This window comes from Streptomyces sp. NPDC047002 (assembly GCF_040704505.1).
Lineage (GTDB): Bacteria > Actinomycetota > Actinomycetes > Streptomycetales > Streptomycetaceae > Streptomyces.
In genome coordinates this window covers 1-57191 of record NZ_JBEYWC010000034.1, presented here as the reverse complement: position 1 = coordinate 57191, position 57191 = coordinate 1, and the positions used below count along the sequence as shown (strand labels likewise).

Annotated in this window: 48 protein-coding genes, 1 pseudogene and 1 riboswitch; of the genes and pseudogenes, 26 read left to right on the top strand and 23 right to left on the bottom strand. The window is 73.2% G+C overall.

Annotated features, from left to right (window positions below; translation table 11 throughout):
- Nucleotides 1-1038 (bottom strand): NlpC/P60 family protein, encoded by a 1038-nt coding sequence (locus AB0910_RS25950; protein WP_366747053.1) that lies wholly within the window; start codon nt 1036-1038, stop codon nt 1-3.
- A gap of 334 nt (nt 1039-1372) precedes the next feature.
- Nucleotides 1373-2755: an NYN domain-containing protein gene (locus AB0910_RS25945; RefSeq protein WP_366747052.1), complete on the bottom strand. Its 1383-nt coding sequence runs from the start codon at nt 2753-2755 to the stop codon at nt 1373-1375.
- Between the two features lie 183 nt (nt 2756-2938).
- Here AB0910_RS25945 and AB0910_RS25940 point away from each other — a divergent pair, with 183 nt between their 5' ends.
- Both AB0910_RS25940 and AB0910_RS25935 read left to right on the top strand, forming a co-directional pair.
- Entirely contained in the window at nt 2939-3658 is a 720-nt protein-coding gene (locus tag AB0910_RS25940) for a rhomboid family intramembrane serine protease (RefSeq protein WP_366747051.1), read from the top strand.
- A complete protein-coding gene (locus tag AB0910_RS25935) occupies nt 3655-3936 on the top strand; it encodes an Lrp/AsnC ligand binding domain-containing protein (RefSeq protein WP_366747050.1) in 282 nt (93 codons plus the stop codon). Before AB0910_RS25940 ends, AB0910_RS25935 begins: the two co-directional genes overlap by 4 nt.
- 21 nt (nt 3937-3957) lie before the next feature.
- Here the strand turns inward: AB0910_RS25935 and AB0910_RS25930 are convergent, their stop codons facing one another.
- From AB0910_RS25930 to AB0910_RS25905, 6 genes are all read right to left on the bottom strand, one after another.
- The gene (locus AB0910_RS25930) at nt 3958-5241 is read right to left on the bottom strand and encodes an aminotransferase class V-fold PLP-dependent enzyme (RefSeq protein ID WP_366747049.1); all 1284 of its coding nucleotides are present in this window, start codon (nt 5239-5241) and stop codon (nt 3958-3960) included.
- A 128-nt stretch (nt 5242-5369) separates the two neighbouring features.
- A riboswitch (SAM riboswitch) is annotated at nt 5370-5487 on the bottom strand.
- Nucleotides 5488-5552: 65 nt separating this feature from the next.
- Nucleotides 5553-6653: an anthranilate phosphoribosyltransferase gene (gene trpD, locus AB0910_RS25925; RefSeq protein ID WP_366747048.1), complete on the bottom strand. Its 1101-nt coding sequence runs from the start codon at nt 6651-6653 to the stop codon at nt 5553-5555.
- A gap of 191 nt (nt 6654-6844) precedes the next feature.
- Nucleotides 6845-8470, bottom strand: coding sequence for a ubiquinol-cytochrome c reductase cytochrome b subunit (locus AB0910_RS25920; protein WP_366747047.1), 1626 nt, complete (start codon nt 8468-8470; stop codon nt 6845-6847).
- A complete protein-coding gene (locus AB0910_RS25915) occupies nt 8467-9519 on the bottom strand; it encodes a Rieske 2Fe-2S domain-containing protein (protein WP_366747046.1) in 1053 nt (350 codons plus the stop codon). Before AB0910_RS25915 ends, AB0910_RS25920 begins: the two co-directional genes overlap by 4 nt.
- Nucleotides 9516-10325, bottom strand: a complete 810-nt coding sequence (locus AB0910_RS25910; protein ID WP_366747045.1) for a c-type cytochrome — start codon at nt 10323-10325, stop codon at nt 9516-9518. The genes AB0910_RS25915 and AB0910_RS25910 overlap by 4 nt, the downstream gene beginning before the upstream one ends.
- 75 nt (nt 10326-10400) lie before the next feature.
- Nucleotides 10401-11021, bottom strand: coding sequence for a heme-copper oxidase subunit III (locus AB0910_RS25905; protein ID WP_366747044.1), 621 nt, complete (start codon nt 11019-11021; stop codon nt 10401-10403).
- Nucleotides 11022-11222: 201 nt separating this feature from the next.
- Here AB0910_RS25905 and AB0910_RS25900 point away from each other — a divergent pair, with 201 nt between their 5' ends.
- Nucleotides 11223-11624 (top strand): hypothetical protein, encoded by a 402-nt coding sequence (locus AB0910_RS25900; RefSeq protein WP_366747043.1) that lies wholly within the window; start codon nt 11223-11225, stop codon nt 11622-11624.
- A 146-nt stretch (nt 11625-11770) separates the two neighbouring features.
- On the opposite strand, the gene AB0910_RS25895 is transcribed toward AB0910_RS25900, so the two are convergent.
- From AB0910_RS25895 to coxB, 4 genes are all read right to left on the bottom strand, one after another.
- Complete coding sequence (locus AB0910_RS25895; RefSeq protein ID WP_366747042.1) at nt 11771-13060, bottom strand: Ig-like domain-containing protein; 1290 nt, start codon at nt 13058-13060, stop codon at nt 11771-11773.
- A 108-nt stretch (nt 13061-13168) separates the two neighbouring features.
- Nucleotides 13169-13567 (bottom strand): cytochrome c oxidase subunit 4, encoded by a 399-nt coding sequence (locus AB0910_RS25890; RefSeq protein ID WP_366747041.1) that lies wholly within the window; start codon nt 13565-13567, stop codon nt 13169-13171.
- Nucleotides 13564-15297: a cytochrome c oxidase subunit I gene (gene ctaD / locus AB0910_RS25885; protein ID WP_366747040.1), complete on the bottom strand. Its 1734-nt coding sequence runs from the start codon at nt 15295-15297 to the stop codon at nt 13564-13566. Before ctaD ends, AB0910_RS25890 begins: the two co-directional genes overlap by 4 nt.
- Nucleotides 15294-16259, bottom strand: a complete 966-nt coding sequence (gene coxB, locus AB0910_RS25880) for a cytochrome c oxidase subunit II (RefSeq protein ID WP_366747039.1) — start codon at nt 16257-16259, stop codon at nt 15294-15296. The genes ctaD and coxB overlap by 4 nt, the downstream gene beginning before the upstream one ends.
- A gap of 243 nt (nt 16260-16502) precedes the next feature.
- Here coxB and AB0910_RS25875 point away from each other — a divergent pair, with 243 nt between their 5' ends.
- Entirely contained in the window at nt 16503-17987 is a 1485-nt protein-coding gene (locus AB0910_RS25875) for an aminotransferase class V-fold PLP-dependent enzyme (protein WP_366747038.1), read from the top strand.
- Between the two features lie 13 nt (nt 17988-18000).
- On the opposite strand, the gene AB0910_RS25870 is transcribed toward AB0910_RS25875, so the two are convergent.
- Entirely contained in the window at nt 18001-18978 is a 978-nt protein-coding gene (locus AB0910_RS25870; RefSeq protein ID WP_366747037.1) for a carbohydrate kinase family protein, read from the bottom strand.
- 149 nt (nt 18979-19127) lie between these two features.
- Here AB0910_RS25870 and AB0910_RS25865 point away from each other — a divergent pair, with 149 nt between their 5' ends.
- Both AB0910_RS25865 and AB0910_RS25860 read left to right on the top strand, forming a co-directional pair.
- Complete coding sequence (locus AB0910_RS25865) at nt 19128-19352, top strand: hypothetical protein (RefSeq protein ID WP_366747036.1); 225 nt, start codon at nt 19128-19130, stop codon at nt 19350-19352.
- A gap of 140 nt (nt 19353-19492) precedes the next feature.
- The gene (locus AB0910_RS25860; protein ID WP_366747035.1) at nt 19493-21004 is read left to right on the top strand and encodes a hypothetical protein; all 1512 of its coding nucleotides are present in this window, start codon (nt 19493-19495) and stop codon (nt 21002-21004) included.
- Nucleotides 21005-21097: 93 nt separating this feature from the next.
- On the opposite strand, the gene AB0910_RS25855 is transcribed toward AB0910_RS25860, so the two are convergent.
- Nucleotides 21098-21454 carry an iron-sulfur cluster assembly accessory protein gene (locus AB0910_RS25855; RefSeq protein ID WP_366747034.1) on the bottom strand — a complete coding sequence of 119 codons (357 nt, stop codon included), beginning with the start codon at nt 21452-21454 and terminating at the stop codon, nt 21098-21100.
- Between the two features lie 280 nt (nt 21455-21734).
- On the opposite strand from AB0910_RS25855, the gene nadA reads away from it, so the two are divergent.
- Entirely contained in the window at nt 21735-22922 is a 1188-nt protein-coding gene (gene nadA / locus AB0910_RS25850) for a quinolinate synthase NadA (protein WP_366747033.1), read from the top strand.
- Nucleotides 22923-23053: 131 nt separating this feature from the next.
- Here nadA and AB0910_RS25845 read toward each other — a convergent pair whose 3' ends face one another.
- From AB0910_RS25845 to AB0910_RS25825, 5 genes are all read right to left on the bottom strand, one after another.
- The gene (locus tag AB0910_RS25845) at nt 23054-26203 is read right to left on the bottom strand and encodes an efflux RND transporter permease subunit (RefSeq protein WP_366747032.1); all 3150 of its coding nucleotides are present in this window, start codon (nt 26201-26203) and stop codon (nt 23054-23056) included.
- Nucleotides 26204-26421: 218 nt separating this feature from the next.
- A complete protein-coding gene (locus AB0910_RS25840) occupies nt 26422-27108 on the bottom strand; it encodes a response regulator transcription factor (RefSeq protein WP_366747031.1) in 687 nt (228 codons plus the stop codon).
- Nucleotides 27105-28319: a sensor histidine kinase gene (locus tag AB0910_RS25835; protein ID WP_366747074.1), complete on the bottom strand. Its 1215-nt coding sequence runs from the start codon at nt 28317-28319 to the stop codon at nt 27105-27107. Before AB0910_RS25835 ends, AB0910_RS25840 begins: the two co-directional genes overlap by 4 nt.
- A gap of 196 nt (nt 28320-28515) precedes the next feature.
- Nucleotides 28516-28800 (bottom strand): hypothetical protein, encoded by a 285-nt coding sequence (locus tag AB0910_RS25830; protein WP_366747030.1) that lies wholly within the window; start codon nt 28798-28800, stop codon nt 28516-28518.
- 103 nt (nt 28801-28903) lie between these two features.
- Nucleotides 28904-29689, bottom strand: coding sequence for a PspA/IM30 family protein (locus AB0910_RS25825; RefSeq protein ID WP_366747029.1), 786 nt, complete (start codon nt 29687-29689; stop codon nt 28904-28906).
- Between the two features lie 286 nt (nt 29690-29975).
- Here AB0910_RS25825 and AB0910_RS25820 point away from each other — a divergent pair, with 286 nt between their 5' ends.
- From AB0910_RS25820 to AB0910_RS25810, 3 genes are all read left to right on the top strand, one after another.
- Nucleotides 29976-30572 carry a DUF3043 domain-containing protein gene (locus AB0910_RS25820; protein ID WP_366747028.1) on the top strand — a complete coding sequence of 199 codons (597 nt, stop codon included), beginning with the start codon at nt 29976-29978 and terminating at the stop codon, nt 30570-30572.
- An 80-nt stretch (nt 30573-30652) separates the two neighbouring features.
- Complete coding sequence (locus AB0910_RS25815; RefSeq protein WP_366747027.1) at nt 30653-31387, top strand: methyltransferase domain-containing protein; 735 nt, start codon at nt 30653-30655, stop codon at nt 31385-31387.
- Nucleotides 31388-31479: 92 nt separating this feature from the next.
- Nucleotides 31480-32607 (top strand): trypsin-like peptidase domain-containing protein, encoded by a 1128-nt coding sequence (locus AB0910_RS25810; protein ID WP_366747026.1) that lies wholly within the window; start codon nt 31480-31482, stop codon nt 32605-32607.
- Nucleotides 32608-32797: 190 nt separating this feature from the next.
- On the opposite strand, the pseudogene AB0910_RS25805 reads toward AB0910_RS25810, so the two are convergent.
- A pseudogene (locus AB0910_RS25805) lies at nt 32798-33004 on the bottom strand (hypothetical protein); the annotation flags it as partial.
- A 110-nt stretch (nt 33005-33114) separates the two neighbouring features.
- Here AB0910_RS25805 and AB0910_RS25800 point away from each other — a divergent pair.
- Nucleotides 33115-34326 (top strand): bifunctional adenosylcobinamide kinase/adenosylcobinamide-phosphate guanylyltransferase, encoded by a 1212-nt coding sequence (locus AB0910_RS25800; protein WP_366747025.1) that lies wholly within the window; start codon nt 33115-33117, stop codon nt 34324-34326.
- A 73-nt stretch (nt 34327-34399) separates the two neighbouring features.
- Nucleotides 34400-35491, top strand: coding sequence for a nicotinate-nucleotide--dimethylbenzimidazole phosphoribosyltransferase (gene cobT, locus AB0910_RS25795; RefSeq protein ID WP_366747024.1), 1092 nt, complete (start codon nt 34400-34402; stop codon nt 35489-35491).
- An 86-nt stretch (nt 35492-35577) separates the two neighbouring features.
- Here cobT and AB0910_RS25790 read toward each other — a convergent pair whose 3' ends face one another.
- Entirely contained in the window at nt 35578-36351 is a 774-nt protein-coding gene (locus tag AB0910_RS25790; protein WP_366747073.1) for a hypothetical protein, read from the bottom strand.
- Nucleotides 36352-36524: 173 nt separating this feature from the next.
- Here AB0910_RS25790 and AB0910_RS25785 point away from each other — a divergent pair, with 173 nt between their 5' ends.
- The 7 genes from AB0910_RS25785 (at nt 36525) to AB0910_RS25755 (ending at nt 47694) form a co-directional block, all read left to right on the top strand.
- Nucleotides 36525-37352 carry an adenosylcobinamide-GDP ribazoletransferase gene (locus AB0910_RS25785; protein ID WP_366747023.1) on the top strand — a complete coding sequence of 276 codons (828 nt, stop codon included), beginning with the start codon at nt 36525-36527 and terminating at the stop codon, nt 37350-37352.
- A gap of 194 nt (nt 37353-37546) precedes the next feature.
- Nucleotides 37547-39088, top strand: coding sequence for a leucyl aminopeptidase (locus AB0910_RS25780; protein WP_366747022.1), 1542 nt, complete (start codon nt 37547-37549; stop codon nt 39086-39088).
- Nucleotides 39089-39405: 317 nt separating this feature from the next.
- Entirely contained in the window at nt 39406-40794 is a 1389-nt protein-coding gene (gene lpdA, locus AB0910_RS25775) for a dihydrolipoyl dehydrogenase (protein ID WP_366747021.1), read from the top strand.
- 65 nt (nt 40795-40859) lie between these two features.
- On the top strand, nt 40860-42662 hold the full coding sequence (gene sucB, locus AB0910_RS25770) for a 2-oxoglutarate dehydrogenase, E2 component, dihydrolipoamide succinyltransferase (RefSeq protein WP_366747020.1): 1803 nt from the start codon (nt 40860-40862) through the stop codon (nt 42660-42662).
- Nucleotides 42663-42814: 152 nt separating this feature from the next.
- Entirely contained in the window at nt 42815-43459 is a 645-nt protein-coding gene (locus AB0910_RS25765) for a GntR family transcriptional regulator (protein ID WP_366747019.1), read from the top strand.
- A gap of 347 nt (nt 43460-43806) precedes the next feature.
- Complete coding sequence (gene aceE / locus AB0910_RS25760; protein WP_366747018.1) at nt 43807-46476, top strand: pyruvate dehydrogenase (acetyl-transferring), homodimeric type; 2670 nt, start codon at nt 43807-43809, stop codon at nt 46474-46476.
- 153 nt (nt 46477-46629) lie between these two features.
- Nucleotides 46630-47694, top strand: coding sequence for a WYL domain-containing protein (locus AB0910_RS25755; protein ID WP_366747017.1), 1065 nt, complete (start codon nt 46630-46632; stop codon nt 47692-47694).
- Here AB0910_RS25755 and AB0910_RS25750 read toward each other — a convergent pair.
- Complete coding sequence (locus tag AB0910_RS25750; protein ID WP_366747016.1) at nt 47685-48620, bottom strand: SDR family oxidoreductase; 936 nt, start codon at nt 48618-48620, stop codon at nt 47685-47687. The two genes, AB0910_RS25755 and AB0910_RS25750, sit on opposite strands and share 10 nt — an antisense overlap.
- A 130-nt stretch (nt 48621-48750) precedes the next feature.
- Between AB0910_RS25750 and AB0910_RS25745 the strand changes: the two genes are divergently transcribed.
- The 3 genes from AB0910_RS25745 (at nt 48751) to AB0910_RS25735 (ending at nt 51879) form a co-directional block, all read left to right on the top strand.
- The gene (locus AB0910_RS25745) at nt 48751-49284 is read left to right on the top strand and encodes a DUF4240 domain-containing protein (protein ID WP_366747072.1); all 534 of its coding nucleotides are present in this window, start codon (nt 48751-48753) and stop codon (nt 49282-49284) included.
- A 67-nt stretch (nt 49285-49351) separates the two neighbouring features.
- The gene (locus AB0910_RS25740; RefSeq protein ID WP_366747015.1) at nt 49352-50239 is read left to right on the top strand and encodes a TIGR01777 family oxidoreductase; all 888 of its coding nucleotides are present in this window, start codon (nt 49352-49354) and stop codon (nt 50237-50239) included.
- Nucleotides 50240-50562: 323 nt separating this feature from the next.
- A complete protein-coding gene (locus AB0910_RS25735) occupies nt 50563-51879 on the top strand; it encodes an NAD(P)/FAD-dependent oxidoreductase (protein WP_366747014.1) in 1317 nt (438 codons plus the stop codon).
- 78 nt (nt 51880-51957) lie between these two features.
- Here AB0910_RS25735 and AB0910_RS25730 read toward each other — a convergent pair whose 3' ends face one another.
- Nucleotides 51958-53553 (bottom strand): regulator, encoded by a 1596-nt coding sequence (locus AB0910_RS25730; protein ID WP_366747013.1) that lies wholly within the window; start codon nt 53551-53553, stop codon nt 51958-51960.
- Nucleotides 53554-53866: 313 nt separating this feature from the next.
- Between AB0910_RS25730 and lipB the strand changes: the two genes are divergently transcribed.
- The 4 genes from lipB to AB0910_RS25710 all read left to right on the top strand — a co-directional run bounded on the left by lipB (nt 53867) and on the right by AB0910_RS25710 (nt 57084).
- Nucleotides 53867-54691: a lipoyl(octanoyl) transferase LipB gene (gene lipB, locus AB0910_RS25725; RefSeq protein ID WP_366747012.1), complete on the top strand. Its 825-nt coding sequence runs from the start codon at nt 53867-53869 to the stop codon at nt 54689-54691.
- Nucleotides 54692-54843: 152 nt separating this feature from the next.
- Entirely contained in the window at nt 54844-55851 is a 1008-nt protein-coding gene (gene lipA / locus AB0910_RS25720; RefSeq protein ID WP_366747011.1) for a lipoyl synthase, read from the top strand.
- Nucleotides 55852-56159: 308 nt separating this feature from the next.
- Complete coding sequence (locus AB0910_RS25715; RefSeq protein ID WP_366747071.1) at nt 56160-56375, top strand: hypothetical protein; 216 nt, start codon at nt 56160-56162, stop codon at nt 56373-56375.
- Between the two features lie 10 nt (nt 56376-56385).
- On the top strand, nt 56386-57084 hold the full coding sequence (locus tag AB0910_RS25710) for a DUF4191 domain-containing protein (RefSeq protein WP_366747010.1): 699 nt from the start codon (nt 56386-56388) through the stop codon (nt 57082-57084).
- Nucleotides 57085-57191 lie beyond the last annotated feature (107 nt).

Below are 57191 nucleotides of genomic sequence, written 5' to 3'. Positions count from 1 at the left end.
TCAGCCGACACGGACGCCGTACTCGAAGGGCATGTCGTCCATCGCCTCGTAGCGGACGCTGGCGCCGGGGTGCGGGGCGTGCAGCACCTGGCCGTTGCCCGCGTACATGCCGACGTGGCTGGCGTCGCCGAAGAAGATGACCAGGTCGCCGACCTGGAGCTGGTCGCGCGACAGGTGCGGTCCCGCGGCGCCCTGGGCCTGCGAGGTGCGCGGTATGGAGACGCCGGCCTGGGCGTAGGACCACATCATCAGGCCGGAGCAGTCGAAGGAGGAGGGGCCGGTGGCGCCGTAGACGTACGGGTCGCCGATCCGGGTCTGCGCCGCGGCGAAGGCGGCGGCGGCACGCTGCGAGGCGGGGACCGCGTTGCCCAGGTCCACCCGGGAGCTGGAGCGGTCGGCGCGCTGCGCGTCCTGCTGCTGGAGCTGGGCCCGCTGCTGGGCGGTGAGGGTGTTGAGCAGCTTCTGCGCGGTGGCGAGCTTGCCCTGGACCTCCTTCTTCTTGGCGCCCAGTTCCTTGCGGGTGTCCGCGAGGTCCTTCATCTTGCTCTGGGCCTCTTCGCGCTCCTGCGCGAGCTCCCGCTGCTTGGCCTGGATCTCCCGGAGCTGGTCGGCCTGCTTGGCGCTGACCTGGTCCATGGTGGACGCCTTGTCCAGGTACGTGTCCGGGTTGGCGGAGAGGAACAGCTGCACGGACGGGTCGATGCCGCCGGTGCGGTACTGGGCGGTGGCCATCGCACCGAGCGCGTCCCGCATCGTGTTGAGCTCGTCCTGGCCCCGGGCGACCTTGTCCTGGAGGTTGTCGACGTCCTTCTGGAGCTTGGACTCCTGGTCCTTCGCGCCGTCGTACTTCTCCGTCGCCTGCTCCGCCTGGTGGTAGAGGTCGTCGACCTTCGACTTGACGGCCTTGAGGTCCTTGCCCGCCGGCTTCGGATCGGCGTGCGCCGCCTGCGAGGTGAGGGCGACGGCGGCGGCGGCCGTGGCGGTGAGCACCGTGACACGGGTGCGGTTCGGCTGCTTGGGACGACGGTGGGACGCCACGAAGGCGAGCTCCTTCTTCCTCAACCGCCTGCTGGGACCGGCGTGCGCCGCCGCACGGCGGACTGCTCCGGTTCCGGCTCCGCGCGCCCGCTCCCCCGTATGAGCTGAACTACGCGAATTCGGCGGCACCTTCGCTGTTCGCCCCGGGTGGACGATCAACCGCGCGAAGGTTCGACCCGACCCTAGTGACCTTCTTGTGATCAGTTCAAATCCCAACGGCAAAAATCTTCGCCAGGAGGGCATAAAATACGGACTTTACACAGACAGTAATGGTCAGTTGACTTTCCGCTGCCCTGGGTAACCCTTCAATTCGGGCATTGTACGCAGGAGTTGCTCAGGACCGCGAAAGCCGCTTCAGCAGCAGAGCGGACGCGACGGGCCGCGCCCCCGCGGCGGCGACCCCGTCGGCCACCTCGCGGTCGGTGGAGACCACCACCACGGGCCGCCCCGGCGGCTCGGCCCGCACCAGCCGGCGGATCAGCTCATCGGCCGTGACGCCCGGTTTGGAGAACAGCACCCGCACGCCGCGCGGCGGCGCGAGCAGCACGGGCGCCGCCAGCTCGGCGCCGTCGAAGACGCAGGTCACCTCGGCGCCGCTCTGCGCAGCGAGCATCGAGAGGCCGCCGAGCAGCCGCAGCCGCTGCTTGTCCAGCGGCATCGTCGGATAGCCGGTCTTCGTCACGTTGTAGCCGTCGACCAGCAGATGCGTCTGCGGCAGCGCGAGCAGCTGGTCGAGGAGCGCGGGATCCGTCGCCGACAGGGCGCGCGCCGCCACGTCCTTGGGCGACATCCGCCCCGGCTCCACCGCGTCGACGGTGTCGGCCGGCCGGGCCGCGGCCGGGGGCAGCGCCAGCTCGCGCCGCAGCCCCTGCGCGGCGTCGAGGACCGTGTCGAGCAGCAGCCGCAGCCGCATGTCCTCCACCGAGCGGCCCTCGCGCGAGGCGCGGCGCGCCGCCTCCACGGCGGACTCCGCCTCCGTGAGGCGCGCGCGCACCCGCCGGGTCTCGCTCTCCGCCGCCGACACCTGGGCGGCCGCGTCGGCGCGCACCGCCTCCGTCTCGGCCGCGGCCTTGCGCAGCGCGGCCTCGCCGCGCTTCACGTCGCTGAGCGCGCTGCGCAGCTTGCGGTGGAGCGCCTCGGTCTCCCTGCGGGCCGCGGCGAGCTCCTCCCGCAGCCGCTCGGTCTCCGTGCGGGTCAGGGTCTTCGCCGCGGCGAGCTCCTCGCGCAGCCGTTCGAGCTCGCGCCGCGCCTCGTCGTCGGCGCGCTCGGCGTGCGCCCGCTCCGCCTCCTCGCCCGCGGCGACCACCAGCTTCACCCATCCGGGCGGCCGCAGTACGTACGCGGCGGCCGCGACGTCGACCGGATCGGCGGCGGCGGGCGGCGAGCCGGCCGCCACGGCGGCGGCGAGCTCGGGGTGCGCCTCCGCGTACCGCTCGCCGACGCGCTGCCTGAACAGGGGGTCGCTCTCCAGGGCCGCGGCCATCGCGGTGCCGCCGAACCTGGCGCGCCGCGCCGGGGTGAACCTGGCGTACTGGCGCAGCTGGGCCGGCAGCTCGGCGACGGTCAGCCCGCCGAAGGCGTCGGAGACCAGCGCGACGACCTTGCGCCGCACCCCTTCGGGCAGCGGCCTGTCGAACACCTCGGGCGGCTCGCCGCCGCTCGCTTCGGCCTCCTCGGCCGCACCGGTCGGCTCAGCCCCGCCGGCGGGCTGCTCCACGATCCGTCACCCCGCTACCTCGTGCTCCTTCCGGACGGCCTCTGGTGGACCGTCTCCCGGCGGCCCCGTGTCGCCACGGCGACGCCCTCGGTCCCGTAACCCTACGGCCTCCGCCCCCTCCGGAACCCGTCCATCCGGCGAGGCGGTCCGTCCCGGTCCGCCCCGGTGCGTCATGCTCTGTCGGTGAGCAGAAGGCGGACAGTGCGCGGCCCCGTGGTGACGTGTGCCCTGATCGGCCTGTGCTGCCTGGCCTTCCTGGTCAGTCCAGTGTCGGGCCTCGATCCCGCGTACGGGAAGGGCGAAGCGCTGCTGGCCGCGCAGAGCGCGTACTTCCAGCGCTGGGGCATCGTCCCCGGCCAGTTGACCTCCGGGGCGCCGCACGCGCTGGTCACCCCGCTGACCGCGCTGTTCGTGCACGGGAACTGGCTGCACCTGCTGGGGAACATGCTGTTCCTCTACGTCTTCGGCACGATGGCCGAGGAGCGCATGGGACGGCTCCACTTCGCCGTCTTCTACCTGGTGGTGGGCGCGCTGGCGATGTCCGCCTACGCCGTCGCCAACGCCGGGAGCTCGCAGACGCTCGTGGGCGCGTCCGGGGCGATCTCCGGGGTGCTCGGGGCGTTCCTCTTCCTCTTCCCGAAGGCCCGGGTGACCAGCCTCTTCCCGTTCCTCTTCTTTCTGCCGCTGCGCTTTCCCGCGTGGATCGTGCTGCTGTTCTGGTTCGCGCTCCAGTGGCTCGCCCAACGGCAGGCCCAGGGCGCGGCGGGCACCGGGCCCGAGGTCGCCTACCTGGCCCACCTGGTGGGGTTCACCTGCGGCTTCGGCTACGCGGCCGTGCGCTATCTGCGGCCCGGTAGAGTGAACGGCCAAGCCGTGGCCACCGAGGGAGAACGACAGCCGTGATCACCGCGATCGTGCTCATCAAGACCAGCGTCGACCGGATCCCCGAGATCGCCGAGTCGATCGCCGCGCTGGACTCCGTCACCGAGGTCTTCTCCGTCACCGGCACGTACGACCTGATCGCGATGGTGCGCGTGGGGCAGCACGAGGACCTGGCGGACGTGATTCCCGGCCGGATCAGCAAGATCCCCGGCGTCGAGGCGACCGACACGCACGTCGCGTTCCGCGCGTACTCCCAGCACGACCTGGAGACGGCGTTCTCGATCGGCCTCGACGCCTGAGCCCTGCCGGGCCGCGCCCGCTCAGGCGGTCAGCTCGCCCACGGCCCGCACGAACCGCTCGATGTGCTCCTCGGGCGTGCCCGCGCCGAAGCTGACCCGCACCGCGTTGAGCGGCCCCTCGCCGCAGTCCGCGCCCCCTCCCGCGGCCGCGCCGGTCAGCAGCCGCACCAGCGGGTGCGCGCAGAACAGCCCGTCGCGCACGCCGATCCCGTACCGGTCCGAGAGCGCGGCGGCGAAGGCGGAGCTGTCCTGCCCCTCGACGACGAACGACACCACGCCGACCCGGTGCGCGCCCTCGCCGAACAGGCTCAGCACCCGCACCCCCGGCAGCTCGGCGAGGCCGGAGACGAGCCGGCCGAGCAGCAGCTGCTCCCGCGCCGCGAGGTTCTCGAATCCGGCCTCGGTGAGCGCCCGGCAGGCGGAGGCGATGGCGTAGGCGCCGACCACGTTGGGCGAGCCGGCCTCGTGCCGGGAGTCGTCGGTGTTCCAGTCGGTCTCGACCCCGCCGTCCCCGGTACGCGCGACCCGCCGGGTGGCGCCGCCACCCGCCAGGTACGGCGCGGCCTCGCGCAGCCAGTCGGCGCGGCCGGCGAGGACGCCCGCGCCGAACGGCGCGTACAGCTTGTGGCCGGAGAAGGCGACCCAGTCCACGTCGAGCGCGGCCACGTCGACCGGCAGGTGCGGCACCAGCTGCGCCGCGTCCAGCACGATCCGGGCGCCGTGCCGGTGCGCGGCGGCGGCCAGCTCGGGCACCGGCCACAGCTCGCCCGTCACATTGGACGCGCCCGTCACGCAGACCAGCGCGGGCCGCGCCGTGTCGCGGGCCGCCAGCGCCGCCTCCAGCGTGGCGACCGCCGCGACCGGTGAGCGCGGCGCGTCGAGGTACGTCACGGAGGCGGTGCGCTGCCACGGCAGCAGCGCCGCGTGGTGCTCGGTCTCGAAGACGAAGACCTCGCACCCCTCGGGCAGGGACGTGGCCAGCAGGTTCAGCGAGTCTGTGGTGGAGCGGGTGAAGACGACCCGGTCGTCGGGGCGGCAGCCGAGGAAGGCGGCGACGGTGCGCCTGCTCTCCTCGAACAGGTCGGTGGAGAGCCGCGAGAGGTGGCCGGCGCCGCGGTGCACGCTGCCGTAGTACGGCAGGTACGCGGCGACGTCCTCCCACACGCGCCGCAGCGCGGGCGCGCTCGCCGCGTAGTCGAGCGCGGCGTACGGGATCTCGGTGCCGTCGGCGAGCGGGGCGCAGACCTCGGTGCCGAGCACGGGCAGCGGGGCAGGGGTGACGGGGGCATCCAGGTGTACGGACATGGCGAAGCCTTCTGGGGTGCGAAACGAGTGCCTGAGGCGGCGGGGACACGGAGGGGCGCTCTGCGCCTATCGCATTCGCATGGGTACGGCAGCTCCCTCTGAGGACCTGGACCCCAGTGGAGACTAAGGGCCCGCGCTTGCCGCGGACCTCGCTGCCCACGGCCTGGTCTTCACCCGGGGCACCCCGCCACGGACGGAGGGTTGCCGGACAGCGGGCCGGGGCCGTAGTCGCTGTCACTCATGACCTTGGCCGCGAGTATGCCACACGCGTACGAGCCCTCCGCAAGTCCCCCCGTGGCGCCTGCGGCCGCTCAGCGGCCTGAACGGGCGTCACGGGGACGCGCGGTCTCGCGGTTGGTGGCCGCGACCCAGCCCGCCAGGGCCCGCGCCGCGGCGCCCGAGTCGACGGACTCCGCGGCCCTGGCGAGGCCCGCGGCCAGCTGGACGTCGAGCGCGTCGTCGGTCTGGTCGAGGGCGACCAGCGCCGCGGCCGCGTTGAGCAGGACCGCGTCGCGCACCGGGCCGTGCTCGCCGGCGAACAGCCGGCGCGCGACGTCCGCGTTGTACGAGGCGTCCTGGCCGCGCAGCGCCGAGACGGGCACGATGTCGAGGCCGACGGAGCGCGGGTCGAACGGCTCCTCGCCGACGGCGCCGTCCCGCACCCGCCACACCCGGGACGTCGCCGTCGTGGTCAGCTCGTCGAGGCCGTCGTCGCCGCGGAAGACCAGCGCGGAGTTGCCGCGCTCGGCCAGCACGCCGGCGACGATCGGCGCCATCCTGGCGTCGGCGACGCCGACGGCCTGCGCCCGTACGCGCGCCGGGTTGGTCAGCGGCCCCAGGATGTTGAACGTGGTCTGCGCGCCCAGCTCGCGGCGCGCGGTCGCCGCGTGCCGCAGCGCGGGGTGGAACCTGACCGCGAAGCAGAAGGTGATGCCCGCCTCCTCGGCCACCTCGGCCACCCGCTCGGGGCTCAGGTCCAGGTTGACGCCGAGCTTCTCCAGCACGTCCGACGCGCCGCTCTGCGACGACGAGGCGCGGCTGCCGTGCTTGACGACCTTCGCGCCGGTGCCCGCCACCACGACCGCGGCCATGGTGGAGATGTTGACGGTCTTCGCGAGGTCGCCGCCGGTGCCGACGATGTCGACGGTGCGGCCGGGCACCTCGATGGTGCGGGCGTGCTCGTACATCGCCCTGACCAGGCCCGCGACCTCCTCGACCGTCTCGCCCTTGGCGCGCAGCGCCACCGCGAACCCGGCGATCTGCGCGTCGGTTGCCTCGCCGCTCATGATGCGGTCCATCGCCCAGGCCGTCTGCCCGGCGTCGAGGTCCTCGCCCCGCAGCAGCGCGTTCAGCACACCAGGCCAGGACGGGGCCGCCGCGGTGTCGCCTCCGGCGGGGGTCACAGCGCTCATGGTCGCTCCTGGGGTGGGTGGGGCCGCCGGCGGCCTGCCGGGGCGTGCGGCGGGCCGCGCCGCCGCTGGCGACAGCCTATCGGCGGGCGGGCGCAGGCCGGGCGCGGGGACGCACACGCGGCCGGGCCCCGGCCAGGACCCCTTGCGGGGACCCGGCCGGGGCCCGGTGCGTGGCGGACAGCGGTGCGGGATCAGTGGTGGCCGTGGCCGCTCGTGATCTCCTTGTACTCCTCGGCGGTCGGCTTGGGGATCTGGTTGCCCTCGCCGTAGTAGCCCTTGCTCAGGCGCGCCCGCAGCTTCTCGCCGCGACCGATCCTGCGCCGTACGCCGTTCTCGTCGACGGTCTCGCCGATCTCCAGCGGCTCGTACTGCTCGTGCGCGGTGAGCTTGAAGAGGTCCGCCTGGTCGAGCGGGGTGTGGACCTCGACGAACTCGCCGTGCGGCAGCCGCTTGATGAGGCCGGACTCCCGCCCGTGCAGGACCTTCTCCGCGTCGCGCCGCTGCAGGCCCATGCAGACCCGCTTGGTGATGATGAAGACGAGGACCGGCACGACGAAGAAGGCGACGCGCACGAACCAGGTGATCGCGTTGATCGACAGGTGGAAGTGCGTGGCCCAGAGGTCGTTGCCGCCACCGACGAGCAGGACGAAGTACCAGGAGATCCACGCGGCACCGAAGCCGGTGCGGGTCGGCGCGTTGCGCGGCCGGTCCGCGATGTGGTGCTCGCGCTTGTCCCCGGTGACCCAGGCCTCGATGAACGGGTAGACCGCGATCGCGGCGAGCACCAGCGGGAAGATCACCAGCGGGATGAACACGCCGAGGACCAGCGTGTGGCCCGCGAAGTTGATCTCCCAGCCCGGCATCACGCGGATCAGGCCCTCGGAGAAGCCCATGTACCAGTCGGGCTGGGCGCCGGTCGACACCTGGTCGGGCCGGTAGGGGCCGATCGCCCAGATCGGGTTGATCGTGGCGATCGCGGCGACCATCGCGATCAGGCCGAAGACCAGGAAGAAGAAGCCGCCGGCCTTGGCCATGTAGATCGGCAGCAGCGGCATGCCGACGACGTTCTTCTCCGTGCGGCCGGGGCCCGCGAACTGCGTGTGCTTGTGGTAGAAGACCAGGATCAGGTGGGCCGCCACCAGGCCGAGCATGATGCCGGGCAGCAGCAGGATGTGGATCGAGTAGAACCGGGCGACGAAGTCGCCGCCGGGGAACTCGCCGCCGTAGAGGAACATCGACAGGTACGTGCCGACGATCGGCACGGACAGGATCGCGCCCTCCATGAAGCGGACACCGGTGCCGGAGAGCAGGTCGTCGGGGAGCGAGTAGCCGGTGAAGCCGGTGAACATGCCCAGGACGAACAGCAGGAAGCCGAACAGCCAGTTGACCTCGCGCGGCTTGCGGAACGCGCCGGTGAAGAACACGCGCATCATGTGCACGAACATCGCCGCGAGGAAGATGAGCGCGGCCCAGTGGTGGATCTGCCGGATCAGCAGGCCGCCGCGGACGTCGAAGCTGATGTTCAGCGTGGAGCTGAAGGCCTCGGACATCCGGATGCCCTGCAGCGGGACGTAACTGCCGTGGTAGACCACCTCGTTCATCGACGGGTGGAAGAACAGCGTCAGGTACACACCCGTGAGGATGATGATGATGAAGCTGTAGAGCGAGACCTCACCGAGCATGAAGGACCAGTGGTCCGGGAAGATCTTGCGCATGTTGGCCTTGGCCAGGGAGTAGATCCCCAGCCGGCCGTCGGCCCAGTCCGCGAGGCGCTCGCCCGCGGGTACCTGGCGGTTGTCGTCGCTCGGAGTACTCATCCGCGCTCCCAGAAGGCAGGACCGACGGGCTGGTCGAAGTCGCCGAGCGCCTCCAGGTTGCCCTGGCCGTTCACGCCGATCCGCAGCTGCGGGAGGGGGTGGCCGGCCGGGCCGAAGATGACCTTGGCGCCGTCGGAGAGGTCGAAGGTGGACTGGTGGCACGGGCACAGAACGTGGTGCGTCTGCTGCTCGTAGAGGCTGATGGGGCAGCCGACGTGGGTGCAGATCTTCGAGTAGGCCACGATGCCCTGGTGGGACCAGTCCAGCTCGCGCTTGTCCTTGATCTCGTCCGGCTGGATGCGGACGATCATCAGGGCCGCCTTGGCGATCTGCTCCTGGAAGTCCTCGCTGTCCTCCTTCAGCCCCTCGGGCATGGCGAAGGTGAGCGAGCCCACGGAGACGTCCTCGGGGCGCAGCGGCTGCATCGTGTTCATGTTGATGAGCTGCTTGCCCTTGGCCCACATGGTGGAGCGCAGCTTCTTCTCCGGCAGCGGACCGAGGTCGCGCAGGAGCATCACGCCGGAGAGCGGGACGAGCGCCATGGCGCCGAACAGGGTGTTGCGCACCAGCTTGCGGCGGCCGAAGCCGGACTCGGCTGCGCCGTCGGCGAAGTCCTGCATGACCTTCGCGCGGACCTCGGGCGGCGCCTCGATGGCGTGCCGGTCGTCGGGGACCTCGCGGTCCGACATCAGGGTCCTGGCCCAGTGCACGGCGCCTGCGCCGATGCAGAACAGCGCGATGCCGAGCGTGATGCCCAGGGCGAAGTTCAGGATGCTGACGTGCCCGAACGGGAAGATGTAGACGATCTTGTCGACCGGGAACGCCACGTACGAGGCGATGAACGCCACGGTGGCCAGCATCGAGAGGACGAACAGGAAGGCGACGGTGCGCTCGGACCGCTTGGCGGCCCGCTCGTCGATGTCCTGGATGCGCGGCAGGTGCGGGGGGAGCCCCGGGTCCGCGAACGGGTCCTCTTCACCGCGGGCGAGGGGGCCGTGTGCCTGCTCGCTCGGCAGGTGCGCTTCTGAGGGGGTGTCGTGGGTGCTCATGACTTCTTGGCCTTAGCGGTGTGGGCCGCGATCCAGACGGCGACGGCGATGAGGGCGCCCAGACCGAAGATCCAGGCGAACAGGCCCTCACTGACGGGGCCGAGGCCGCCGAGCTTCAGACCGCCGGGCGACGCGGACTGCGAGCCGTTGACCGTCTTGATGTAGGCGATGATCTCCTGCTTCTGCTTCGTCGGCATCGTCGTGTCCGGGAAGGACGGCATGTTCTGCGGGCCGGACTGCATGGCCTCGTAGATGTGCTTCGCCGAGACGCCTTCGAGATCGGGCGCGAACTTGCCGTTCGTCAGCGCGCCGCCCTCACCGCTGAAGTTGTGGCACTGGGTGCAGTTCGTGCGGAAGAGTTCGCCGCCCTTGGCGACGTCCGATCCTGCGGGGTTGTACTCCTGCGAGGTCGGGACGTTCGGACCGGCACCGAGCGAGGCGATGTACGCGGCGAGCTGGTCGATCTGCCCCTGCGAGTACTGGACCTTCTTCTTCTCGATCTGCGGGCCGGGCTGCTGGGCGGGCATGCGGCCGGTGCCGACCTGGAAGTCCACGGCCGCGGCGCCCACGCCGACCAGGCTGGGGCCGTCGGAGCTGCCCTGACCACCGGTTCCGTGGCAGCTGGCACAGCCGACGTCGTACAGCTTCTTGCCCTCGTCGATGGCGAGGGACTGGGCGGAAGTGTCAGCTTGCGCCTTGTCCGCGGGCGCGAACGCGGCGTACAGCCCCCCTGTGGCCGCCAGCGCGAGGAGTAGGACGACGACCGCCGCCAGCGGGTGGCGTCGTCGTGCGGAGAGCTTTTTCACGGATTACCCCGGTGTCAGGATCTTCTGCGTCGGTGCTTCTGGAGTGTGTGCGAGCGCGTCGGGCGCGAGGCCCCGCTACTTGATCAGGTAGATCGTGGCGAAAAGGCCGATCCAGACGACATCGACGAAGTGCCAGTAGTAGGACACGACGATGGCGGCCGTAGCCTGCTCGTGGGTGAATCTCTTGGCCACGTACGTACGGCCGAGCACGAACAGGAAGGCGATGAGGCCGCCCGTCACGTGCATGCCGTGGAAGCCGGTGGTCAGGTAGAACACCGAACCGTACGGGTCGGAGGAGAGCGAGATGCCGTCCTCCTTGACCAGGTTCGTGTACTCGAAGATCTGGCCGCCGATGAAGATCGCACCCATGACGAACGTGACCACGAACCAGGCCCTGAGCTTCTTCACGTCGCCGCGCTCGGCGGCGAACACGCCGAGCTGGCAGGTGAGGGAGGAGAGCACCAGGATCGTGGTGTTGCCCGCGGAGAACGGGACGTTCAGGTGCGAGGCCATGGACTGCCAGTGGGCCTCGCCCGTCACCGAACGCAGGGTGAAGTACATCGCGAAGAGGGCCGCGAAGAACATCAGCTCGGAACTCAACCAGATGATCGTTCCGACGCTGGTGAGGTTCGGCCGATTGACCGTCGGGTGCGCGGGCCCGGTTTCTACTGTCGTTGCTGTCGCCACGACCGACATTATGTCGGTCGCTTATCCCGCCCTCACTCCCGGGGGTCCCGTTCGGTGTGTCTATGGCCTGTGTCCAGCCCGAACGGCTCAGTCGGCAGCCGTCCTTACCGGTGCTGACAGGGCGTGGGACGGAGTAGCATCCGGGCCACCGGTCCGACGGCGGGCGACCCGTCACGGGCCCTCGCAGACGCCTCAAACCATGGAGGAACAATGCGGCCGACCGCCACCGTGCTTGTCTACAGCGACGACGCCAACACCCGCGAGCAGGTCCGGCTGGCCGCGGGGCGCAGGCCCGCCGCCGACGTGCCGGAGGTCGAGTTCCTGGAGTGCGCGACGCTGCCCGCCGTGCTCGACGCCCTCGACCGGGGCGGGGTGGACGCCTGCGTGCTGGACGGGGAGGCCGTCCCCGCCGGCGGCATGGGGGTGTGCCGGCAGATCAAGGACGAGGTCTTCCGCTGCCCGCCGGTGCTGCTGCTGATCGGCAGGCCGCAGGACGCCTGGCTCGCGACGTGGAGCCGCGCCGACGCCGCCGTCACTCTTCCGGTGGAACCTGTGGACCTCGCCGAGGCGCTCGCCTCGCTGCTGCGCCGCAGGCTCGCCGTGGACGCCTGAGCTCCCGCGGCGGTGGGCTCCCGGGTGCCCTGCGTCCTGGATCCGCCGTCCCGCCGACGCGCCGGTGCCGCCCCTGGGCCCTGTGAGAGGGCTCAGGGGCGGCACCGTGCCGTTCCCCGCGTGCTGCGGTGCGTGCGCGCCGCGGGTCAGACCGCGGGGCGCAGGCGCGACGCCTGGACGACGTTCTGCGAGGAGTTGACGGCGCTCTTGTCGCCGGTGGCGGACCCGCCCCCCTGTATCGCGGAGCCCTTCTGCCACTTCTTCCAGTCGAGGTTCCAGTCGCCGTAGCCGTTGCCGAACGGCTCCATCTCGTCGCCGCCGCTGTTGACGACCTGCACGACGTCGCCGGGGCGCACCGTGTCGAAGAACCACTCGGCGTCGTCGGTCGACATGCCGACACAGCCGTGGCTGACGTTGGCGGCACCCTGCGAGCCCACCGACCAGGGCGCCGCGTGCACGTACTCGCCGCTCCAGGTCACCCGGGTGGCCCAGTGCACCGGCAGGTCGTAGGAGTCGGAGCTGCCCGCGGCGATGCCGACGGTGGAGCTCTTCATCTGGACGAACGACTGCTTCTCCAGGACGACCTTGATGCCGTCGCGGGTCTCGAAGCCCGGCTTGCCCGTGGTGACCGGCAGGTCGTTGATCTCCTTGCCGTCCCTGTACACCTTCATCCGGTGCTCCGCCGCGTCGGTGACGGCGATCAGGCGGTCGCCCGTGGTGATGCCGAGGGGCTTGGACGCGGCGCCGTAGAGCTTGCCCTCGACCTTCACGCCGCCGAGGTTGCTCGTCGCCCTGATGCTGGCGTGGCTCGGCCAGTACTGCTGCGGCCGGTAGTGCAGATGGGTGGAGTCGACCCAGTACCAGGAGCCCTCGGTCGCGGGTACGGAGGTGACCTTGAGGGAGCGCTCCACGACGGCGCGCGCGGCCTGCGACTTCACCGGGGCGCTGAGCTTCGCCGTGATCGGCTCGCCCACGCCGTACTCGCCGCCCTCGGGTCCGAAGGTGACCTTCAGCTGCTTGCTGGAGGGCGGGGGCGCGGTGTCGAAGGAGAGGGTGCGGGTGCCGGGCTTGCCGTCGTCGTTCTCCGTGGCGACCCGCACGGTGTAGCGGGTGCCCGCGGTGAGCGGTGCGGTGGAGTGCCAGCGCATGCCGTCGGCGGCGAGTTCGCCCGCGAGGTGGTGGCCGGCGGTGTCGACGGCGGTGACGTCGGTGATCCGCCCGTCGCCGTCCTTGGCGGTGATCTCCAGGGGCTTGTTCAGGGCCACCGGCTTCTTGTCGTGGCCGGCCGTCCCGAACGAGACCTGGTCGGCCGCGTCGTAGGGGTGGGTGGAGAGCTTCCCGCTGTCGGTGCCGCCGCACGCCGCGGCGCCCGCGCCGAGGGACGCGAGCAGCAGGGCGCAGCCGGCAACGGTGCGGTAGCGAGGCGTGTCGTTCATGGCCTCACGCTATGAAGGTTCGTCACCTCTGGCGCGACGGGTGTGGCAAAAGAGGGACCCGGACCCTCCGCGTCGGAGTGTCCGGGTCCCTCGCCGTGGCGCCGTGTGCTACTGGTTGCGGTTCTCGCCGTGGTAGTACTCGAAGACCCAGCCCCACAGGCCGAGCATGATGAGCGGCGCCGAGAAGTACAGCAGCCACCAGCCCATCGCGACGGCGAGGAAGGCGAGCGCGCCGCCGATGCCCAGCGAGACGGGGGCCCAGCTGTGCGGGGAGAAGAACCCGACCTCGCCGGCCTCGTCCGCGACGTCGGCCTCCTTGTCGTCCTGCGCCAGCTCGTCCATGCGGCGGGCCGTGAAGGACAGGTAGAAGCCGATCATCAGTGCCAGGCCGAAGGCCAGGAACAGCGCGACCGTGCCGGCGGTCTCGCGCGACCAGTACCCGTAGACGATCGCGACGACCAGGACGAAGAGGCTCAGCCAGAGAAAGAGCCGTCCTTGGATCTTCACTTGCCGGCCTCCTTGCCGGTGCTGCCTGCCAGGGCCTTGTCACCCTCGACGTGGGCGAGCTGGTCCAGGGCCGCGATCTCCGGGTGGTGCAGGTCGAACGCCGGGGATTCGGAGCGGATGCGCGGCAGCGTGAGGAAGTTGTGCCGCGGCGGCGGGCACGAGGTGGCCCACTCCAGCGAACGGCCGTAGCCCCACGGGTCGTCGACCTCGATCTTCTTGCCGTACTTGGCGGTCTTCCAGACGTTGTAGAAGAACGGCAGGATCGACAGGCCGAGCAGGAAGGAGCTGATCGTCGAGATCGTGTTCAGCGTGGTGAAGCCGTCGCTCGCCAGGTAGTCCGCGTAGCGGCGCGGCATGCCCTCGGCGCCCAGCCAGTGCTGGACGAGGAACGTGCCGTGGAACCCGACGAACAGCGTCCAGAACGTGATCTTGCCGAGCCGCTCGTCCAGCATCTTGCCGGTGAACTTGGGCCACCAGAAGTGGAATCCCGCGAACATCGCGAACACCACGGTGCCGAACACCACGTAGTGGAAGTGCGCCACCACGAAGTACGAATCGGAGATGTGGAAGTCGAGCGGCGGGGAGGCCAGGATGACGCCGGTGAGGCCGCCGAAGGCGAAGGTGATCAGGAAGCCGATCGACCAGAGCATCGGGGTCTCGAAGGAGAGCGACCCCTTCCACATGGTGCCGATCCAGTTGAAGAACTTCACACCGGTCGGTACCGCGATGAGGAAGGTCATGAAGGAGAAGAACGGCAGGAGCACACCGCCGGTCACGTACATGTGGTGCGCCCACACGGTCACGGAGAGGCCGGCGATGGAGATCGTCGCGGCGACCAGGCCGATGTAGCCGAACATCGGCTTGCGGCTGAAGACCGGGATGACCTCGGAGATGATCCCGAAGAACGGGATCGCGATGATGTACACCTCTGGATGGCCGAAGAACCAGAAGAGGTGTTGCCAGAGCAGTGCCCCGCCGTTGGCGGCGTCGAAGACGTGCGCCCCGAACTTCCGGTCGGCCTCCAGGGCGAACAGGGCGGCGGCCAGCACCGGGAAGGCGAGCAGGACCAGCACACCGGTCAGCAGCACGTTCCACGTGAAGATCGGCATCCGGAACATCGTCATGCCGGGCGCGCGCATGCAGATGATCGTGGTGATGAAGTTGACCGAGCCGAGGATCGTGCCGAAGCCGGAGAAGGCGAGGCCCATGATCCACAGGTCGCCGCCGACGCCGGGCGAGTTGACCGCGCTGGACAGCGGCGAGTAGGCGAACCAGCCGAAGTCGGCCGCGCCCTGGGGGGTGAGGAAGCCGCCGACCGCGATGAGCGAGCCGAACAGGTAGAGCCAGTACGCGAAGGCGTTGAGCCGCGGGAACGCCACGTCGGGCGCGCCGATCTGGAGCGGCATGATCCAGTTCGCGAACCCGGCGAACAGCGGCGTCGCGAACATCAGCAGCATGATCGTGCCGTGCATCGTGAACGCCTGGTTGAACTGCTCGTTCGACAGGATCTGGAGGCCGGGCCTGGCCAGCTCCGCACGCATCACGAGGGCGAGCAGGCCGCCGATGCAGAAGAACGCGAACGACGTGATCAGGTAGAGCGACCCGATCGTCTTGTGGTCGGTCGTGGTCACCCACTTCACGACCACGTTTCCCGGCTGCCGGCTGCGCACAGGCAGCTCGTCCGCGTACGCGTCCTCGGCACCCTTGGATTGTTCGTTGAGGATGCTCACAGTGTCTTGTCCTCCGCGTTCCTGGCCGGACCCGTCTGGGCGATGCCCGCCGGGACGTAGCCGTTCTGGCCCTTCTTCGCCAGGTCCTTCAGGTGCTGCTCGTAGCGCTCCGGAGAGACGATCTTGACGTTGAAGAGCATCCGCGAGTGGTCCACGCCGCACAGCTCGGCGCACTTGCCGCGGAAGGTGCCTTCCTGGGTCGGCGTGACCTCGAAGGAGTTGGTGTGACCGGGGATGACGTCCATCTTCATGAGGAAGGGCAGCACCCAGAAGTCATGGATGACGTCACGCGACGTCAGGATGAACCGCACCTTCTGGCCCTTGGGGAGCCAGAGCGTCGGTCCCGGGTTCCCGGTCTGCGGGTTGCGCTCGGCCGGCACGCCCGCGTCGTAGACACCCTCGGCGCCCTTGGGGAACGCCTTCGTGAACTTGTCCGGGATGGCGCTGAGCTCGCTCGGGATCCTGGAGCCCGTCGAGTCGTTGCCGTCCACGTTCTCGACGTAGTTGAAGGCCCAGCTCCACTGGTAGCCGACCACGTTGATCGTGTGGGCGGGCTTGGGAGACAGGTCGAGGAGCTTGGACTCGTCGCGCGCGGTGAAGTAGAAGAACACCGACACGACGATCAGCGGCACCACCGTGTACAGCATCTCGATGGGGAGGTTGTACCGGGTCTGCGGCGGCACCTCCACCTTCGTGCGGCTGCGCCGGTGGAAGATGACGCTCCAGATGATCAGGCCCCAGACGAGGACGCCGACCACCAGCGCCGCCGCCCACGATCCCTGCCAGAGGGAGAGGATCCGAGGTCCCTGCTCCGTGACCGGAGTCGGTAGACCAAGGCGTGGGAAATCCTTGTAAGAGCAACCGGTGGCGGTCACCATGATCAGGCCCGCGGTCAGCACCACCTGCGGCAGCTTCCGCCGCATCGGGCGCCGCGACGAGCGGTCGGAGCCGTTGGGACTCACGTAGCGCCTTCCCGAGAGTCTCGCCCGCGCGGCCGGCTGCGGCCGTCTCGGTCGTCGCCGGCCCGGTCACGGGCAGGGGTTTGATGTTTATGCGGACCAAACCCTACTGGACGCTATTTGGCGTCGCGCGGGGAGGGTGCCCAACGCGCCGTCCGAGTCCCCGAAGGGATTCAACCCCCGCTCACGCCCCGCATCTGACGCTCCTTCCGGCCCCGCCTGAGGGGTCCGGGTTAGCCTCGCGGCGTGTCCTACTTCGACTCCGCTTCCTCCGCGCCGCTGCACCCGGTGGCCCGCCGGGCGCTGCAGGCTTCCCTGGACGAGGGGTGGGCCGATCCCGCCCGCCTCTACCGGGAGGGGCGGCGCGCCGCGCTGCTCCTCGACGCGGCGCGCGAGGCCGCCGCGGAGGCCGTGGGGTGCCGCGCGGACGAGCTGGTTTTCACTCCTTCGGGGACGCACGCGGTCCACGCGGGAATCTCCGGCGCCCTGGCGGGGCGTCGGCGTGTCGGGGGCCACGCCGTGGTCTCGGCGGTCGAGCACTCGTCGGTGCTGCACGCGGCGCGGGCCGCGGCGGACGCCGGGGGCTCGCTGACTGAGGTGCCGGTCGACCGGTACGGGGCGGTGGCGGCGGGCGCGTACGGCGAGGCGCTGCGCGCGGACACGGCGCTCGCGTGCCTCCAGTCGGCCAACCACGAGGTGGGCACGGTGCAGCCGGTGGCTGAGGTGGCCGAGGCCTGCCGGGAGCGCGGGGTGCCGCTGCTGGTGGACGCGGCGCAGTCGCTCGGCTGGGGCCGGGTCGCGGGCTCCTGGTCGCTGCTCGCGGCGAGCGCGCACAAGTGGGGCGGGCCCGCGGGCGTGGGGCTGCTCGCGGTGCGCAAGGGGGTCAGGTACGCGGTGCGCGGGCCGGCCGACGAGCGGGAGTCGGGGCGGTCGCCCGGCTTCGTCAACATCCCGGCTGTGGTGGCCGCGGTTGCGTCGCTGCGAGCGGTGCGGGAGGAGGCCGAGACCGAGGCGCGGCGCCTCTCGGAGCTGGTGGACCTGGTCAGGGCGCGGGTGCCCGAGCTGGTGCCCGACGTGGAGGTGGTGGGCGCCCCGGTGGCGCGGCTGCCGCACCTGGTCACGTTCTCGTGTCTCTATGTCGACGGCGAGGCGCTGCTGCACGAGCTCGACCGCGCGGACTTCTCGGTGTCGTCCGGTTCCTCGTGCACGAGCGACACCCTGGCGCCGAGCCATGTGCTGCGCGCGATGGGCGTGCTGTCGGAGGGCAACGTGCGGGTGTCGCTGCCGTACGGCACCGGGCGGGCGGACGTGGAGCGGTTCCTCGCGGTGCTGCCCGGCGCGGTCGCCGCGGTGCGGGCGCGGCTCGCGGCGCCCGCGGCCGCCGCCGCCGGGCGAACGCCGGAGCCGGCGGCCGCTGCACCGGAGCCGGCGGCCGCTCCCTCGTCGGGCCCGGAAGCCGCGGCCGCTCCCCCGGAGTCCGGGGAGGCGGTGGCCTCCGGGCCCGCCGGGGAGCTGGTGGTGGACGCGCTGGGCAGGCGGTGCCCGGTCCCGGTGATCGAGCTGGCGAAGGTCTTCGGCCGGGTGCCGGTGGGCGGGAAGGTCGCGGTGCTCTCCGACGACGAGGCGGCCCGCCTCGACATCCCCGCGTGGTGCGGGATGCGCGGGCAGGAGTACGTGGGCGAACGGCCGGCGGACCGCGGTGTCGCTTACGTGGTCCGCCGGCTGTCGTGAGCCGCGAGGCGGGTCAGACGGCCAGGTGCGCCTGGACCTCGGTGGCGGCGTCGTGGCCGTACGCCTTGGTGAAGCGCTCCATGAAGCGGTGGCGCGCCAGCGTGTACTCCTGGGTGCCGACGGTCTCGATGGCGAGCGTCGCCAGCATGCAGCCGACCTGGGCGGCGCGCTCCATCGAGACGCCCCAGGACAGGCCGGCGAGGAAGCCGGCGCGGAAGGCGTCGCCGACGCCGGTCGGGTCGGCCTTGGCCTCCTCCTGGGCGCAGCCGACCTCGACGGCGGGGTGGCCGGCCTTCTCGACGCGGGCGCCGTTCTTGCCGAGGGTGGTGATGCGGTACCCGACGCGGCTGAGGATCTCGGCGTCGGTCCAGCCGGTCTTGGCCTCGATGAGGCCCTTCTCGTACTCGTTGGAGAAGAGGTAGGTGGCGCCTTCGAGGAGGGCGCGGATGTCGTCGCCCTCCATGCGGGCGATCTGCTGCGAGAAGTCGGCGGCGAACGGGATGCCCCGGGTGCGGCACTCCTCGGTGTGCCGGAGCATCGCCTCGGGGTCGTCGGCGCCGATCAGGACCAGGTCGAGGCCGCCGACGCGGTCGGCGACGTGCTGGATCTCGATCAGCCGCGCCTCGCTCATGGCGCCGGTGTAGAAGGACCCGATCTGGTTGTGGTCGGTGTCCGTGGTGCACACGAAGCGCGCGGTGTGCAGGTGGTCGGAGATGTGGACGGACTCGGTGTCGACTCCGTGCCGCACCAGCCAGGCGCGGTACTCGTCGAAGTCCTCGCCCGCGGCGCCGACGAGGATGGGCCGCAGGCCGAGCTGGCCCATGCCGAAGCAGATGTTGGGAGCGACGCCGCCCCTGCGCACGTCGAGGTTGTCGACGAGGAACGACAGGGAGACCGTGTGGAGCTGGTCGGCGACGAGCTGGTCGGAGAACCGTCCCGGGAAGGTCATCAGGTGGTCGGTGGCGATGGAGCCGGAGACTGCGATTCGCACGGCGTGAACGCTCCTGGGGGTCACGAACGGTGGGCGCTTCACGCTACCGCCATCCGCGCGCGGTATGCGGGAGAGGCCCGGAGTACCGGCCGCGCATCGCAAGAGCGCCCGGTTTCGCCCGGTACGCACGGACTGCGTACCGTGGGTGCATGACGAGTCACGGTGTGCGACGGATGCGGCAGGACGGCGCGGTGGGCATCGAGCCCGGCGCGTGCCTCGCCGAACTGCGGGGCGACTGCGCCAGGATGGCGGCGCGCTGGGCGGCGCGGCCCCTGGGGTCGGTCACGCCCGACGCACCCGCGCGGGCCGCGCGGGTGCGGGTCGACCCCGCGTCGGTGCTGCTGGTCGCCCGGATGGCCGAGTACGGGGCCTGACGGCGGCGGCGCGGGCGCCGCGCCGGAAGGCACGCCGCGCGGAACCGGGCGGCGTGCGGCCGCGTCCCAGCCCTGACCGTGGACGCACGCGTGGGCGTAAGGGGCGCGGGCGGACGGAGACCGGCCGGAGGAGCGCAGCGGTGAGCGGTGCAGGGGAACCGGAGGAGCACGGGGACGGCGCCGGGCGTACGGGGGCGCGGCGGGGGCGGCGCTCGCCGCTGGTGCTCGCCGCGGTGGCGGCCGGGGCCCTGGCCGTGGCGGGCGGCGGCGCGTATCTGGCGGCCGGCGCGGGCGGCGCCACCGACGGCGCGGGGCCGCCGCCGCGCATCGGGCCCGCGATGACCCCGATGGACGACGGCGGCCCCGGGTCGGTCTCCGCGGCGCCGGGCGGCCCCGGCTCGCCGTCGGCGCCGGGCATCGCGCCGGGCGAGCCCGATCCGCGCGGAGCCGGGTACCGGGTGACGGTCCCGCTGCCGGAAGGACCGGACACGGCCACGGTGTACACGGTGCGCGACGACATCACGGCGGGCCGGGCGGCCACGCTCGCGAAGGCGCTCGGGGTGCCGGGGACGCCGCACACGTCGGGGCTGTTCTGGCAGGTCGGCTCGGCCGCGGACGGCACGGGCCCGGTGCTGCGGGTGCAGAAGAAGGCGCCGGGGACGTGGACGTTCTCCCGGTACGCGATGGCGCAGGGCGGCGACGGCTGCGCGAAGGGCAGGCCGTGCCCCGGCGGGGCCCCGTCCTCCCCCGGCGGCGTGGTGGGTCCGGCGGTCGGCGCGGTGAGCGAGGCGGCGGCGAAGAAGGCGGCGGCGCCGGTCCTCGCGGCTGCGGGCCTGCGGGGTGCGCATCTCGAAGCGGGCCGGCTGCTCGGCGCGGTGCGCGTGGTGGAAGCCGACCCGGTGGTGGACGGACTGCCGACCTACGGCTGGACGACGGGCCTCCAGGTCGGCGCGGACGGGCGGATCACCGGCGGCGGCGGGCAGCTGGGCGTCCCCGAGGCGGGCACGGCGTATCCGGTGGCGGGGGCCGCCGAGGCGCTGAAGGCGCTCGGCGCGGGCGCCTCGGGCGGCACCGGCTGCGCCACGCGGACGCCGCTGACAGGACCGGTCACCGGCGCCGAGCCCGCGCCGACGGGGAGTTGCGCGCCGAGCGGCAGAGCGCGGCCGCTGCCGGTGGACGCGGTGGTGTTCGGGCTCGCGGCGCGGCCGGTGGGCGGCGTGCCGGGGCTCGTACCGTCCTGGCTGTTCACGGTCGACCCGGGCGGCGGCGCCCCGGCGTACCGGGTGGCGCAGCCGGCACTGCACTCCGGGGCCTCACGCGCGCCGCTGCCGTCCCTGCCGCCGCACGGGATGAAGCCGGGCGGCGGGAGCGGCGCGGACACCGCGGCCGACCAGCCCCTCTCGTACAGCACGCACGGCCGCACGCTCACGGTGCGGTTCTGGGGCGGGGTGTGCGGGACGTACGGCGTACGGGCCGACGAGTCGGACGCGGCGGTGGCGGTACGGGTGGAGAAGCCCGCCGCGAAGCCGGGCGGGACCTGTGTGGCGTCGGCGAAGCGCCTGTCCAGGTCCCTGACGCTGGACCGCCCGCTGGGCACCCGCACCGTCCTCAGCGCGGCGACGGGCGCGGAGGTGCCTGCCGGGTCCCGCTGATCGCGGGCGCGGGCACCGGCACGGGCGCGGACACGGCGAAGGGCGGCGGCCCCGGACGGGGGCCGCCGCCCTTTCGCGGTCGGCGGGGACGGCTCAGTGGAAGGAGTCGCCGCAGGCGCAGGAACCCGTCGCGTTCGGGTTGTCGATGGTGAAGCCCTGCTTCTCGATCGTGTCGACGAAGTCGATCGAAGCGCCGCCCAGGTACGGGGCGCTCATGCGGTCGGTGACGACCTTGACGCCGCCGAACTCCTTGACGATGTCGCCGTCGAGCGAGCGCTCGTCGAAGAACAGCTGGTATCGCAGGCCGGAGCAGCCACCGGGCTGCACGGCGACGCGCAGCGCGAGGTCGTCACGACCCTCCTGGTCGAGCAGGGTCCTGACCTTGCTGGCGGCGGCGTCGGACAGGAGGATGCCGTCGCTCACGGTGGTGGTCTCGTCCGATACGGACATCTGCTTCTCTCCCGGGTTGTACGGACTGCTTGCCGACTGTGGCAACCGGCACGGCCGCGGTTTCATTCCGCGGCCCGGTACTCGTTCCCTTCCTTCATGCTCGCACACCGCGCGCCGGTACGGGGCGGCCGCGGGGCCCGGCTCTGCGGCGGAGGGGATCGCGTCACATCGACGGTATCGGCATCGTCAACGTGACGCGAAGCGGATATGATAGATAGCGTCAATCCGACGAGAAGGCCGACGCAGTTGACCGGTCCGCAGAGAAGAAAGGGTGCGTGACGTGACCACGGCCCAACCCCTTACGGAACTCGACGTGCAGCCCACACCGCTGGCGCTGCTGCTGCTCGGCCGCGACGCCGACCCGCGCAGCGAGCGCGGCGTCGAGTGTCCCGGCGACCTGCCCGCCCCCTCGGACCCGGACCTCGTGGCGCGCGCCCGCGCGGCCAAGGAGCGCCTCGGCGAGAGGGTGTTCGTGCTCGGGCACCACTACCAGCGCGACGAGGTCATCCAGTTCGCCGATGTGACGGGCGACTCCTTCAAGCTCGCCAGGGACGCGGCCGACCGGCCTGACGCCGAGTACATCGTCTTCTGCGGTGTGCACTTCATGGCCGAGTCCGCGGACATCCTGACCTCGCGGAGCCAGCAGGTGATCCTGCCCGACCTGGCGGCCGGCTGCTCCATGGCCGACATGGCCACCGCCGAGCAGGTCGCGGAGTGCTGGGACGTCCTCACCGACGCGGGCGTCGCCGAGGGCACCGTCCCCGTCTCGTACATGAACTCCTCGGCGGACATCAAGGCCTTCACCGGCAGGCACGGCGGCACGATCTGCACGTCGTCCAATGCCGAGCGCGCCCTGGACTGGGCGTTCGCGCAGGGCGAGCGGGTGCTGTTCCTGCCCGACCAGCACCTGGGCCGCAACACCGCGGTGCGCGACCTCGGCCTCTCCCTGGACGACTGCGTGGTCTACGACCCGCACAAGCCGGACGGCGGGCTGAGCGCCGCGCAGCTGCGCGAGGCGAAGATGATCCTGTGGCGCGGCCACTGCTCGGTGCACGGCCGCTTCAGCCTGGAGTCGGTGCGCGAGGTGCGCGAGCGCATACCGGGCGTCAACGTCCTGGTGCACCCCGAGTGCCGGCACGAGGTCGTCTCGGCCGCCGACCAGGTCGGCTCGACGGAGTACATCATCAAGGCGCTCGAAGCGGCGCCCGCCGGCTCCAAGTGGGCCGTCGGCACCGAGCTGAACCTGGTGCGGCGGCTGGCCGACCGGTTCGCCGCCGAGGACAAGGAGATCGTCTTCCTCGACCGCACGGTCTGCTTCTGCTCGACCATGAACCGCATCGACCTGCCGCACCTGGTGTGGACGCTGGAGTCGCTCGCGGACGGCAACGAGGTCAACCGCATCCGGGTGGACGACGAGACCGCCCGCTGCGCGCAGGCCGCGCTGGAGCAGATGCTCGCCCTGCCGTGACCCGGGCGGCGCCCGCGCCGTGCGGAGGTACCCGTACGCGGGTTCCGTACGCGAAGGGGGCGGGCCCCCGGCCAAGATGTCCGCCGGGGGCCCGCCCGTCTGCTTCCGGTCCTTCCGGCCGTGCGCCGGGCTCAGGCGTGCGCGCCCTGCGGGGTGCGCTCGTCCGAGGGCGCCGAAGGGGGCGGCGTGCCGTCCCCGCGCCGGTCGGCCCGCTTCTTCGCCCTGCGCTCCTTGCGCAGCTCGACCATCGCGTAGAGCGTCGGCACGAGCAGCAGCGTCAGCAGCGTCGAGGAGATCAGGCCGCCGATCACCACCACCGCGAGCGGCTGGGCGATGAAGCCGCCCTCGCCGGTCACGCCGAGCGCCATCGGCAGCAGCGCGAAGATGGTGGCGAGCGCCGTCATCAGGATCGGCCGCAGCCGGTGCCTGCCGCCCTCGACGACCGCCTCGACGACGCCGTGCCCCTGCGCTCTGTACTGGTTGATCAGGTCGATCAGCACGATCGCGTTCGTCACCACGATGCCGATCAGCATCAGCATGCCGATCAGCGCGGGTACGCCGAGCGGGGTGCCGGTGAGCAGCAGCAGGGCGAGCGCACCGGTCGCGGCGAACGGGATCGACACCAGCAGGATCAGCGGCTGCACCAGCGACCTGAACGTGCCGACGAGCAGCATGAACACGATCGCCACGGCCGCGGCCATCGCCAGACCCAGCTTCTTGAACGCGTCGTTCTGGTCGGAGGTCACCCCGCCGATGGAGGCGGTGGCGCCCGCCGGCAGCTTCAGCGCCTTGACCTTCGACTGGAGCGCGCTGCTGACCGATCCCGTGTTGTCGCCGGTCGGGCGCGCGGTGACGGTCGCGGCGCGGTTGCCGTCGATGCGCGTCATGGAGACCGGGCCGGGCACGACCTTCACATCGGCGATCTGGCCGAGCTTGACCGGGCCGAGCGGCAGGCCCTTGAGCTGCGCGACGGTCGTCGCCGGCTGCTTCGAGACGATCACCACGTCGCGCTCGGTGTCGTCGAGGATGGCCGTGCCCGACGTGGTGCCGCTGACGGCCTGCGCGACCGCGGCGCCCAGCGTCGCGTTGTTGAAGCCCGCCGCTGCTGCCTTGCCGTTGGCCGTCACGGAGACCCGCGGGATGGACTGCGACAGGTCGCTCTGCACGTCGGTGACGTCGTGCAGGGTGCCGACCGCGGCGGTGACCTGGTCGGACGCCTTCTTCAGGGTCGCCTCGTCGCCCGCCTTGACCACCACGCTCAGGTCCTGGCTGCCGAAGCCGCCGCCCGCGGAGACCGTCGTGTCGCCGATCCCCTTGAGGCCGTGCAGCGCGTGCTCGATGGCGCTCTGCGTCTTCTCGTACTGCGCGGCGTCCTTGACGGTCACCTGGTAGCTGGCCTCGCTGGTGCCCGAGCCGCCGCCGAGCGCGGCCTGGAAGCCGGAGGTGCCGACGGTGACCTGGTAGTCCTTCACCTGATCGAGGCCGGCGAGCACGTGCTCGACCTTCTTCGCGGCCGCGTCCGTCGCGTCGAGGCTGGTGCCGGGCGCCATCTTCTGGCTGATGGACAGGACGTCCTGGTCGCTGTTGTCGAAGAAGTTGGTCTTCAGGAAGCTCGACATGCCGAGCGTGCCGACGAGGATCACCACGGCGATCAGCACGCTGGTGAGGCGCTTGCGGGTGGCCCAGCGCAGCACCGGCACGTACCCGCGCTGGAGCCTGCTGTGGGACTCCTTCTCCTCGGCGCGGCGGCGCGCCTCCTCGGCGCCGAGCTCCCGCACGTCCTTCGGGGCGCGCAGGAACCAGTACGAGAAGACCGGCACCGCCGTCAGCGAGACCAGCAGCGACGCGAGCAGCGCGGCCGTCACGGTCAGCGAGAACGAGCCGAACAGCTCGCCGACGATGCCGCCGACCAGGCCGATCGGCAGGAACACCGCGACGGTGGTGAGCGTCGACGCGGTGACGGCGCCCGCGACCTCCTTGACCGCGTTGACGATCGCCCGGTGGCGCTCCTCGCCGTAGCCGAGGTGTCTCTTGATGTTCTCCAGGACCACGATCGAGTCGTCGACGACCCGGCCGATGGCGATGGTGAGGCCGCCGAGGCTGAGGACGTTGAGGGTCTCACCGTCGATCCACAGCACGATCAGCGCGATGACGACGGAGAGCGGGATGGAGATCGCGGTGACCAGCGTCGAGCGCAGCGAGGCGAGGAACAGCAGGATCACGATGACCGCGAACAGCAGGCCGAGCGCGCCCTCGGTGGTCAGGCCCGAGATCGACTTGGAGACCGCGGGGCCCTGGTCGCTCGCGACGACGACCTTCGTGCCGGAGCCCAGCTGGTCGCGCAGGTGGGGCAGCTTGTCCTTGACGGCGTCGGAGATCGAGACGGCGCTGCCGTCCTGCGAGTCCATGGTGATGTTGACGGCCAGGCTCGGCTGTCCGTCGGTGCGGGTCAGGGAGGTCTCGGGCGCGGGCCGCTGGGCGACGGACGCGACGTCGCCGAGGCGCACCGGCTTGGCCGGCGTCGCGCCCGGCGCTGCCTGCGGGGTGACTTCGAGGTTCCTGATCTGGCCGAGCGAGGTGAAGCCGCTGCCGACCTCCACCGTGCGGCTCTTGCCGTCCTCGGCGAACGAGCCCGCAGGCACGGGCATGCCGCCCGCCTTGAGCGCGTCGGAGAGCGAGGCAGTGGTGAGCCCCGCCGCGGCGAGCTTCGCCGGGTCCGGGGTGACGGCGACCCGCAGGTCGCGCACGCCGTCGACGGTGACCTGGCCGACGCCGTCGATGCCCTGGAGGTCGGGGACGACCGTGCGGTCGAGCTGGTCGGCGAGGGCCTGCTGGTCCTTGTCCGAGGTGACGGCGAGCACCACGGTCGGCAGGTCGTTGGTGGAGCCCGCGACCACCTGCGGGTCGACGCTGTCGGGCAGTTGGTTGGAGGCCCGGTTGACGGCCTGCTGGATGTCGGCGACCAGCTGCTTGGTGCCGGACTGGCCGAAGTCGAAGCTGGCGACGACGGTCGCGCTGCCCTCGCTCGACGTCGAGGTGACGCTGCTGACGCCGTCGACCGCCTTCATGGCGTTCTCCAGCGGCTCGGCCACCTGCTTCTCCACCACGTCGGGCGACGCGCCCTGGTAGGGGGCGACCACCGAGACGAGCGGCAGGTCGATGGGCGGCAGCAGCTGCTGCTTCAGCTGCGGGATCGCTATCGCGCCGAACACGAGCGCGATGATCGACATCAGGCCGACTAGGGCCCGTTGTCTGAGGCTGAACCTGGACAGCCAGGACATGGGGTCTCTCTTCTGTGTGCGTGCTGCGGGTACGCGACCGCGGAAAGCGGCGGTGGAAGGGGCGGCGGCAGGCGGCGGCGCGCCGGCCGGCCCCCGGGCTGCGGGCGGCTCTCCGGTCCCTCTACACGATCAGGCATGGAACGGGGCGTTTCCGTCCGCCGCAGGTCCCTTTCCGGTGCCGGCGGAGTACCGCGCCTGGAGTACGCGGTGGAGGAGCGCTACTCCACCCTCGGGCGCACCAGGCCCGATTCGTATGCGAATACCACCAGTTGGGCCCTGTCCCTGGCCCCGAGTTTGGCCATGGCCCGGTTGACGTGCGTCTTCACGGTGAGGGGGCTGACCGCGAGGCGCTCGGCGATCTCGTCGTTGGAGTGGCCGCCCGCGACCAGGCCGAGCACCTCGCGCTCCCGCACGGTCAGCGCGGCGAGCAGCTCCGCGTGCACGGCCTGGCCCTCCCGGTCGCCGTCCGTGCCGCCCTGCGCGAGGAACGAGGCGATCAGGCCCTTGGTGGCGGCGGGCGAGAGCAGCGCCTCGCCGGCCGCGGCGATCCTGATCGCGTTCAACAGCTCCATCGGCTCCGCGCCCTTGCCGAGGAAGCCGGAGGCGCCCGCGCGCAGCGACTGCACCACGTACTCGTCGACCTCGAACGTCGTGAGCATGACCACGTGCACACCGGCCAGTCCGGGGTCCGCGCTGATCATGCGGGTGGCGGCGAGGCCGTCCGTGCCCGGCATGCGGATGTCCATGAGGACGACGTCGGCGCGCTCGGAGCGGGCGAGGGCGACGGCCTCGGCGCCGTCCGCCGCCTCCGCCACCACCTCCATGTCGGGCTCCGAGTCGACCAGGACGCGGAAGGCGCTGCGCAGCAGCGCCTGGTCGTCCGCGAGCAGGACCCTGATCGTCACGCGTGCTTCCCCTGTCGTCGCGGCGGCTCCCCCGGCAGTATCGCCTGCACCCGGAAGCCGCCCCCGTACCGGGGCTCGGCGACCAGGCTGCCGCCGAGCGCGGCGACGCGCTCGCGCATGCCGAGCAGGCCGTGCCCGCCGCCCTGCGCGCTCTCCCGCTGCCCGGTGCCGCCGCCGTCGAGGACGGTCACCTCGATGCCCGTGCCGGCGCGCACGACGCTCACCTCGGCCCTGGCCCCGGCGCCCGCGTGCTTGCGCACATTGGTCAGCGCCTCCTGGACGATCCGGTACGCGGCGAGGCCGACGGCCGACGGCAGCCGGGGCGGCTCCTCAGGCACCAGGCACTCCACGGGCAGCCCCGCCGAGCGGAAGGTGTCGACGAGCGCGTCGAGCTGGGCGAGTCCTGGCGCGGGCTCCGTGGGCGCCTCCGGGTCGCCCGACTGGCGCAGCAGGCCCACGGTGGCGCGCAGTTCGTCAATGGCGCTGCGGCTGGCGTCGCGCACATGGGCGAGCGCCTCCTTGGCCTGGTCGGGGCGCTTGTCCATGACGTGCGCCGCGACGCCGGCCTGCACATTGACCAGGGCGATGTGGTGGGCGACGACGTCGTGCAGGTCGCGGGCGATGCGCAGCCGCTCCTCGGCGACGCGGCGCCTCGCCTCCTCCTCGCGGGTGCGCTCGGCCCGCTCGGCGCGCTCCCGCATGGCGTCGATGAAGGCGCGCCTGCTGCGCACGGCGTCGCCCGCGGCCGCGGCCATGCCGGTCCAGGCGAAGACGCCGAGGTTCTGCTGCGTGTACCAGGGCCCGGTGCCGAAGGCCATGGCGACGCCGGTGAGCACCGCCATGGTGAGCAGGCCGACCCGCCAGGTGGTGGGCCTGTCGGTGTGGGCGGCGAGCGTGAAGAGGGCGACGACCACGGTGAACACGATCGGCGAGTCGGGGCGCCCTGCGACCAGCTCGACCACGGTGAGGCAGCCGGTGGCCAGCAGCACGGAGCGCGGCCTGTGGCGCCTGAGCACGAGCGCGGCGGCAGCCAGCGCCATCAGGGTGAGGCTGAGCGCGCCCGGCGGCTGTACGTCGATGGGGGTGGTGAAGCCCCGGCCGCCGCGCGGGTGCGCGACGGCGGTGACCAGCATGAAGACCAGGACGACGACGGCGATGACGACATCGGGTCCGGTCGGGTGCGCCCGGGACCAGCACACCGCGCGCCGGATCGGGCCAGGGGCGTGGGCGACCGGGTCCCTGCCCGGGGCGTCGCGGTCCGCCCGTACGGCGTCGCGGTCCTTCGGCGCCGCGGCGGGCTCGGCGGGCGGCGGGGCGACGGCAGGGGCCCGCCCCGCACCTGCGGGGCGGGGGGCGGCGGAGTCCTCCGCGTGGGGGGTGCGCACGGTGGGTCCTGGATCGGGCCGGTCAGACCGACGAGGGGATCAGGCCCTCGTCGCTCAGCAGCTCCCGTACCTCTTCGAGCGTCGCGTCAGCGGCGGGCAGGATCAGGCCCGAGGGTTCGAGCGCGTCGTCGGGCAGCGGCTCGCCGAGCTCCCTGACCCGGTCGAGCAGCGCGGTGAGCGTGCGCCGGAAGCCCGCCTCGTCACCCCGCTTGACCTCGGCCATCAGCTCGTCGTCCAGCTCGTTGAGCTCCGCGAGGCTGCTGTCCGCGACCCGTGCCTGCCCTTCCCCCATGATCCGTACGATCATGACGCTCCTCAGCGCTCGTCGGCTCTGTGTCCGTCAGCCTCTGCCGCCTCTTGTCGGCTCGGCTCCTGTCGGCTCAGCTCTTGTCAGCTCTTGTCAGCTCTTGTCAGCTCTTGTCGAGGTTGGGGCGCTCCGCGTCCCGCTCCCCCGCGCCGCCCTCGATCGCCTGCTGCGGGGCTGCGGACGAACCGCCCGCGAGCTCCGCCTTCATCCGCTGGAGTTCGAGCTCCACGTCGGAACCGCCGGAGATCCGGTCGAGCTCGGTGGCGATGTCGTCCTTCGCCAGGCCCGACTGGTCGTCGAGGGCGCCGGAGGCCAGGAGCTCGTCGATCGCGCCCGCCCTGGCCTGGAGCTGCGCCGTCTTGTCCTCGGCGCGCTGGATCGCCAGGCCTACGTCGCCCATCTCCTCGGAGATGCCGGAGAACGACTCCGCGATCCTGGTCTGCGCCTGGGCCGCGGTGTAGGTGGCCTTGATGGTCTCCTTCTTCGTGCGGAAGGCGTCGACCTTGGCCTGGAGGCGCTGCGCCGCGAGCGTCAGCTTCTCCTCCTCGCCCTGGAGCGTGGTGTGCTGGGTCTCCAGGTCGGAGACCTGCTGCTGGAGCGCGGCCTTGCGGGAGAGGGCCTCGCGGGCGAGGTCCTCGCGCCCGAGGGCGAGCGCCTTGCGGCCCTGCTCCTCCAGCTTGTTCGACTGGCCCTGGAGCTGGCTCAGCTGGAGTTCCAGGCGCTTGCGCGAGGTGGCCACGTCGGCGACGCCCCTGCGCACCTTCTGGAGCAGCTCAAGCTGCTTCTGGTAGGAGTAATCGAGGGTCTCCCGCGGGTCCTCGGCCCTGTCCAGGGCCTTGTTGGCCTTCGCGCGGAAGATCATCCCCATACGCTTCATCACACCGCTCATGGGCTTCGCGCGCCCCCTTCGTGACGGACTCCGGAACCAGCACTCCTACAGAACCCACAGTACGGGCCCTGCCTCTATTACCGCACTGTTCGAGAGGGGATGCGGTCATCCCCAAGGACGACTCCCGCGGCGGGCCGCTCCGGCGGAGGGAGTAGGAACGCCCCTGCGGGAGCCGCGCCTCCGGGCGTCCGCGGCCTGCCCCGTACCCCGTGAAGACGAAGGCCGTTGCGGGATCGTTCCCCGCGGGGGTGGGGTCCATGCACCCGAGCCCGTACCCTTGGCCCTTGTGTTCCGTAGCCGTTCGAACGAAGAGAAGGCGCCCGACACCCAGGTGACGGCCGACCTGACCAAGCAGTCCCGTGACCCGCAGGCGCCCAAGGGCAGGCCCACGCCGAAGCGGAGCGAGGCGCAGACGCAGCGCCGCCGCGCGGTGACCGCCCCCGCCGACCGCAAGACGGCGGTGAAGCGCCAGCGCGAGACGCGCAGGGCCGACATGGCGCGCCAGCGCGAGGCGCTGAACAGCGGGGACGAGCGCTATCTGCCGGCGCGCGACAAGGGGCCCGTGCGCCGCTTCGCCCGCAACTACGTCGACGCCAGGTTCTGCGCCGCCGAGTTCTTCCTGCCGTCCGCCGTGGTGATCCTCGTACTGACGATGGTCAGGGTCCCCGCGCTCCAGAACATCGCGCTGCTGCTGTGGCTGCTGGTGATCGTCGCCATGGTCGTCGACTCGGTCTTCCTCGGCCTGCGGCTGAAGAAGCAGCTCGCCGTGCGCTTCCCGAACGAGCCCACCCGGGGCGTCGTGATGTACGGCCTGATGCGCACGCTGCAGATCCGCAAGCTGCGGCTGCCGAAGCCGCAGGTCAAACGCGGGGCGAAACTCTGAGCGGCGATCCGGCCGGCCGCCCTGCGGGCGGCGGCGGCTCGGCCGAGGGCTCAGGGCCCCGGCTGAGCGGCCTCGGGGGGTTGCGCGACGTCGTGCGCCAGGAGCTCGTCTCGCGCCAGCTGGAGGAGCAGATATCCGGCCGCTTCCCGGTGGGGCAGCGGCTGCGGGTGCTGGACGTCGGCATGGGGCGCGGCACCCAGGTGCTGCGCCTCGCGCGCGCCGGGCACGGCGTGACGGGCCTGGAGTCCGACCCCGCGCTGGTGGCGGCGGCCCGCGCCGACCTGGCGCGCGAGCCCGACGGCATCAGGGAGCGGGTCAGGCTGATCCAGGGCGAGGGCATGGACACCGGCGTGCACTTCAAGCCGGGCTCCTTCGACGTGGTCCTCTGCCACGGCGTGCTGATGTACGTCAGGGAACCGGACGCGCTCGTCGCGGGCCTCGCCAGGATGCTGGCGCCCGGCGGACTGCTCTCGCTGCTCGTCCGCAACGGCGACGCGCTCGCGCTGCGGCCGGGGTACGCGGGCGACTGGGCCACGGCGCTCGCGTCCTTCGACGGGTCCTCGTACACGAACAGGCTCGGCCTGACCGTGCGGGCGGACCGGCTCGCCGACCTGACGAGGACCCTGGAGGGGATCGCCGCCCCGCTGCGCGCCTGGTACGGGGTGCGGGTCTTCACGGACGGCGCCGACGACGCGGCCGAGGCGCCCACCGGCGGGAAGCTGGAGCGGCTGCTCGCGGCCGAGGAGCGCGCGGGCAGGACCGACCCGTACCGCGCGGTGGCGGCGCTGCTGCACCTGTGCGGCGTGCGCGGCTGACGCCTCCCCCGGCGCGCCCGGGCGCGTGGGGGCGGACGGCTCCCGCCGCGCGCCACCCATCGGATCAATAGGGCGAAAGGGATACTCCGGCCATGGATGCATCCCACTCCCGTGGCCGCTCGCACCGGCTGCTGCCGACCCTCGCCGCCGGACTCTGCGCGGCCGCCCTCGCGGGCTGCTCCGCCGCCTCAGGCACCTCGGCCGCCCCCGCGGCGCCGCTCGCCACCCGGGGCACCACCGCACCGTCGACCCCGGCCGCCACCGAGCGGGCGGCGCCCCCGCGCGCGGCGAACGACCTCCAGACGGACTACGAGAACACCATCGGGAAGGTGCTGCCCTCGGTCGTGCAGATCGACGCGGGCGACTCCCTCGGCTCCGGCATCGTCTACGACGGCGCGGGGCACATCGTCACCAACGCGCACGTCGTCGGCTCGAAGAAGACCTTCAAGGTCACCGTGGCCACCCGCGAGCAGCCGCTCACCGCCCGGCTGGTCTCCAGCTTCCCGCAGCAGGACCTCGCCGTGATCAAGCTGGACTCGGCGCCCAAGGGGCTGAAGGGCGCGGTGTTCGGCGACTCGTCCAAGGTCGCCGTGGGCCAGATCGTGCTGGCGATGGGCTCGCCGCTCGGCCTGTCGAGCAGCGTCACCCAGGGCATCGTCTCCGCCGTGGGGCGGACCGTGAGCGAGGGGGAAGGGCAGTCGGGCGGCACCGGCGCGACCATCGCGAACATGGTGCAGACGTCGGCGGCGATCAACCCGGGCAACAGCGGCGGCGCGCTCGTCGACCTGGACAGCGAGGTCATCGGCATTCCGACGCTGGCGGCCACCGACCCGCAGATCGGGGGCGGCGGCAGCGCCGCGCCCGGCATCGGCTTCGCGATCCCGGCCTCCACGGTGAAGACCGTCGCCGACCAGATCATCAAGAACGGGAAGGTCACCCACTCGGGCAGGGCCGCGCTCGGCATCACGGGACGCACCGTGCTCGGCCCCGACCTCAGGCCCACGGGCGTGGCGGTCGTCAGCACGACCAGGGGAGGCGGCGCCAAGGCCGCGGGCCTGAAGGCGGGCGACATCGTCGTGAAGGTCGGCGGCAGGCGCGTCACCGACATCGCCTCGCTCTCCGAGGTCCTCGCGGGCGACAAGCCGGGCCGGCGGGTCGCCGTGACCTACCTGCGCGGCGACGCGACGAAGACGGCGCAGGTCAAGCTCGGCGAGATGTGAGCCGTCGGCCTCGTACGGGCCGCGCGCCCGGCCCGGGCGGGGCGGGCCTGTGTCCCCCGCCCCGCGCGGGCCGCCGCGGTCAGGGCCGGTCGGCGGAGTCCGCGGATTCCGTGGACCCTGACGACTCCGACGACTCGGCGGGCTCCGCGTCCCCGGGCGCAGGGGCCCCGAGCGCCGTGGGGTCCTCGCCCGCCTGCTCGGCGTGCAGGCTCATCGGCCCGTACACCTTCGTGCCGTCCTCGAACAGCGTGACCTGGTCGGCGCCGCCCTCGGCCAGTGCCTTCCACTCCTCGCCGATCCACGACTCGGCGTCGCCCTGGGTGGGGAACTCCTCCGCCCGCACAGCGGGCGTGACCTCCGTGCCGTCTGCCTTCTCGAACCGCCACGTCCACGCCATGTGCGCCTCCAGGTGCTGCGGGGCTGCTGCCACTGTCGCTGATCACTGTGTTGCTGCCCGCAGCGTAGCCGGGCGCGCACGGTGCGCGGGGTCGCGGGAGGATCGTGGGTGTGGAACTCACTCTGCTCGGCACCGGGGCCCCCGAGGGGCTGCCGCGCCCCGACTGCCCCTGCGCCGTGTGCGCCGCGGCCCGCGGCGGCGCGGTGCGCGCCGCGACGGCGCTGCTCGTCGACGGCGTCCTGCTGCTCGACCTGACGCCGGGCGCCGCGCTCGCCGCGGCGCGGGCCGGCCGCACGCTGGCGGGCGTGCGGCAGGTCCTGCTCAGCCATCCGCACGAGGGCCCCGCCATGGAGCTGCCGCCCGGGCTGCCCGCGGCCGGGCGGGTCGCGGACGGCAGGGTGCTGACGCTGCTGAGCGGGCACCGGGTGCGCGCCGTGCCGATGGACGCGCCCGGCACGGGGTACGAGGTGGTCTCGCCCGAGGGCGAGCGGCTGCTGTACCTGCCGCCGGGCGGCGCGCCCGCGGGCCTCGACGCGGAGCGCGCGCGCCCTGAGCCGTACGACCTGGTGGCCGCCGACGTGGTGGGGCGGCCCGACGCGGTGGCGCGGCTGCGGGCCGCGGGCGCGGTCGGCCCCTCCACCGAGGTGCTCGCCGTCCACCTCGACCACGACGTGCCGCAGGGCGCCGAGCTGGCGCGGCGGCTCGCGGCGGCGGGCGCGCGTGCCGTGCCCGACGGCACGGCCCTCGCCGTCGGGGCGTACCGCCCGGTGCCGCAGGTCCCGCGGCGGACCCTGGTGACCGGCGGGGCGCGCTCGGGCAAGTCGCTGGAGGCGGAGCGGCGGCTCGCCGCCTTCCCCGGCGTGGTGTACGTGGCGACCGGCGGCGGCCGCCGCGGCGACGCGGAGTGGGCGGAGCGGGTGCGGGCGCACCGCGAGCGGCGCCCCGCGTCCTGGCGCACCGAGGAGACCTGCGACCTGGTGCCGCTGCTCGCGCGGGACGACGGGCCGCCGCTGCTGATCGACTGCCTCTCGCTGTGGCTGACCGACGCGATGGACCGGGTCGGCGCGTGGGACGACGCGGCGTGGGAGGGCGGCGGCGAGAAGGCCCTGCGGGCGCGCACGGCCGAGCTGGTCGACGCGGTGCGCACCACCCGGCGCACGGTGGTCGCCGTGACGAACGAGGTGGGTTCCTCGGTGGTGCCCGCGACCGCTTCCGTACGCCGCTACCGCGACGAACTCGGCCGTCTCAACGCGGCGTTCGCGGCCGAGTGCGAGCACCTGCTGCTGGTGGTCGCCGGGCAGGCGCTGGTGCTGCGCGGCTGAGCGGCGCCCGGCGGGCCGCGCACCGGCACCTGCGCGGTGGCGTGCGGGGCGGGTCCGGGTACTGTTCGGGCCCATGAGCGCCCTGAATCTCGACGACTTCTCCGATCTGATCGAGCGCCCCGACAGCGGCATGCGGCGGGACGCCGAGGAACGCAGGGAGCGGCAGACCGTGCCCGCGGGGGCGCTCGGGCGCCTCGACGAGTTGGGCGAGTGGCTGTCGGCAGCGCAGCGGTCCGTGCCCGTGCGCGCCGTCGCGCAGCCCCGCGTCGTCGTGTTCGCCGGCGACCACGGGGTGGCCGCGCTCGGCGTGTCGGGGCGGCCTGCGGCGAGCGCGCACACGCTGGTGCGCGAGGCGCTCGAAGGCGCGAGCCCCGGTGCCGTGGTGGCGCGCCGCGCGGGCGTCCCGGTGCGGATCGTGGACGCGGGCCTCGACTGCGACCCCGCGCTGCTGCCCGAGGACGTCGTGCGCCACCGGGTGCGGCGCGGCAGCGGCCGGATCGACGTGGAGGACGCGCTGACGCCCGACGAGGCCGAGGAGGCGGTGCGGCTCGGGATGCGCGTCGCCGACGAGGAGGCCGACTCGGGCACGGACCTGGTGGTGCTCGGCGACCTGAGCGTCGGCGGCACGACTCCGGCCGCGGTGCTCGTCGCCGCACTGTGCGGCACCGACGCCTCGGTGGTGACGGGGCGCGGCGGTGTGCGGATCGACGACCTGACGTGGATGCGCAAGTGCGCCGCGGTGCGGGACGCGCTGCGCAGGGCGCGGCCGGTGCTCGGCGACCAGCTGCAACTGCTCGCCGCGGTGGGCGGCGCCGACCTCGCCGCGACGACGGGCTTCCTGCTGCAGAGCGCGGTGCGGCGGATGCCGGTGATCCTGGACGGCGTGGTCTCCGCCGCCTGTGCGCTGGTGGGCCAGCGCGCCGCGTTCCGCGCGCCGGACTGGTGGCTCGCGGGCCATCTGACCGGCGAGCCGGGCCAGGCGAAGGCGCTCGACCGGATGGCGATGACCCCGCTGCTCGACCAGGGCGTCACGGTGGGCGGCGGCACGGGGGCGCTGCTCGCCCTGCCGCTTGTGCAGGCGGCGGCCGGGCTCGCGGCCGACCTGCCGGAGGCGCCCGGGGCGCCGGAGCCCGACGACCGCCCCGGCGTGCTCGACGCGACCTGAGGCACCCGCGGACGCGCCGCACGGCCGATCGCCCGCGCCCTGGGACGTGCCGACGGGCCACCGGCCGCGGGGCCTGCGGCGGGCGTTCAGCGCCGCGGCCCCGGCGGTACGGGGGGCGGCGCGGGCGGGTCGGGGGTGCCGCCGAGCCAGTTCTGGAAGGTGCGCCGCGGGCCGCTCCAGCGCGCGTCGTGGCGGTACGCGCGCAGGGTGGCGCGGGCGCGGGCCCGCGGGCGGCGGCGGTAGGCGCGCCTCGCCCAGGGCGAGCCGGGGCGGGCGAGCCGCACGGCGGCGACAAGGGCGACGAACGGCACCAGCACCCCGATCAGGCCGAGCCGCGGCTTGCCCTTGAGGAACGTGACCACGGCGAAGAGGCAGTTGACCACGATGGCCGCGATCGCGGCAGCCCGGTCGTGCTGCTCGTCGGCGGTGAGCGAGTCGACGCCGAGCGGCGCGAAGCCGCCGAGCGCGAGCGCCGCGAGGGCCGCGGCCATCACCACGACCTCGACGCTCTGGCGGCCCTGCTCCGTCCAGTACACGTCGTCCAGGTGCAGGATGAGCGCGAACTCGTCGAGTACGAGGCCCGCCCCGACGCCGAAGACCACCGCGAAGGCCCCGGCCGCGGCGCCGTGGGTGCCGGTGCCGACCGCGCCGAAGCCGCCGATCACGGCGAGCACCACGCCGGGGACGACATGGTGGATGTGCAGGCCGCCGGGCGTGACGTTGCCGAAGGGCCCCTTGCCCGCCCTGATCAGCCGGGTGACCGTACGGGTCAGCAGGAAGCACACGACGAAGGAGAGCAGCGCGAGCAGCATCGGCAGCTTGCCGGGCTCCGCCACGTTCCGCTGGAACCAGTGGCCCATGCCACCCCCGTTCTGCCGGTGCGCGAGGACGGTGCCCCGGAACGCGGGCGGCACCGCCGCCCCACAGGGGACGTAACGGGTAAAGCCCGCGAAGGAAACGTATCGCCCCGCGCCGCGCCCGCACCGGGCGACGCCCCGGCGCCTTCGGCGCGGCGCCCGGTTAGGGTGCGGCGGTGCCCGACTCCCCCACCGCCCCCACCCCCGTCCCCGCGCAGCCCCCCGCCTCCCTCGGCGACGGGGTGCGCTTCGCCCTCGGCACCCTCACCGTGCTGCCCGTCAGGGTGACCCGCTGGGACCGCGACGCCGCCCGCCTCGGCATGCTCGCGGCGCCGCTCGCCGGGCTCGCCGTCGCGGCCGCCTCCGCCGCGCTCGCCACCGCGCTGTGGCTGCTCGGCACCGGCGGGCTGCTCGCCGCGGCCGGGGCGCTGGCCGCGCCCGCCGCGCTCACCAGGGGCCTGCACCTCGACGGGCTCGCCGACACCGCGGACGGTCTTGGCAGCGGCCGGCCTGCCAAGGACGCGCTGCGGATCATGAAGCAGTCGGACATCGGACCGTTCGGCGTGGTCACGCTCGTCCTGGTGCTGCTCGCCCAGGCGGCTGCCGTGGCCAGGCTCTACGACCACGGCCCGGCCCGGGCCGCCGTGGGGCTCGCCGTCGCGGCCGTCGCCGCCAGGTCGGTCTTCGCGCTCGGCTGCCGTACGGGCGTGCCCCCTGCCAGACCCGGCGGGCTCGGCGCCGCGGTCGCCGGCACGGTGCCCACCCGGGCGGCGGCCCTCGCCCTGGCCGCCGCGGTCCTCGCGGCCGCGGCCGCGGGGCTCGGCTTCTCCGCGGCCGACGCGGTGCGAAACGGCGCGGCGGTGGTGTGTGCCGCCGGCGCCGCGCAGTTGCTCCTTCGCCACTGTGTGCGCCGGTTCGGCGGAATCACCGGTGACGTGCTCGGCGCGCTCGCCGAGACGGCGGCCACCGTCGCGCTGGTGGTGCTCGCGGTGGCGCCCGCCTGACGCGTCCCGCGCGCGCCGCCGGGTGCGCCGGGGCGCGCCCGCGCCAAAGGCCCCGCTGTCCGGGGGATGAGAAGCCTCACGTCAGCGGCGCGTAGGCTCGCTCCCGGCGCGCCGAGGGCCGGTCACGGCGCGCTGGGAAGGCCGGCCCGTCCCCCGGCCGTCAACGAACTCACCGGAAGCGAGAATTCACCACCGTGACTGCTCTCACTCTCACCACGTCGGGCGCGGCGACGCTGCGCGCCGACGTCATCGTCGTCGGTGTCGCCAAGGGCGCGGCCGGACCGGTCGTGGCCCCGGGCGCCGAGGCCGTGGACAAGGGCTTCGGCGGCAAGCTCGCCACCGTGCTGGAAACCCTCGGGGCCACCGGCGCCGAGGGTGAGGTGACCAAGGTGCCCGCGCCCGCGGGCTTCAAGTCGCCCGTCGTGCTCGCCGTCGGCCTCGGCAGGCAGCCGGAGAAGGGCGAGGCGTACGGCACCGAGTCGCTGCGCCGCGCCGCCGGCGTGGCCGCGCGGTCGCTGTCCGGCACGAAGAAGGCGGGCGTGGCGCTGCCCGTCGAGGCGGCGGAGGACGTCGCCGCGATCGGCGAGGGCCTGCTGCTCGGCGCGTACGCCTTCACCGTCTACCGGGGCGGCGAGAAGAGGACCGGCACGGCAGCCGCGGCGGACACGGCGGTGAAGCAGCCGCTCGGCGAGGCCGTCCTGCTCGGCGCGAAGCCCCGCGACAAGGCCCACAAGGCGGCGGCGGAGCGCGCGAGCGCGCTGACGGAGGAGATCAACCGCGCCCGCGACCTGATCAACACCCCGTCCAACGACCTCACCCCCGAGGGCTTCGCCGCCATCGCCGCCGCCGCGGGCAAGGAGCACGGCGTCAAGGTCGAGGTGCTGGACGAGAAGGCGCTCGCCAAGGGCGGCTACGGCGGCCTGATCGGCGTGGGCCAGGGCTCGGCCAACCCGCCGCGCCTGGTCCGCCTCTCGTACACGGCGCGCGGCGCGAAGCAGAGCCTCGCGTTCGTCGGCAAGGGCATCACGTACGACTCGGGCGGCATCTCGCTGAAGCCGGCGGGACACAACGAGACGATGAAGTGCGACATGAGCGGCGCGGCCGCGGTGTTCGCCGCCGTGGTGACCGCGGCACGCCTCGGCCTCAAGGTCAACGTGACCGGCTGGCTCGCGCTCGCCGAGAACATGCCGTCGGGCTCGGCCACCCGCCCGGGCGACGTGCTGCGGATGTACAGCGGCAAGACCGTCGAGGTGCTCAACACGGACGCCGAGGGCCGCCTGGTGCTGGCCGACGCGATCACCCGCGCCGCCGAGGAGAAGCCCGACGCGATCGTCGACGTGGCGACGCTGACCGGCGCGATGATGCTGGCGCTCGGCAACCGCACGTTCGGCGTCATGGCCAACGACGACGCCTTCCGCACCGCCGTCTACGAGATCGCCGACGAGGCCGGCGAGGCCGCCTGGCCGATGCCGCTCCCCGCGGACCTGCGCAAGGGCCTGGACTCGCCGATCGCGGACCTCGCCAACATGGGCGAGCGGATGGGCGGCGGCCTGGTCGCCGGCATCTTCCTGCGCGAGTTCGTGCCCGAGGGCATCACGTGGGCGCACCTGGACATCGCGGGCCCTGCCTTCAACGAGGGCGCGCCCTTCGGCTACACCCCCAAGGGCGGCACCGGGAGCGCGGTGCGCACCCTGGTCGCGCTCGCCGAGCACGCGGCGGCGGGGGACCTCGGCTGACGGCCGCCTCCCCCCGTACCGCACGGAACGCCCCGTCCCCGGGACCTCGGGGGACGGGGCGTTCCGTGCGGTACGGCACCGCCGCCGCGGCACCGCCCTGGCGGGAGCGCCGCCGCGGCCTCAGGTGAACGTGAGTCCGCTCACCCGCCGCCCCGCAGCGCGGCCCCGCGTCCCGCCGGACGCCGACAAGTGCAAAGATGGGTTCTCGGCAGGACAGGGCCCCCACCACAGGGCCGAAGAGAAGCGGCCGAACACCAGCCGTCCGGACGAGCCGAGACCCGCCCGGCGTACGGCGCACATGCATGGAGGAACGTGACGTGGCGAACGACGCCAGCACCGTTTTCGACCTAGTGATCCTCGGCGGTGGCAGCGGTGGTTACGCCGCGGCCCTGCGCGGGGCCCAGCTGGGTCTTGACGTGGCCCTGATCGAGAAGGGCAAGGTCGGCGGCACCTGCCTGCACCGCGGCTGCATCCCCACGAAGGCCCTGCTGCACGCGGGCGAGATCGCCGACCAGGCGCGCGAGTCCGAGCAGTTCGGTGTCAAGGCCACGTTCGAGGGCATCGACATCGCGGCCGTCCACCAGTACAAGGACGAGGTCATCGGGGGCCTGTACAAGGGCCTCCAGGGCCTCGTCGCCTCCCGCAAGGTGACCTACATCGAGGGTGAGGGCCGCCTGTCCTCCCGCACCTCCGTCGATGTGGACGGCCGCCGCGTCGAGGGTCGCCATGTCCTCCTGGCGACCGGCTCCGTGCCGAAGTCCCTGCCCGGCCTGGAGATCGACGGCAACCGCATCATCTCCTCCGACCACGCGCTGACGCTCGACCGCGTGCCGAAGTCCGCGATCATCCTCGGCGGCGGTGTGATCGGCGTCGAGTTCGCCTCCGCATGGAAGTCCTTCGGCACCGACGTGACGATCGTCGAGGGCCTCAAGCACCTCGTCCCGGTCGAGGACGAGAACAGCTCCAAGCTCCTGGAGCGCGCCTTCCGCAAGCGCGGCATCAAGTTCAACCTGGGCACCTTCTTCCAGAAGGCCGAGTACACCGAGGACGGCGTCCGCGTGACGCTGGCCGACGGCAAGACCTTCGACGGCGAGGTGCTGCTGGTCGCGATCGGCCGCGGCCCGGTCTCGCAGGGCCTCGGCTACGAGGAGCAGGGCGTCGCGATGGACCGCGGCTACGTCCTGGTCGACGAGTACATGCGCACGAACGTCGAGACGATCTCGGCGGTCGGCGACCTCGTGCCCACCCTCCAGCTCGCGCACGTCGGCTTCGCCGAGGGCATCCTCGTCGCGGAGCGGCTGGCCGGTCTCAAGACCGTCCCGATCGACTACGACGGCGTGCCGCGGGTGACGTACTGCCACCCCGAGGTCGCATCCGTCGGCATCTCCGAGGCCAAGGCCAAGGAGATCTACGGTGCCGACAAGGTCGTCGCCCTCAAGTACAACCTGGCGGGCAACGGCCGCAGCAAGATCCTCAAGACCGCGGGCGAGGTCAAGCTCGTCCAGGTCAAGGACGGTGCGGTGGTCGGCGTCCACATGGTCGGTGACCGTATGGGCGAGCAGGTCGGCGAGGCTCAGCTGATCTACAACTGGGAGGCGCTGCCGGCCGAGGTCGCGCAGCTCATCCACGCCCACCCGACCCAGAGCGAAGCGCTCGGCGAGGCCCACCTCGCACTGGCGGGCAAGCCCCTCCACTCCCACGACTGACGCGACACGCAGTCAGAGCGCGCGACGAGACCACTACCGCACTTCCGATAGGAGCAAGAGGAACCATGGCGGTTTCCGTAACCCTGCCGGCGCTCGGCGAGAGCGTCACCGAGGGCACTGTCACCCGCTGGCTGAAGGCCGAGGGCGAACGCGTGGAGGCCGACGAGCCGCTGCTCGAGGTCTCCACCGACAAGGTCGACACGGAGATCCCGGCGCCCGCCGCCGGCGTCCTGTCGTCGATCAAGGTGGCCGAGGACGAGACCGTCGAGGTGGGCGCCGAGCTGGCCCTCATCGACGACGGCACGGGCGCGCCCGCGGCCGACCAGGCCCCGGCCGCCGAGCAGCAGCAGGCCCCGGCCCCCGAGCCGGCGCAGCCCGCCCAGGCCGCGCCGTCCGCCGAGGCCCAGGCCCCGGCCCCCGCGCCGACGCCGCAGGCCGCGTCCGGCGGCAGCGCCGGGGACGGCAGCGGCGGCAGCGGTACCGATGTGGTGCTGCCCGCCCTGGGCGAGAGCGTCACCGAGGGCACCGTGACCCGCTGGCTGAAGGAGGTCGGCGAGTCGGTCGAGGAGGACGAGCCGCTGCTCGAGGTCTCCACCGACAAGGTCGACACGGAGATCCCGGCGCCCACCGCCGGCGTCCTGCTGGAGATCGTGGTCGGCGAGGACGAGACCGCCGAGGTCGGCGCCAAGCTCGCCGTCATCGGCGCGCCCGGCGCCGCCCCGCAGCAGCAGGAGGCCCCGGCCCCCGCCCAGCCCGCGCAGCAGGAGGTCCAGGCCCCGCAGCAGGAGCAGGCGCCCGCCCCGCAGGCGCCCACCGCGCCCGCGCCGCAGCAGCAGGCCGCACCCGCTCCCGACCCGGCCCCCGCCGCCCCGGCTCCGGCGCCGCAGCCGGCCGCCCCGGCCCCGGCCGCCGCGTCGAACGGCGGCTCGGACGACGGCGCGTACGTGACGCCGCTGGTCCGCAAGCTGGCCTCGGAGAACGGCGTGGACCTGTCCACGGTCAAGGGCTCGGGCGTCGGCGGCCGCATCCGCAAGCAGGACGTCGTCGCCGCCGCCGAGGCCGCCAAGGCCTCGGCGACCCCGGCGCCCGCGATCGCCCCCGCCGCTCCCGCCGCCTCGAAGGCGCCGAAGCTCGACGCGTCCCCGCTGCGCGGCCAGACCGTCAAGATGACCCGCATGCGCAAGGTCATCGGCGACAACATGATGAAGGCGCTGCACGGCCAGGCCCAGCTGTCCTCCGTGGTCGAGGTGGACATCACGAAGCTGATGCGGCTGCGCGCGCAGGCGAAGGACTCCTTCGCGGCCCGCGAGGGCGTGAAGCTGTCCCCGATGCCGTTCTTCGTCAAGGCGGCGGCCCAGGCACTCAAGGCCCACCCGGTCGTCAACGCCAGGATCAACGAGGACGAGGGCACGGTCACCTACTTCGACACCGAGAACATCGGTATCGCGGTGGACTCCGAGAAGGGCCTGATGACCCCGGTCATCAAGGGGGCCGGCGACCTGAACATCGCGGGCATCGCCAAGAAGACCGCGGAGCTGGCGAACGCCGTGCGCGCGTCGAAGATCACCCCGGACGACCTGGCCGGGGCGACCTTCACCATCTCCAACACCGGTTCGCGCGGCGCCCTGTTCGACACGATCATCGTCCCGCCGAACCAGGTCGCGATCCTCGGCATCGGTGCGACCGTCAAGCGCCCGGTGGTCATCGACCACCCGGAGCTCGGCGAGACCATCGCGATCCGCGACATGACGTACGTGGTGCTCTCCTACGACCACCGCCTGGTGGACGGCGCCGACGCGGCCCGCTACCTGACGGCGGTCAAGGCGATCCTCGAAGCCGGCGAGTTCGAGGTCGACCTGGGGCTGTGAGCCCCGCCGCGCCCCGCGCGGCCCACGCAGGAACGGCTACGGCAACGACGCCCCTGTCGGGACTCTCCGTCCGGACAGGGGCGTCGCCGTACTGTCGTCGCTATCGTCGAGGGGCGCAGGCGCCCCGGCCGCCCCGCCAGGAGGAGCTGTCCATGACCCCGCCCGTCGTCCACTCGCTGCGCGAGCAGATCCGCGAGCACATCGTGGAAGGGATCGTCAGCGGGCGCTGGAAGCCGGGCGAGCGGATCGTCGAGCGGCGGATCGCGACGGAGCTGCAGGTCAGCCAGACACCCGTGCGGGAGGCCCTGCGGGAGCTCGAGAGCCTGCGGCTGATCGAGTCGGCCCCCAACAAGGGCGTGCGGGTGCGCAATCTGAGCGCCGCCGACCTGGAGGAGAGCTACCCGGTCAGGGCGGGCCTCGAACAGATCGCCGCCGAGCTGGCGGCCGACCGGCTCGCCGAGGACTGTTCGGCGCTCGAACCGCATGTGGCGGGGCTGTACGAGGCGGACAGGGACAGCGACGGCACCGGCCAGGTGCTGCACACCGTGGGCTTCCACCGGGAGCTGGTGCGCGCGGCGGGCAACAGCGTGCTCCTGCACACCTGGGAGGGGCTCGGCATCGAGGTGTTCACGGCCCTCTCGATCCGCTGGCTGGGCACAGTGCAGCAGTCGTACGCGGAGGAGCACCAGGAGCTGGTGGAGGCGTTCAAGCGGCGGGACCCGGCGATCGGGCCGCTGGTGAAGGTGCATGTCCTGGGGTGCGCGCCGCGACCCGACAGGGCCCCTGGCCGGTCCTGAGCGCCGCCCTCGCCCGGTCTCCCTCCGGCCCCCGCCCGGCACCCGCCCAACGGCCTGCCCGGTCTTCCGCCCGGCCTCCTGCTTCTCCTCAGGCTCCCGCCCGCTCTCCGAAATGCCGGTTCGAGCAGGAAAAATGGCTTCTGCACCACGTCACTGGGTGCCGTGGGGTCTGGCACGGAATGCCAATTTCATCGGATGGTGCAACTTTCTCCCTCTCCCCCTTTGATCGATCATCGATCAGCGACTTACAGTCGACGGTGGACTGCACCACAGCCCACCGCCCTGTCCTGCCAGACAAGGCCAGAACCACCCCCTCCTGTGTTTGCTGTGTTTGGAAGGCGGCGACCATGCCCGACCCCGTAGGCAAGCTTCCGAGCGAGCTCGATCAGCTCCCGGACCGTGACGCCGAGGAAACCGCCGAGTGGGCGGCCTCCATCGACGCCGTCACGGAGCATGCGGGCCCCCACCGCGCGGCGTACCTGCTGCGCAGGACCCTCGAACACGCCGACAGGTCCGGCGTCGCGCTGCCGAAGCTCCTGGAGAGCGACTACGTCAACACCATCCCCACCGCCGCCGAGCCCGAGTTCCCGGGCGACGAGGCGATGGAGGCCAGGATCACCGCCTGGAACCGGTGGAACGCGGCGGCCATGGTCACCCGCGGCTCCAAACTCGGGCTCGGCGGCCACATCGCCACGTACGCCTCGGTCGCGTGGCTGTACGAGACCGGCTTCGACCACTTCTTCCGCGGCAAGGACGGCGACGGCAGCGGCGACCAGCTCTACCTGCAGGGCCACGCCTCCCCCGGCATCTACGCCCGCGCCTTCCTCGACGGCCGCCTCAGCGCCGACCAGCTCGACCGCTTCCGCCAGGAGGCGGGCGGCGACGGCCTCCCCTCGTACCCGCACCCGCGCAGGCTGCCCTGGCTGTGGGAGTTCCCGACCGTCTCGATGGGCCTCGGCCCGATCTCCGCGATCTACCAGGCACGCTTCAACCGCTACCTGGAGAACCGCGGCATCAAGGACACCTCGGGCTCGCACGTCTGGGCGTTCCTCGGCGACGGCGAGATGGACGAGCCGGAGTCGACGGCCTCCCTCGCGCTCGCCGCGCGCGAGGGCCTCGACAACCTGACGTTCGTCATCAACTGCAACCTCCAGCGCCTCGACGGCCCGGTCCGCCCGAACTTCAAGATCGTGCGCGAGCTTGAGGCCCAGTTCCGCGGCGCCGGCTGGAACGTCGTCAAGACGCTCTGGGGCCGGGCGTGGGACGACGTGCTCGCGCAGGACGTCGACGGCGCGCTCGTGCGCCGCCTCGGCGAGACCCCTGACGCGCAGTTCCAGACCTACGCGACCCGCGACGCCGTCTACATCCGCGAGCACTTCTTCGCCGACGAGTCGCTGCGCCGCATCGCGCAGGGCCTGAGCGACGCCAAGCTGATCGAGCTGTTCCAGAACTCCCGCGGCGGCCACGAGCCCCGCAAGGTGTACGCCGCGTACCGGGCCGCCGTCGAGCACAAGGGCGCCCCGACGGTGGTGCTCGCGCAGACGATCAAGGGCCACACGCTGGGCACGGGCTTCGAGTCGCGCAACGCGAACCACCAGATGAAGAAGCTCACGGGCGAGGAGTTCCGCACCCTGCGGGACCTGCTCGACCTGCCCATCCCCGACAGCGCGCTCACCGGCGACCTGCCCCCGTACTGGCACCCGGGCGAGGACTCCCCCGAGGTGAAGTACCTGCGCGAGCGCCGTGCCGCGCTCGGCGGCCTCGCCCCGGCCCGCAAGGTGGTCGCGAAGCCGCTGCCGGCCCCTGCGGAGAAGCCGTTCGAGGCGCTCAAGAAGGGCTCGGGCACCCAGGAGATCGCCACCACGATGGCCTTCGTCCGCCTGGTCAAGGACCTGATGCGGGAGAAGGAGACCGGCAGGCGCTGGGTCCCCGTCGTCCCCGACGAGGCCCGTACCTTCGGCATGGAGTCGCTGTTCCCCTCGGCGGGCCTGTACTCGCCGAAGGGCCAGAACTACGACCCGGTCGACCGCGACCAGCTCCTGTACTACAAGGAGGCGAAGAACGGCCAGATACTCAACGAGGGCATCACCGAGGCCGGTTCGCTCGCGGACTTCACCGCGGCCGCCACGTCGTACGCGACGCACGGCGAGCCGATGATCCCGTTCTACATCTTCTACTCGATGTTCGGCTGGCAGCGCACGGGCGACCAGTTCTGGGCGCTCGCCGACCAGCTGGGCCGCGGCTTCGTGATCGGCGCGACCGCGGGCAAGACCACGATGACGGGCGAGGGCCTCCAGCACGCGGACGGCCACTCGCACCTGATCGCCTCCACCAACCCGGCGGCGGTCTCCTACGACCCGGCGTTCGCGTACGAGGTCGCGGTCATCGTGAAGGAGGGCCTGCGGCGGATGTACGGCCCCGACTCCGAGGACGTCTTCTACTACCTGACGGTCTACAACGAGCCGAAGGTGCAGCCCGCGATGCCCGCGGACGCCACCGAGGAGGGGGTCCTCAAGGGCCTCTACCGCTTCCGCACGGCCGACCTGACCGCGCCCGAGGCGCCGCGGATCCAGCTGCTCGCCTCGGGTACGGCGATCCACTGGGTGCTCGACGCGCAGCGGATCCTCGCCGACGAGTGGGGCGTCGCCGCGGACGTCTGGTCGGCGCCGTCCTGGACGGAGCTGCGGCGTGACGCCCTCGACGCCGACGCCGCGCTGCTGCGCGGCGAGGAGCGGGTGCCGTATGTGAAGCGCGCACTGGCCGACGCGCAGGGCCCGGTGCTCGCCGTCAGCGACTGGATGCGGCAGGTGCCCGACCAGATCAGCCAGTGGGTGGAGCAGGACTGGTCCTCGCTCGGCACGGACGGCTTCGGCCTCTCCGACACCCGGGACGCGGCGCGCCGCCACTTCGGCGTGGACCCGCAGTCCGTCGTGGTTGCGGCGCTCGCGCAGCTCGCGCGGCGCGGCGAGGTCAAGCCGCAGCAGGTGGCCGAGGCGCGGGAGCGCTACGGCCTGTGACCCCCGGTCCGCCGCGCACGCGGCGGGCGTGACCCGAGGTGCCCGGGGTGATTCCCGAGGGGATCCCTGTCGGGGAGCCGTGCACGCACTGTGCACAGTTCCTCGACAGGGATTCCTGTACGTGGAGGCCCTTTCGCCCTGCATGATGGTGGGATGCGCGCTGCCCGCCTGATCAGGATGGTCCTCCTGCTCCAGTCAAGACCCTTGATGACCGCGGCCCAACTCGCCGCCGAGCTCGGGGTGTCCGAGCGGACGATCACCCGGGACGCCCAGGCGCTCTCCGAGGCGGGCGTCCCGGTCTACGCGGACCGGGGCAGGAGCGGCGGCTACCGCCTCATGGGCGGGTACCGCACGGGCCTTACGGGGCTCGCGCAGGGCGAGGCCGAGGCGCTGTTCCTCTCGGGGCTGCCGGGGGCGCTGCGCGAAATGGGGCTCGCGGACGCGGCGAGCGCGGCGCGGCTGAAGGTCTCGGCCGCGCTGGTGCCGTCGCTGCGGGACACCCCCGACGCGGTGGCGCGCCGCTTCCACCTCGACGCGCCCGGCTGGTTCAGGGAGCCGAGGACGCCGGAGCTGCTGCCGCTGCTCGCCGAGGCGGTCTGGGGCGACCGGCTGGTGTCCGCGGTGTACCGGCCGCAGGCCGCAGGCCGCGAGGACCCGGAGGCGGACCGCGGCGACGGCGGTTCGGGGGACGTGACGCGTGAGCTGGCGCCGTACGGGCTCGTGCTGAAGGCGGGCGTCTGGTACCTCTGCGCCGCCGTGACGGCGGCGCGCGACGGCGACGACGCCTTCCGGGTGTACAGGATCGACCGGTTCCGGAGCGCGGAACTCCTGGAGGAACGTTTCCGCAGGGACGAGTCCTTCGCACTCGCGGAGTTCTGGGAAGAGCGCGCCGCGCAGTTCGCCAGGTCGCTGCTGCGGTACGAGGTGACGCTGCGGCTCACCAAGGCGGGCGCCGCCCGCCTTCCGCACGCCACCGACCGTGCGGCCGCCGAGGAGGCGCTCGCCACCGCCGCGCCCCCGGACGCCGACGGCCGGGTCACCGCGCGGCTCGCCATGGAGTCGGCGGAGGTCGCCCACGCCCAGCTGCTCTCGCTCGGCCCCGACGCCGAGGTCCTCGGCCCGCTCGCCCTCCGCGCGCGCCTCACCGCCGCGGCGCGCGCCCTCGCCGAGCTGTACGGGCAGGGCGCGCACGGGTCAGCGGGCGGCGGTCAGCGGTAGTCGTCGGCGCTGACCTCGGCGCCGTTCCCGCGTGCCGCGGTGAACGCGGCGATGTAGGGCCAGGCGTCGGGCGCGCTGCCGTCCGTGTCGGTGAAGCCGTAGACGCGGGCGAGCTGCCCGCTGGAGAGCGAGCCTCCGTTCCAGCGGTGGCGGCCCGGGTCGGACGCGAGCGCGGCGAGCGCCCGCCCGACGAAGACCGGGCTCTCCGCGATGGCGAAGGCGGGCTCCTGCGCGATCGCGTCGCGCCAGTTGTCCTCCCGTACGCCGAAGTGGTCCAGCATCCACTCGGAGCGCAGGAATCCAGGCGTCAGCGAGACCGCCGTGCAGCCGACCGGGTCCAGCTCCTGCGCGAGCCCCTTGACCAGGCGGATCGGCGCGTACTTGACCAGGTCGAAGAAGAGGTTCTCGCGGTAGGTCTCGGCGGACCGGGCCGTGCCGTCCGTCACCTCCACGACCAGGCCGCCCGGGTGGCGCACGAGCAGCGGCAGCGCGCAGCGCAGGGTGATCAGGTGCGCCCGCACACCGAGGTCGAGCATTCGCAGACCCCTGCCGAGGTCGAGCTCCCAGGCGCGCTTCCCGAACTCGATCAGGTGCTCGCCGCCCCACACGCCGTCCACCAGCACGTCGAGCCGCCCGTGATCGGCCCCGACGCGGTCCACGACCGCGCGCACCGCGGCGGGGTCCAGGTGGTCGGCGGGCAGCGCGATCCCCTCGCCGCCCGCCGCGGTGACCAGGTCCGCCGTCTCCTCGACGGTCTCCGTGGCCCGGCCCACCTCGCTGACGCGGTCCCGGGTCGTGCGGCCCGTCACGTACACGGTGGCGCCACGCGCCCCCAGCTGCACGGCGAACTGCCGGCCCGCGCCCCTGGTCGCCCCGGCCACCAGGGCGACGCGCCCGGCGAGTGTGTCGTTCCTCGTCGTCTCCATGCGGGAACCCTGCCGGCAGAACCCGACATCTCCTGGCGCCTTTGCGGCGCGTCCCGCGAGGAGCGGGCGCCGCGCGTCCGGGCCATGCCCGCGTGCGTCGGCGCGCGGCAGGCAGGATGCTGGTGCCGTGATGGACGAGACGGACTTCTGGGAGATCGTCGACGGCACCCGCGAGGCTGCGGGCGGCGATCCGGAGGAACACGCGGACCTGCTGGTCGAGCGCCTGGCGCAGCTCGACCCCGACGCCGTGCTCGACTTCGCCAGGCACTTCGAGTCGCGCTACCACCGCGCGTACCGCTGGGACCTGTGGGGCGCGGCGTCGATCCTGCTCGACGGGGCGGGCGACGACGCCTTCGACTTCTTCCGGTGCTGGCTCATCGGGCAGGGCCGCGAAATCTTCGAGGGCGCCCTCCACGACCCGGACGACCTGGCGGACCTGCTTGAGCACTTCGACCCCGACTCCGACGGCGACGGCGAGGAGCTCGGCTACGCGGCGGACGAGGCGTACGAGCAGCTGACCGGCACCGTCGCACCGGACCTCGGCATCCCCGCGCAGCCGCGCGAGCCGGAGGGCACGGCCTTCGACATCGACGACCCCGACGTGCTCGAAGTGCGTCTGCCCCGGCTCTGGGAGCGGTTCGGCGCGGACTCGTACACGGGATGAGGAACGGCGGGCCCGGCAGCACGCGGCGCGGCCGCGCGAAACCGCCGCAGCGGGGCAGGATGGCCGTATGAGAATCGCGGTCACCGGTTCCACCGGGCTCATCGGTACGGCACTCGTACGGTCGCTGCGCGCGGACGGGCACGAGGTGGTGCGCCTGGTGCGGCGCGCGCCCGCGGGCCCCGACGAGATCCGCTGGGACCCGGCGCTGCAGCGGGTCGAGGCGGGCGGCCTGCGCGGCTGCGAGGCCGTCGTCCACCTCGCGGGCGCGGGCATCGGCGACCGGCGCTGGACGGCGGAGTACAAGCGGCAGATCAGGGACAGCAGGCTGCTCGGCACGTCCGCGCTCGCCGAGGCGCTCGCGTCGCTCGACGAGCCGCCCCGCGTGCTCGTCTCGGGCTCCGCCATCGGCTACTACGGCGACACGGGCGACCGCGCGGTGGACGAGACCGCACCGCCCGGCTACGGCTTCCTGCCCACGCTGTGCGTGGAGTGGGAGGCGGCGGCAGCGGCGGCCCAGGAGGCGGGCATCCGCACGGTCTTCCCGCGCACCGGCCTGGTCGTGGCGCGCGGCGGCGGCGCCTGGGGGCGGCTGTTCCCGCTGTTCCGCGCGGGGCTCGGCGGGCGGCTCGGCGACGGCAGCCAGTACTGGAGCTTCATCGCGCTGCACGACCACGTCGCCGCGCTGCGGCACCTGATCGACACCGAGGCGCTGGAGGGCCCGGTGAACCTGACCGCGCCTGAGCCGGTGACCAACCGCGAGGTGACGGCGGCGATGGGGCGCGTGCTGCACCGCCCGACGCCGCTCCCGGTCCCGGCCGCCGCGCTGAAGCTGGCGCTCGGCGAGCTGTCGGGCGACGTGCTCGGCAGCCAGCGGGTGCTGCCGCGGCGCCTGCTCGACTCCGGCTTCGCCTTCGCCTTCCCGACGGTCGACGAGGCGGTCGCCGCGGCCGTCTGACGCGGCCGGGCGCCGCCCGGTCGGGGCGCCGCCCGGTCGGGGCGCGGGGCGGGCGCGGGACGGGCACGGGCCGGCCGGGGCGCTTGGCGCGGGCCGGAGGCGCCGGAGCGCGGGGCGGGCGCGTGGGGTCCCGGGGCGCGCGCCGTCCATGCTCCGGTGCACCGTGTGCGTGCGCGTACGGAGTGCCGCCTTCCGCTCGTAACCTCAGGCTCAACCAGGCGGCCCCAAGGGGCAGTCGGGGCATTCCCGACGCTCGGGCCGCCGGGGTGCGGACCTGGGGAGGGCATGTGCCGGAGAGCGGACCGCGCGTCGGGGACACCGCCGTGGACCCCCGGACCGACGTCGTCGTCATCGGCGCGGGCCCTGCGGGGCTCGCCGCCGCGCACCACCTGGCGGCGGGCGGTCTCGCCGTCACCGTGCTGGAGGCCGCGCCCCGCGTCGGCGGGCGCATGGCGACCGAGCGGGTCGACGGCTTCCTGCTCGACCGGCTCGGCAGGCCGCTCACGGCGTGGGCCGGGCTGCCCGGTGCGCAGGACGCGCAGGCGGTGCCGCTGCGCCCGTTCGCGCCCGGGGTCGCCGTGCACAGCGACGGCAGGCGCCACCGGGTCGGCGCCCCGCGCGCACCGCGGGGCGCGCGAGGTGCGCGGGGTGCGCTCACCGCGGTGCGCGCCCTCGCGGGCGCTCCCCTGGCGCCGCTGCCGCCGCGCCCCGCGGCGCTCGACCAGGCACGCCTCGGCGCGGCGCTCGGCCGCCTCGCCGCGACCCCGCTCGACCGGCTGCTCGCCCGGCAGGAGCGCACCGCCAGGGAGGCGTACGCGTCGCCGCTCGCCCGGCTCCTGCTCTCCGCGCTGCTGTACGACCCGGCGCTGCTGTCGTCGAGCCGCAGCGCCGACCTGGCGCTGCGCGCCTTCGCGCGCGGCCGGCTGTGCGTGCCGGAGGGCGGCTCCTTCGCGCTGCCCCGCCTGCTCGCCGCTACGCTCCCGCCCGGCTGCGCCCTGCACACCGGCGTATGGGTGACGGACGCGTCGATCGACCGCGTCACCACCAAGGAGCACGGGGAGATCGCCTGCCGCGCGCTGGTGGTGGCGACCGGGGCGCGGGCGGCCGCCGAGCTGCTGCCGGGGCTGCGCGTACCGGAGTTCCAGCCGGTCACGGTCCTCCACCACAGCGCGCCCGAGGCGCCGGCCGCCGACGCTGCCCTGCTGCTCGACGCCGATCGCGGCGGCCCCGTCGCGCACACGGCGGTGATGAGCGCGGTGGATCCGGCCCGCGCGCCGCACGGCCGGACCCTGGTCTCCTCGACGGTGCTCGGGCCGCCGCCGCCCGACGCGCGGGTGCGCGCGCACCTGGCGCGGATGTACGGCGTCCCCACGCACGACTGGGACCTGCTGGCGGTCCACCACGACCCCGAGGCGGTCCCGAGGACCAGGCCGCCGCACGACCCGCACAGGCCGGTGCGGCTGCTCGCGGGCCTCTACGTCTGCGGCGACCACCGGGACTCCGCCACGGTCGAGGGCGCGCTGCACTCCGGCCGCAGGGCGGCACGCGCGGTCCTCGCCGACCTCGGGGCGCGGCGCGCACCGGACGCGGGGACGGCGGCGGCCGCCGCGCAGGCGCCGCCGCGCGAGAGCGCCGCCTGAGCCTCCGCCCCACCACAGCGCCCCGCTCCCCGGTGCCGACACCCGGGGGGCGGGGGCAGCCGCCATGGCGGCTGTGCGCTAGCGCAGCGTCGAGACGCGGTCCCGGTAGGTGCGCACGGCCGCCGTGTCGCGGTAGGGCTCGAGGCGGCGCTCGAAGTCGCGCACGTACTCCACCGCGCGCGCCGACCGCATCTCCCCCGCCGCCTGCGCGGCCTCGGCGCCGAGCGCGCACGCCTGGTCGAGCTCGCCGAGGCCGAGGCGCGCCGTGGCGAGCACGACTGTGCAGAACAGCCGGCTGCGGGCCAGTTCGGGCGGGCGCAGGCTCAGCGCCCGCTCGGCGTGCTGGGCGGCGGCGCGCCACTGCGCGAGGTCGCGGTTGCAGTGCCCGATCTCGTCGGCGAGCTGCCCCTCGTCGAAGGAGCGCGCCCAGTGCGGCACGTCGTCGCCCGACCGCGCCGCCTCCAGCGCGCGCTCCGCCCGCAGCAGCGCGGCCGTGCACGCGCGGGCGTCGCCCACCACGCCGTGCCCGCGCGCCTCTGCGGCCTGGAGCAGCGCCTGCACCACGGGCGGCGCCGTGGTGCCGACGCCCTGCTGCGCCACCCGCGTCAGCTGCACCGCCTCCCTGCCGTGGCTGAGGTAGACGGCCTGGCGGCTCATCGTGACCAGCACGTATGCGCCGTACACCCGGTCGGCGGCGGCCTGCGAGAGCCGCAGGGCCTGCACGAAGTACCGCTGCGCGAGGCCGTGCGCCGCGATGTCGTACGACGTCCAGCCGGCGAGCCTGGTCAGGTCGGCGACGGCGCCGAACAGGCGGCGGCCGACGTTCTCCCCGTACACGCCGCGCAGCATCGGCTCCGCCTCGTGCTCCAGATAGCGCACGAGGGCCTGGCGCGCGTGCCCGCCGCCGTAGCGCTGGTCGAGGCTGCGGAACAACTCGCCGACCGAGCGCAGTGCCGCGATGTCGCCGGCCGAGACCCGCAGGCCGAGGCCGTGTCCTTGGGCATGTCCCGGCAGGCCCGCGCCGCGCGGCCGCGGCACGAGCGCGGGCTCGGCCGTGCCCGCCGTCGACTGGGCGGGCACCCGCACCGCGGCGGGCGCCTGGCCCGCGCCGCCGGGTGCCTGCGGTACGCCCCAGGCCGCGGCGCCCGTACGGCCCCCGGCGGCCACGGGCGCCGCGGCCTGGGCCGCGGGGACCGCGGGCCCTCCGGGGGCGAGGCCGGGGTGGCCGACCCGCTCGTCGGGCCGGCCGATCAGCCAGTCCCTGCTGGGCACCACGAGGCCCGCGGGGGTGAACGCGATCTTGCGCAGCTCCGCGTGGCTGCCCGAGTCCTTCTTCCACAGGCCGCCGACGATGTCGACGGCCTCCTCGGGGGTGGCCGCGAACTCCAGGCCCGCGTACACCGGCGCGCAGGCGTCGAGGCCCAGGTCCTGGGTGGACAGGCGGCGGCCGAGCCTGCGGGTGAAGACCTCGGCGATCAGCGCGGGGGTCGTGCCGCGCGGCTGCTGGCCGCGCAGCCAGCGGGTGACGGATGTCTTGTCGTAGCGGAGGTCGAGCCCGTGCTCCAGGCCGAGCTGGTCGACCCTGCGGGCGAGGCCCGCGTGTGAGAAGCCCGCCTCCGCGATGAGCGTGGCGAGTCTGCGATTGGGATTGCGCTGCGGAGGTCGTTCCGACATCAGCTGTACGGTCTCCTGCCTTTTGGGCCCCGGGGGCAGTCCCATACCATCGGCCCCTCACGATCGGCGCGAATTTAGCGGTAACGGCCCCGCTCACACCGGCTTTCACCCTGGGTTCATCCGATCGTGTGAGGATCGGCGCCAGGCCTGGAAAGCCCTCGCAGAAACTGCGTCCGGCACGTGCCCGCCGCCCCGCCCGGTGTCTCGTCCGCCACCTCACGGACCGCCGCCGCGCCCGCCGCCGTACAGTGGCGAGAGCGCCAGAAGTGCCCCGAAGGCCGTGGCGCGCCGATAGCTCTAAGGAGGCACTGCCGTGGGCGAGCTGCGGTACGTCCGTCTGGGATTCGGCGACGAGGCCGTCGCGTACCTGGACGCATGGGAGGAGCAGCGCCGGGTGCACGCCGCGCGCGTCGCCGACGAGGTGCCGGACACCTGCCTCCTGCTCGAACACCCGCCCGTCTACACGGCAGGCCGCAGGACCTTGGACGACGAGCGCCCGCTCGACGGCACCCCGGTGGTCGACGTGGACCGCGGCGGCAAGATCACCTGGCACGGCCCCGGGCAGCTGGTGGGCTATCCGATCCTCAGGCTGCCGAACCCGGTCGACGTGATCGCCCATGTGCGCCGGCTGGAGGAGGCCCTGATCCGCACGGCCGCCGAGTTCGGCCTCGCGACCACCCGCGTGGAGGGCCGCAGCGGGGTGTGGGTGCTGGGCGACGCCGTCCAGGAGCGGCCGAGCCCCGGCCTGGTGCTCGACTTCGATCCGCGGGTGCGGACCGACGCGTTCGACCCGCGCCTCAGCGGCCCCGAGTACGCGCCGTCCAACGCGGGCCAGCGCCGCGAGGACCGCAAGCTCGCGGCGATCGGCATCCGGGTCGCCAAGGGCGTCACGATGCACGGCTTCTCGCTCAACGTGAACCCCGACAACACGTACTTCGACCGCATCGTGCCGTGCGGCATCAGGGACGCGGGCGTCACGTCGCTCGCGTACGAACTGGGCCGGGACGTCACCGTGGCCGAGGTGCTGCCCGTGGTGGAGCGGCACCTGCGGGAGGTCCTGGCCGAGGCGGAGTCCGAGGCCCGTGGCGCCGCCGAGGCCGTCGCTCCCCCGGCGGGACTGGAGCACGCGAGCGCCTGACCCACGGGCCGCGGCCGTCCCGCCGCCGGCTCCCCCGCGCCGTCCGCTGCCGTCCAGCGGCTGGACGGCCCGTACGACCACGTAATACACGGGCGTAACCTGGTATTCGCCGAAGAATCGAATGCCGCGCCAGCCAGAGAGAGGTGCCGGACGTGTCCGCTGTCGCACCCGACGGACGCAAGATGCTGCGCCTGGAGGTCCGGAACAGCCAGACCCCCATCGAGCGCAAGCCCGAGTGGATCAAGACCCGGGCGAAGATGGGGCCCGAGTACAACCAGCTCCAGAAACTCGTCAAGAGCGAGGGGCTGCACACCGTCTGCCAGGAAGCCGGCTGCCCCAACATCTTCGAGTGCTGGGAGGACCGCGAGGCCACCTTCCTCATCGGCGGCGACCAGTGCACCAGGCGCTGCGACTTCTGCCAGATCGACACCGGCAAGCCCGCGGCGCTCGACCGCGACGAGCCCCGCCGCGTCGGCGAGTCCGTGCTGACCATGGACCTCAACTACGCCACCGTCACGGGCGTCGCCCGCGACGACCTCGACGACGGCGGCGCCTGGCTCTACGCGGAGACGGTCCGCCAGATCCACACCCTCACCGAGGCCCGGCGCCCCGCAGGCACGACCAAGGTCGAGCTGCTCATCCCCGACTTCAACGCCGTGCCCGAGCAGCTCGCCGAGGTCTTCGCCGCGCGCCCCGAGGTCCTCGCCCACAACGTCGAGACCGTGCCGCGGATCTTCAAGCGCATCCGCCCCGGCTTCCGCTACGAGCGCTCCCTCTCGGTGATCACCCGCGCCCGCGAGGCCGGGCTGATCACCAAGTCCAACCTCATCCTCGGGATGGGCGAGGAGCGCGCCGAGGTCAGCGAGGCGCTGCGCCAGCTGCACGAGGCGGGCTGCGAGCTGATCACCATCACCCAGTACCTGCGCCCCTCCGCGCGCCACCACCCCGTGGAGCGCTGGGTCAAGCCCGACGAGTTCGTCGAGCTGCGCGAGGAGGCCGAGCAGATCGGTTTCTCCGGCGTCATGTCCGGCCCCCTGGTGCGCTCCTCCTACCGCGCCGGCCGCCTCTACCAGCAGGCCATGGAGCGCCGCGGCGAGGGCCTCGCGGGCGTCGGCTCCGTAGCGGCGGGCGAGACGCCGGCGGTACCGCCGGCGGTGTGAATCCGCGCACAAGCGACTACCGGCGAGTAGGCAGTCAGGTACGGCGCGGTCCGCACGCCTCCCCCAGGTGAGGGGGCGCGTACGGGCCGCGCCGGCGGTTTCGGGGCCCGCACACGGCGGCGGCCGGGCCTTCATGGCGGTTTGACCGCCGGGTCACGTCCTGGTAACACCGGTGAGTGACGCTGGTGCCACGCAGCGCGCACCCCGCGGCCGCAGCCACCGCGCGCCGCAGCCGCCCGCAGGGGCACCGCGCCGCACGACCCCGCACCGTACGCCCCGCCCCTCGCCTCTCCCGGGAGATCGACATCATGCAGGCCGCTCCGGTCCGTCCGAGTGTCCGCCCGCTGGCGGCAGCGCGGCTCGCGCTGCGCGCCGCGGAGTCCCTGCTGCTGGGCGGCGGCCAGCGCACCGCGCGGCGCAACGCCTGGTCGGCGGTGCTCGACGACCGCAGGGCCGCGCGGGACAGGGCGGAGGCGCAGTCCGTGATCGAGGCTGTGTCCGGCCCCTCCTCCCAAGCCACGTAAACTTCTGTGTATGGCGACGAAGGACAACGCAGACTCTGCTGCGAACCAAGGGCGACTGAAGCAGATCGCTCAGACGTACAAAATGACCCGACGGGTCGATTCCAAGGTCGGCCTTGTCGTCGGTGGCGTGGGAATCGTCACCTTCGGTGTCTTCCTCGCCATCGGCTTCGCCATCGGCCACCCGCTCTACCTGGGCATCCTCGGCTTCATCCTGGCGTTCCTCGCGATGGCGATCGTCTTCGGCCGCCGCGCGGAGCGCGCCGCGTTCGGGCAGATGGAGGGGCAGCCGGGAGCGGCGGCAGCGGTCCTCGAGAACGTCGGCAGGGGCTGGACCACGACGCCCGCGGTGGCGATGAACCGCAACCAGGACGTCGTGCACCGCGCCGTCAGCAAGGCGGGCATCGTGCTCGTCGGCGAGGGCAACCCGAACCGCCTCAAGCCGCTCCTCGCGGCCGAGAAGCGCAAGATGGCGCGCGTCGTCGTCGACGTCCCGGTCCAGGACATCATCGTCGGCGACGGCGAGGGCCAGGTGCCGCTGAAGAAGGTGCGGGCCACGCTGCTGAAGATGCCGCGCGTGCTCGACGGCCCGACGGTCACGACCACCAACGACCGGCTGCGCGCCATGGGCGACCTGATGAGCAACATGCCGGTCCCGAAGGGCCCCATGCCGAAGAACGTGCGCATGCCGCGCGGCGGCAGGATGCGCTGAAGCGCGTACGCGAGAACGCCGTTGGGGGGGGGCGCCGGTGGGGGGGGGCCCCCCCCCGGGGTGTTGCGCGGCCCGCCGGGGGCGGGGGGGGGGGGGGCCGGGGGCGG

Bases quoted from the DNA above. Each gene is read 5' to 3' on its own strand.
- AB0910_RS25845 (WP_366747032.1), bottom strand. From the start codon at position 26,203: ATGTCCTGGCTGTCCAGGTTCAGCCTCAGACAACGGGCCCTAGTCGGC.
- AB0910_RS25905 (WP_366747044.1), bottom strand. From the start codon at position 11,021: ATGTCGGTCGTGGCGACAGCAACGACAGTAGAAACCGGGCCCGCGCAC.
- trpD (WP_366747048.1), bottom strand. From the start codon at position 6,653: ATGAGCGCTGTGACCCCCGCCGGAGGCGACACCGCGGCGGCCCCGTCC.
- AB0910_RS25930 (WP_366747049.1), bottom strand. From the start codon at position 5,241: ATGTCCGTACACCTGGATGCCCCCGTCACCCCTGCCCCGCTGCCCGTG.
- aceE (WP_366747018.1), top strand. From the start codon at position 43,807: ATGCCCGACCCCGTAGGCAAGCTTCCGAGCGAGCTCGATCAGCTCCCG.
- sucB (WP_366747020.1), top strand. From the start codon at position 40,860: ATGGCGGTTTCCGTAACCCTGCCGGCGCTCGGCGAGAGCGTCACCGAG.
- AB0910_RS25895 (WP_366747042.1), bottom strand. From the start codon at position 13,060: ATGAACGACACGCCTCGCTACCGCACCGTTGCCGGCTGCGCCCTGCTG.
- AB0910_RS25790 (WP_366747073.1), bottom strand. From the start codon at position 36,351: ATGGGCCACTGGTTCCAGCGGAACGTGGCGGAGCCCGGCAAGCTGCCG.
- AB0910_RS25920 (WP_366747047.1), bottom strand. From the start codon at position 8,470: ATGAGTACTCCGAGCGACGACAACCGCCAGGTACCCGCGGGCGAGCGC.
- AB0910_RS25740 (WP_366747015.1), top strand. From the start codon at position 49,352: ATGAGAATCGCGGTCACCGGTTCCACCGGGCTCATCGGTACGGCACTC.
- AB0910_RS25745 (WP_366747072.1), top strand. From the start codon at position 48,751: ATGGACGAGACGGACTTCTGGGAGATCGTCGACGGCACCCGCGAGGCT.
- AB0910_RS25810 (WP_366747026.1), top strand. From the start codon at position 31,480: ATGGATGCATCCCACTCCCGTGGCCGCTCGCACCGGCTGCTGCCGACC.
- AB0910_RS25765 (WP_366747019.1), top strand. From the start codon at position 42,815: ATGACCCCGCCCGTCGTCCACTCGCTGCGCGAGCAGATCCGCGAGCAC.
- AB0910_RS25865 (WP_366747036.1), top strand. From the start codon at position 19,128: ATGACGAGTCACGGTGTGCGACGGATGCGGCAGGACGGCGCGGTGGGC.
- AB0910_RS25710 (WP_366747010.1), top strand. From the start codon at position 56,386: ATGGCGACGAAGGACAACGCAGACTCTGCTGCGAACCAAGGGCGACTG.
- AB0910_RS25755 (WP_366747017.1), top strand. From the start codon at position 46,630: ATGCGCGCTGCCCGCCTGATCAGGATGGTCCTCCTGCTCCAGTCAAGA.
- AB0910_RS25915 (WP_366747046.1), bottom strand. From the start codon at position 9,519: ATGAGCACCCACGACACCCCCTCAGAAGCGCACCTGCCGAGCGAGCAG.
- AB0910_RS25730 (WP_366747013.1), bottom strand. From the start codon at position 53,553: ATGTCGGAACGACCTCCGCAGCGCAATCCCAATCGCAGACTCGCCACG.
- AB0910_RS25750 (WP_366747016.1), bottom strand. From the start codon at position 48,620: ATGGAGACGACGAGGAACGACACACTCGCCGGGCGCGTCGCCCTGGTG.
- AB0910_RS25830 (WP_366747030.1), bottom strand. From the start codon at position 28,800: ATGATCGTACGGATCATGGGGGAAGGGCAGGCACGGGTCGCGGACAGC.
- AB0910_RS25855 (WP_366747034.1), bottom strand. From the start codon at position 21,454: ATGTCCGTATCGGACGAGACCACCACCGTGAGCGACGGCATCCTCCTG.
- cobT (WP_366747024.1), top strand. From the start codon at position 34,400: ATGAGCGCCCTGAATCTCGACGACTTCTCCGATCTGATCGAGCGCCCC.
- AB0910_RS25900 (WP_366747043.1), top strand. From the start codon at position 11,223: ATGCGGCCGACCGCCACCGTGCTTGTCTACAGCGACGACGCCAACACC.
- AB0910_RS25825 (WP_366747029.1), bottom strand. From the start codon at position 29,689: ATGAGCGGTGTGATGAAGCGTATGGGGATGATCTTCCGCGCGAAGGCC.
- AB0910_RS25715 (WP_366747071.1), top strand. From the start codon at position 56,160: ATGCAGGCCGCTCCGGTCCGTCCGAGTGTCCGCCCGCTGGCGGCAGCG.